This is a genomic window from Neptunomonas sp. CHC150 (genome assembly GCF_030397555.1).
Taxonomy (GTDB): domain Bacteria; phylum Pseudomonadota; class Gammaproteobacteria; order Pseudomonadales; family Balneatricaceae; genus Neptunomonas; species Neptunomonas phycophila.
On the sequence record NZ_JAPNXU010000008.1, the window covers coordinates 122,644 to 180,314 of the forward strand.

58 protein-coding genes (1 of these 58 running past the window's edge) are annotated in these 57,671 nt (G+C 45.9%); 40 read left to right on the forward strand and 18 right to left on the reverse strand.

Annotated features, from left to right (window positions below):
- Together OW491_RS09825 and OW491_RS09830 are read left to right on the forward strand one after the other, a co-directional pair.
- Nucleotides 1-63 carry the 3' portion of a response regulator transcription factor gene (locus OW491_RS09825; RefSeq protein ID WP_277252195.1) on the forward strand. The gene continues 621 nt to the left of window position 1, outside the view, so 63 of the gene's 684 nt are visible here — the last part of the coding sequence; the start codon falls outside the window, past its left edge; its stop codon occupies nucleotides 61-63.
- Entirely contained in the window at nucleotides 60-1,313 is a 1,254-nt protein-coding gene (locus OW491_RS09830) for a HAMP domain-containing sensor histidine kinase (protein ID WP_290035806.1), read from the forward strand. The genes OW491_RS09825 and OW491_RS09830 overlap by 4 nt, the downstream gene beginning before the upstream one ends.
- On the opposite strand, the gene OW491_RS09835 is transcribed toward OW491_RS09830, so the two are convergent.
- The 3 genes from OW491_RS09835 to OW491_RS09845 form a co-directional block, all read right to left on the reverse strand.
- Entirely contained in the window at nucleotides 1,297-1,671 is a 375-nt protein-coding gene (locus tag OW491_RS09835) for a diacylglycerol kinase (RefSeq protein ID WP_277252193.1), read from the reverse strand. The two genes, OW491_RS09830 and OW491_RS09835, sit on opposite strands and share 17 nt — an antisense overlap.
- 102 nt (nucleotides 1,672-1,773) lie before the next feature.
- Nucleotides 1,774-2,760, reverse strand: a complete 987-nt coding sequence (locus tag OW491_RS09840; protein WP_075173956.1) for a serine/threonine protein kinase — start codon at nucleotides 2,758-2,760, stop codon at nucleotides 1,774-1,776.
- A 130-nt stretch (nucleotides 2,761-2,890) separates the two neighbouring features.
- Complete coding sequence (locus OW491_RS09845) at nucleotides 2,891-3,199, reverse strand: DUF6471 domain-containing protein (RefSeq protein WP_290035807.1); 309 nt, start codon at nucleotides 3,197-3,199, stop codon at nucleotides 2,891-2,893.
- A 140-nt stretch (nucleotides 3,200-3,339) separates the two neighbouring features.
- Here OW491_RS09845 and OW491_RS09850 point away from each other — a divergent pair, with 140 nt between their 5' ends.
- From OW491_RS09850 to OW491_RS09880, 7 genes are all read left to right on the forward strand, one after another.
- Nucleotides 3,340-3,744, forward strand: coding sequence for a DUF2170 family protein (locus OW491_RS09850; RefSeq protein WP_075173958.1), 405 nt, complete (start codon nucleotides 3,340-3,342; stop codon nucleotides 3,742-3,744).
- Nucleotides 3,741-4,439, forward strand: a complete 699-nt coding sequence (locus OW491_RS09855; protein ID WP_075173959.1) for a PspA/IM30 family protein — start codon at nucleotides 3,741-3,743, stop codon at nucleotides 4,437-4,439. Before OW491_RS09850 ends, OW491_RS09855 begins: the two co-directional genes overlap by 4 nt.
- A 103-nt stretch (nucleotides 4,440-4,542) precedes the next feature.
- On the forward strand, nucleotides 4,543-5,193 hold the full coding sequence (locus OW491_RS09860) for a YjfK family protein (protein WP_290035809.1): 651 nt from the start codon (nucleotides 4,543-4,545) through the stop codon (nucleotides 5,191-5,193).
- A 21-nt stretch (nucleotides 5,194-5,214) separates the two neighbouring features.
- A complete protein-coding gene (locus OW491_RS09865) occupies nucleotides 5,215-5,625 on the forward strand; it encodes a DUF350 domain-containing protein (RefSeq protein WP_075173961.1) in 411 nt (136 codons plus the stop codon).
- Between the two features lie 10 nt (nucleotides 5,626-5,635).
- Nucleotides 5,636-6,235 carry a DUF1190 domain-containing protein gene (locus OW491_RS09870; protein WP_178969646.1) on the forward strand — a complete coding sequence of 200 codons (600 nt, stop codon included), beginning with the start codon at nucleotides 5,636-5,638 and terminating at the stop codon, nucleotides 6,233-6,235.
- Nucleotides 6,236-6,238: 3 nt separating this feature from the next.
- Entirely contained in the window at nucleotides 6,239-7,414 is a 1,176-nt protein-coding gene (locus OW491_RS09875; RefSeq protein ID WP_178969645.1) for a glutathionylspermidine synthase family protein, read from the forward strand.
- Nucleotides 7,415-7,433: 19 nt separating this feature from the next.
- Nucleotides 7,434-8,447, forward strand: a complete 1,014-nt coding sequence (locus OW491_RS09880; protein WP_075173964.1) for a potassium channel family protein — start codon at nucleotides 7,434-7,436, stop codon at nucleotides 8,445-8,447.
- A gap of 69 nt (nucleotides 8,448-8,516) precedes the next feature.
- Here the strand turns inward: OW491_RS09880 and OW491_RS09885 are convergent, their stop codons facing one another.
- From OW491_RS09885 to OW491_RS09905, 5 genes are all read right to left on the reverse strand, one after another.
- Nucleotides 8,517-9,509, reverse strand: a complete 993-nt coding sequence (locus OW491_RS09885; protein WP_075174112.1) for an adenosine deaminase — start codon at nucleotides 9,507-9,509, stop codon at nucleotides 8,517-8,519.
- Between the two features lie 18 nt (nucleotides 9,510-9,527).
- A complete protein-coding gene (locus OW491_RS09890) occupies nucleotides 9,528-10,502 on the reverse strand; it encodes a 2-oxoglutarate and iron-dependent oxygenase domain-containing protein (RefSeq protein WP_215151515.1) in 975 nt (324 codons plus the stop codon).
- Between the two features lie 112 nt (nucleotides 10,503-10,614).
- On the reverse strand, nucleotides 10,615-11,700 hold the full coding sequence (locus OW491_RS09895; RefSeq protein WP_290035811.1) for a BMP family ABC transporter substrate-binding protein: 1,086 nt from the start codon (nucleotides 11,698-11,700) through the stop codon (nucleotides 10,615-10,617).
- 227 nt (nucleotides 11,701-11,927) lie between these two features.
- Nucleotides 11,928-12,452, reverse strand: a complete 525-nt coding sequence (gene gpt / locus OW491_RS09900; RefSeq protein ID WP_075173967.1) for a xanthine phosphoribosyltransferase — start codon at nucleotides 12,450-12,452, stop codon at nucleotides 11,928-11,930.
- 133 nt (nucleotides 12,453-12,585) lie between these two features.
- Entirely contained in the window at nucleotides 12,586-12,948 is a 363-nt protein-coding gene (locus OW491_RS09905) for a helix-turn-helix domain-containing protein (RefSeq protein ID WP_354669561.1), read from the reverse strand.
- Between the two features lie 208 nt (nucleotides 12,949-13,156).
- Here OW491_RS09905 and OW491_RS09910 point away from each other — a divergent pair, with 208 nt between their 5' ends.
- Nucleotides 13,157-14,008 (forward strand): SDR family oxidoreductase, encoded by an 852-nt coding sequence (locus OW491_RS09910; protein ID WP_290035815.1) that lies wholly within the window; start codon nucleotides 13,157-13,159, stop codon nucleotides 14,006-14,008.
- Nucleotides 14,009-14,071: 63 nt separating this feature from the next.
- Nucleotides 14,072-14,719 carry an HAD hydrolase-like protein gene (locus tag OW491_RS09915; protein ID WP_290035817.1) on the forward strand — a complete coding sequence of 216 codons (648 nt, stop codon included), beginning with the start codon at nucleotides 14,072-14,074 and terminating at the stop codon, nucleotides 14,717-14,719.
- Nucleotides 14,720-14,751: 32 nt separating this feature from the next.
- Here the strand turns inward: OW491_RS09915 and OW491_RS09920 are convergent, their stop codons facing one another.
- Complete coding sequence (locus tag OW491_RS09920; RefSeq protein WP_075173971.1) at nucleotides 14,752-15,321, reverse strand: PEP-CTERM sorting domain-containing protein; 570 nt, start codon at nucleotides 15,319-15,321, stop codon at nucleotides 14,752-14,754.
- 309 nt (nucleotides 15,322-15,630) lie between these two features.
- Between OW491_RS09920 and adhP the strand changes: the two genes are divergently transcribed.
- Nucleotides 15,631-16,647, forward strand: coding sequence for an alcohol dehydrogenase AdhP (adhP, locus tag OW491_RS09925; RefSeq protein WP_075179603.1), 1,017 nt, complete (start codon nucleotides 15,631-15,633; stop codon nucleotides 16,645-16,647).
- 47 nt (nucleotides 16,648-16,694) lie between these two features.
- Here adhP and OW491_RS09930 read toward each other — a convergent pair whose 3' ends face one another.
- Together OW491_RS09930 and OW491_RS09935 are read right to left on the reverse strand one after the other, a co-directional pair.
- The gene (locus OW491_RS09930) at nucleotides 16,695-17,021 is read right to left on the reverse strand and encodes a hypothetical protein (RefSeq protein ID WP_290035818.1); all 327 of its coding nucleotides are present in this window, start codon (nucleotides 17,019-17,021) and stop codon (nucleotides 16,695-16,697) included.
- Nucleotides 17,002-17,562, reverse strand: coding sequence for an N-acetylmuramoyl-L-alanine amidase (locus OW491_RS09935; protein WP_290035819.1), 561 nt, complete (start codon nucleotides 17,560-17,562; stop codon nucleotides 17,002-17,004). The genes OW491_RS09930 and OW491_RS09935 overlap by 20 nt, the downstream gene beginning before the upstream one ends.
- Nucleotides 17,563-17,880: 318 nt before the next feature.
- On the opposite strand from OW491_RS09935, the gene OW491_RS09940 reads away from it, so the two are divergent.
- Genes OW491_RS09940 through OW491_RS09950 form a run of 3 tightly spaced genes read left to right on the forward strand, consistent with a single transcriptional unit; the run spans nucleotide 17,881 to nucleotide 23,913 of the window.
- A complete protein-coding gene (locus OW491_RS09940; RefSeq protein ID WP_290035820.1) occupies nucleotides 17,881-20,652 on the forward strand; it encodes a DNA methyltransferase in 2,772 nt (923 codons plus the stop codon).
- Nucleotides 20,653-20,654: 2 nt separating this feature from the next.
- Nucleotides 20,655-22,724, forward strand: coding sequence for a DEAD/DEAH box helicase (locus OW491_RS09945; RefSeq protein WP_290035821.1), 2,070 nt, complete (start codon nucleotides 20,655-20,657; stop codon nucleotides 22,722-22,724).
- Nucleotides 22,717-23,913 (forward strand): GIY-YIG nuclease family protein, encoded by a 1,197-nt coding sequence (locus OW491_RS09950; protein WP_290035822.1) that lies wholly within the window; start codon nucleotides 22,717-22,719, stop codon nucleotides 23,911-23,913. The genes OW491_RS09945 and OW491_RS09950 overlap by 8 nt, the downstream gene beginning before the upstream one ends.
- A 53-nt stretch (nucleotides 23,914-23,966) precedes the next feature.
- Here OW491_RS09950 and OW491_RS09955 read toward each other — a convergent pair whose 3' ends face one another.
- The 4 genes from OW491_RS09955 to OW491_RS09970 are packed head-to-tail and all read right to left on the reverse strand — an operon-like array spanning nucleotide 23,967 to nucleotide 28,957.
- Nucleotides 23,967-25,337: an 8-oxoguanine deaminase gene (locus OW491_RS09955; RefSeq protein ID WP_290035824.1), complete on the reverse strand. Its 1,371-nt coding sequence runs from the start codon at nucleotides 25,335-25,337 to the stop codon at nucleotides 23,967-23,969.
- 42 nt (nucleotides 25,338-25,379) lie between these two features.
- Nucleotides 25,380-26,306, reverse strand: a complete 927-nt coding sequence (locus OW491_RS09960; protein WP_178969637.1) for an ABC transporter permease — start codon at nucleotides 26,304-26,306, stop codon at nucleotides 25,380-25,382.
- Between the two features lie 2 nt (nucleotides 26,307-26,308).
- A complete protein-coding gene (locus OW491_RS09965; RefSeq protein WP_075173978.1) occupies nucleotides 26,309-27,391 on the reverse strand; it encodes an ABC transporter permease in 1,083 nt (360 codons plus the stop codon).
- A gap of 9 nt (nucleotides 27,392-27,400) precedes the next feature.
- Nucleotides 27,401-28,957 carry an ABC transporter ATP-binding protein gene (locus tag OW491_RS09970; protein ID WP_290035827.1) on the reverse strand — a complete coding sequence of 519 codons (1,557 nt, stop codon included), beginning with the start codon at nucleotides 28,955-28,957 and terminating at the stop codon, nucleotides 27,401-27,403.
- 511 nt (nucleotides 28,958-29,468) lie between these two features.
- Between OW491_RS09970 and OW491_RS09975 the strand changes: the two genes are divergently transcribed.
- The 10 genes from OW491_RS09975 to OW491_RS10020 all read left to right on the forward strand — a co-directional run bounded on the left by OW491_RS09975 (nucleotide 29,469) and on the right by OW491_RS10020 (nucleotide 38,018).
- Nucleotides 29,469-30,692, forward strand: coding sequence for a PepSY-associated TM helix domain-containing protein (locus tag OW491_RS09975; protein WP_290035829.1), 1,224 nt, complete (start codon nucleotides 29,469-29,471; stop codon nucleotides 30,690-30,692).
- Complete coding sequence (locus tag OW491_RS09980) at nucleotides 30,692-31,252, forward strand: hypothetical protein (protein WP_290035830.1); 561 nt, start codon at nucleotides 30,692-30,694, stop codon at nucleotides 31,250-31,252. Before OW491_RS09975 ends, OW491_RS09980 begins: the two co-directional genes overlap by 1 nt.
- Nucleotides 31,253-31,254: 2 nt before the next feature.
- Nucleotides 31,255-31,656, forward strand: coding sequence for a hypothetical protein (locus tag OW491_RS09985; RefSeq protein ID WP_290035831.1), 402 nt, complete (start codon nucleotides 31,255-31,257; stop codon nucleotides 31,654-31,656).
- Nucleotides 31,653-32,297 (forward strand): DUF6162 family protein, encoded by a 645-nt coding sequence (locus tag OW491_RS09990; protein WP_290035832.1) that lies wholly within the window; start codon nucleotides 31,653-31,655, stop codon nucleotides 32,295-32,297. Before OW491_RS09985 ends, OW491_RS09990 begins: the two co-directional genes overlap by 4 nt.
- 4 nt (nucleotides 32,298-32,301) lie before the next feature.
- On the forward strand, nucleotides 32,302-33,270 hold the full coding sequence (locus tag OW491_RS09995; RefSeq protein WP_290035833.1) for a zinc ABC transporter substrate-binding protein: 969 nt from the start codon (nucleotides 32,302-32,304) through the stop codon (nucleotides 33,268-33,270).
- Nucleotides 33,267-34,010: a metal ABC transporter ATP-binding protein gene (locus tag OW491_RS10000; protein WP_290035834.1), complete on the forward strand. Its 744-nt coding sequence runs from the start codon at nucleotides 33,267-33,269 to the stop codon at nucleotides 34,008-34,010. The genes OW491_RS09995 and OW491_RS10000 overlap by 4 nt, the downstream gene beginning before the upstream one ends.
- Before the next feature lie 11 nt (nucleotides 34,011-34,021).
- Complete coding sequence (locus OW491_RS10005) at nucleotides 34,022-34,915, forward strand: metal ABC transporter permease (RefSeq protein WP_290035835.1); 894 nt, start codon at nucleotides 34,022-34,024, stop codon at nucleotides 34,913-34,915.
- Nucleotides 34,915-35,862, forward strand: coding sequence for a zinc ABC transporter substrate-binding protein (locus OW491_RS10010; RefSeq protein WP_290035836.1), 948 nt, complete (start codon nucleotides 34,915-34,917; stop codon nucleotides 35,860-35,862). The genes OW491_RS10005 and OW491_RS10010 overlap by 1 nt, the downstream gene beginning before the upstream one ends.
- A 148-nt stretch (nucleotides 35,863-36,010) precedes the next feature.
- On the forward strand, nucleotides 36,011-36,532 hold the full coding sequence (locus OW491_RS10015) for a sigma-70 family RNA polymerase sigma factor (RefSeq protein ID WP_290035837.1): 522 nt from the start codon (nucleotides 36,011-36,013) through the stop codon (nucleotides 36,530-36,532).
- Nucleotides 36,533-36,824: 292 nt separating this feature from the next.
- A complete protein-coding gene (locus OW491_RS10020; RefSeq protein ID WP_290035838.1) occupies nucleotides 36,825-38,018 on the forward strand; it encodes a urate hydroxylase PuuD in 1,194 nt (397 codons plus the stop codon).
- A gap of 287 nt (nucleotides 38,019-38,305) precedes the next feature.
- On the opposite strand, the gene OW491_RS10025 is transcribed toward OW491_RS10020, so the two are convergent.
- Both OW491_RS10025 and OW491_RS10030 read right to left on the reverse strand, forming a co-directional pair.
- On the reverse strand, nucleotides 38,306-38,950 hold the full coding sequence (locus OW491_RS10025; RefSeq protein WP_075179591.1) for a TetR/AcrR family transcriptional regulator: 645 nt from the start codon (nucleotides 38,948-38,950) through the stop codon (nucleotides 38,306-38,308).
- Between the two features lie 200 nt (nucleotides 38,951-39,150).
- A complete protein-coding gene (locus tag OW491_RS10030) occupies nucleotides 39,151-40,560 on the reverse strand; it encodes a nucleobase:cation symporter-2 family protein (protein WP_075173990.1) in 1,410 nt (469 codons plus the stop codon).
- Between the two features lie 969 nt (nucleotides 40,561-41,529).
- On the opposite strand from OW491_RS10030, the gene mnmG reads away from it, so the two are divergent.
- From mnmG to OW491_RS10095, 13 genes are all read left to right on the forward strand, one after another.
- Entirely contained in the window at nucleotides 41,530-43,422 is a 1,893-nt protein-coding gene (gene mnmG / locus OW491_RS10035; protein ID WP_075174116.1) for a tRNA uridine-5-carboxymethylaminomethyl(34) synthesis enzyme MnmG, read from the forward strand.
- Entirely contained in the window at nucleotides 43,422-44,063 is a 642-nt protein-coding gene (gene rsmG / locus OW491_RS10040) for a 16S rRNA (guanine(527)-N(7))-methyltransferase RsmG (protein WP_075179589.1), read from the forward strand. Before mnmG ends, rsmG begins: the two co-directional genes overlap by 1 nt.
- Before the next feature lie 2 nt (nucleotides 44,064-44,065).
- Nucleotides 44,066-44,902: a ParA family protein gene (locus OW491_RS10045; protein ID WP_290035839.1), complete on the forward strand. Its 837-nt coding sequence runs from the start codon at nucleotides 44,066-44,068 to the stop codon at nucleotides 44,900-44,902.
- 7 nt (nucleotides 44,903-44,909) lie between these two features.
- A complete protein-coding gene (locus OW491_RS10050; RefSeq protein ID WP_290035840.1) occupies nucleotides 44,910-45,821 on the forward strand; it encodes a ParB/RepB/Spo0J family partition protein in 912 nt (303 codons plus the stop codon).
- Between the two features lie 272 nt (nucleotides 45,822-46,093).
- On the forward strand, nucleotides 46,094-46,510 hold the full coding sequence (locus OW491_RS10055; protein ID WP_246283369.1) for an ATP synthase subunit I: 417 nt from the start codon (nucleotides 46,094-46,096) through the stop codon (nucleotides 46,508-46,510).
- A 20-nt stretch (nucleotides 46,511-46,530) separates the two neighbouring features.
- On the forward strand, nucleotides 46,531-47,352 hold the full coding sequence (gene atpB / locus OW491_RS10060) for a F0F1 ATP synthase subunit A (RefSeq protein WP_075173994.1): 822 nt from the start codon (nucleotides 46,531-46,533) through the stop codon (nucleotides 47,350-47,352).
- 78 nt (nucleotides 47,353-47,430) lie between these two features.
- Nucleotides 47,431-47,670 (forward strand): F0F1 ATP synthase subunit C, encoded by a 240-nt coding sequence (gene atpE / locus OW491_RS10065; RefSeq protein WP_075173995.1) that lies wholly within the window; start codon nucleotides 47,431-47,433, stop codon nucleotides 47,668-47,670.
- A 71-nt stretch (nucleotides 47,671-47,741) separates the two neighbouring features.
- Nucleotides 47,742-48,212, forward strand: a complete 471-nt coding sequence (locus OW491_RS10070; RefSeq protein WP_075173996.1) for a F0F1 ATP synthase subunit B — start codon at nucleotides 47,742-47,744, stop codon at nucleotides 48,210-48,212.
- Nucleotides 48,213-48,224: 12 nt separating this feature from the next.
- On the forward strand, nucleotides 48,225-48,761 hold the full coding sequence (locus OW491_RS10075; protein WP_075173997.1) for a F0F1 ATP synthase subunit delta: 537 nt from the start codon (nucleotides 48,225-48,227) through the stop codon (nucleotides 48,759-48,761).
- Between the two features lie 15 nt (nucleotides 48,762-48,776).
- Nucleotides 48,777-50,321, forward strand: a complete 1,545-nt coding sequence (gene atpA, locus OW491_RS10080; protein WP_075173998.1) for a F0F1 ATP synthase subunit alpha — start codon at nucleotides 48,777-48,779, stop codon at nucleotides 50,319-50,321.
- A gap of 73 nt (nucleotides 50,322-50,394) precedes the next feature.
- Nucleotides 50,395-51,258 carry a F0F1 ATP synthase subunit gamma gene (atpG, locus tag OW491_RS10085; protein WP_075173999.1) on the forward strand — a complete coding sequence of 288 codons (864 nt, stop codon included), beginning with the start codon at nucleotides 50,395-50,397 and terminating at the stop codon, nucleotides 51,256-51,258.
- Between the two features lie 36 nt (nucleotides 51,259-51,294).
- Nucleotides 51,295-52,671 carry a F0F1 ATP synthase subunit beta gene (gene atpD / locus OW491_RS10090; RefSeq protein ID WP_075174000.1) on the forward strand — a complete coding sequence of 459 codons (1,377 nt, stop codon included), beginning with the start codon at nucleotides 51,295-51,297 and terminating at the stop codon, nucleotides 52,669-52,671.
- A 35-nt stretch (nucleotides 52,672-52,706) separates the two neighbouring features.
- Nucleotides 52,707-53,132, forward strand: coding sequence for a F0F1 ATP synthase subunit epsilon (locus OW491_RS10095; RefSeq protein WP_083610167.1), 426 nt, complete (start codon nucleotides 52,707-52,709; stop codon nucleotides 53,130-53,132).
- A gap of 80 nt (nucleotides 53,133-53,212) precedes the next feature.
- Here OW491_RS10095 and OW491_RS10100 read toward each other — a convergent pair whose 3' ends face one another.
- Nucleotides 53,213-53,953 (reverse strand): helix-turn-helix domain-containing protein, encoded by a 741-nt coding sequence (locus OW491_RS10100; protein ID WP_075174001.1) that lies wholly within the window; start codon nucleotides 53,951-53,953, stop codon nucleotides 53,213-53,215.
- A gap of 114 nt (nucleotides 53,954-54,067) precedes the next feature.
- On the opposite strand from OW491_RS10100, the gene glmU reads away from it, so the two are divergent.
- Nucleotides 54,068-55,444: a bifunctional UDP-N-acetylglucosamine diphosphorylase/glucosamine-1-phosphate N-acetyltransferase GlmU gene (gene glmU, locus OW491_RS10105; RefSeq protein WP_290035843.1), complete on the forward strand. Its 1,377-nt coding sequence runs from the start codon at nucleotides 54,068-54,070 to the stop codon at nucleotides 55,442-55,444.
- Nucleotides 55,445-55,454: 10 nt separating this feature from the next.
- The gene (gene glmS, locus OW491_RS10110; protein WP_290035845.1) at nucleotides 55,455-57,281 is read left to right on the forward strand and encodes a glutamine--fructose-6-phosphate transaminase (isomerizing); all 1,827 of its coding nucleotides are present in this window, start codon (nucleotides 55,455-55,457) and stop codon (nucleotides 57,279-57,281) included.
- Nucleotides 57,282-57,671: the final 390 nt, after the last annotated feature.

The following is a 57,671-nucleotide window of genomic DNA, read 5'->3' on the forward strand; positions in this document are numbered from 1 at the left end:
ATGCTAGAGACAATTAGGGGAATGGGTTACCGACTTCTAGACACACCGGAACGTATCACATGAGCGTATTATCACAGCTGACTAACAGCGTTAAGCATATGAATTACACCCAACGCCTCATGTTAGCGATCGGTAGCTATACCTTCTCTGTCATGCTGGTGGTGATGCTGGGTATTTGGGCATTCATTGAATACAGCGAGCCTGACGATAGCCAAGACGTGGCCTTCGCTATCCATCACACAGTCAGTTTATTAAATCAAACCTCTTCTGAGCAGGGGAATGCTCCCACACATACCGAATATTTTGATCTCTACCTAACACAATCGCAGTTACCTACTGCGCTGAGGGATATCGTTTTCAAGCCGGGGCTAACCCAGCTTGAAAACGGTAGCTCGATCATGATGGAGCTTAACCCTTCGACTCAAAAGCCCTACTATTTATTATTTAATACCGAGCACGATGTCAGCCTAATTGAAACCGAGTTTGACGACATACTATTTATAGTAGCCGCCGTCATCCTATCCACTGTTCTCACACTGCTAATGGTGCGCTGGATGGCAAAAAACTTAGCCACCCCAGTTATAACACTAAAAAAGCAAGTAGAGACCTTTGATATTAACAAAGGTCATTTTCCGCGAATGGATCGCGACGACGAAATAGGGCAGCTCAACCATGCATTTGGCGATTTAATTCAGCGTATGTATGAGTTCACTAGACGAGAACAGGACTTCACTCGCTTTGCCAGTCACGAGCTTCGATCCCCCATCACGGTGATCCGGGGTAACTTCGACATATTGCGTGAAAGTCTGCCCGACTCTCCCATACACCAGCGGATCGTTACACGAATGAATACGGCTATTCAGCGCGTATCTTCGCTTATTGATGGGTTTCTATGGTTGGGACGAGAAAATCATGATACCTACATGCCGATTGAAGCCATCAGTGCAGCACGGTTAGAAAGCATGATCAACGGTTTGACGGAGCACCTCTCTCCTGAGAGCAGCTATCGATTAACCCGTAAAATCAGCGACATAAACTGGAATGTAAGACCGCTCATGTTATCCATTTTACTGGACAACCTGATACGTAATGCACTAATGCACACTGACCAGGCTGTCTGTTTATCCGCCCATGGCAAGCAGTTAACCATAACAAATACAATAGGTAACCCAACTGATGCAGAACAGCTGGGTATTGGACTGCAGATTGTGAGCCGCATTTGTGACGCTAATCACTGGGAGTATCACATAGATCACAGCGAGACTCAGTTTAGTTTTAGTCTGCAGGTCAACGACATTAAGGGATCAGAATAACCGCCCACACGACCGCTGTTAGTAGCAAACTGGCAAAAACAGCGGCTGATCCTATGTCTTTAGCGACGCCGCTCATGGGGTGGTATTCAAGCCCTATCCGATCGACACAGGCTTCTACCGCTGAATTAAGTAGCTCCGTAATGAGTACTAAGCCAAGCACCAAAATCATCAGCGCGCGCTCAACAGAAGCGACATCTAACCAGCAGGCGACGGCGGCCCCTGCAACAAATAAGACAAAGTCTTGACGAAAAGCAGCCTCGGATCGCCACGCCAATTTAAGGCCGTTTAAAGAAAAGAAAGTGGCTTTGTAAATGCGTTTCAGCCCCGTGTAACGAGGAATGTCTGTGTCGGGTGTCATACGTATAGTCTCAGCTATCCTAAAAGGGTATAAGCCTTTACGTTAACGCAACCCATGTGAAATAGCGGTGAACTACGCTGGGGTATCGAGTTAATAACACCGCTACAGCAACTTTAAGACAGGTTCTTGAAGCTTTGCAAACTGCTCTTTGAGTTCCAGCAAATGCTCACCCCAATAGCGCTCTGTGTTAAACCAAGGAAAGCTCATAGGAAAAGCGGGGTCTTCCCAGCGGCGCCCAATCCAAGCGGCATAATTCATCATACGCAGCGTTCTCAGCGCTTCCACTAAATGCAATTCACGTGGGTTGAACGACGCAAACTCATTATAGCCATCGATCACTTCGCCTAACTGCAGCTCTTGTTGGTGGCGGTCACCTGTTAGCAACATCCACAAATCTTGAATGGCGGGTGCCATACGCGCATCATCAAAATCAACAAAATGCGGCATATCATCACGCCACAATATATTGCCGCCATGGCAATCACCATGCACGCGCTGATAAACAACATCACCAGCACGCTTAAAAGCGGCATCTATCTCTCGTAGCAAGTCAGACGTTAGGCTGTCATAAGCGGCTTTGAGCGACGCAGGAATCAGTTCGCGGCTAATAAAGTCGGTGCTATCAATGCCATAACTTTGAATATCAAGAGTAGGGCGATGCTTAAAAGGCTCTGCTTGCCCTGCTAGGTGAATACGTCCAAGCGTATTACCCAACTGGAACAAGTGCTCAGGATCCTCTAATTCAGGTGCTCGGCCGCCTTTGCGCACAAATAAAGAGAAGCGGTAGTCATCATATGAGAATAGCGTTTGCCCTGTATCACTCTTAATCGGTGCCACCACCGATAAATCTTGCTCGACCAACTGCGCCATAAAACGATGTTCTTCGCCTATTTGCTCATCAGTCCAACGCTGAGGGCGGTAAAATTTGGCGATAAGTGGTTCGGATTCATCGATTCCTACTTGGTAAACGCGGTTTTCATAGCTATTGAGTGCCATGATGCGTCCATCACTTAAATACCCGATAGACTCAACCGCATCAATTACTGTATCTGGCTTGAGTTCATAAAAGGGTTGTTTGTTATCGCTCAAAGTACGGCCTCGGTGTTAAAAAACAGGGAGTTACTCGTAAAAATCGGGCACAGTATAACACAACTCTGCACACCCCCGACGGTCTCTCATACTCGACCTTAGACGATATAGCAGGCTAGTTAAACCACCACTACTTGGCTTTTTCCCCTTTTTCAATCTCAGTAGAGGCTTTAACGATCTTTAATATCTCATCACAAGCACTATCACTAACTTGCATGGTCTCAAATAAGAGCAACAGTAAATCGGCCGAAAACATCCCCTTACTCACCTTACTTCGGAGGTTTTCTGCGGTAAGGTACACTCCTTTAGCATCTAAATCGGATACTAGATCGTCATACTTTAGCTCTTTGAGTACCATCGTGGAACGGATGTAACGGGAAAGCGCATTACGATAAATGGCTAGACTGGACTTGTTTTGAATACTTTGCTCTGGATTCACGTAGAGGCTCCTCTTCAGATGGTCTGCCAGTTATTTGCCGAAAATAAACGACAGCAATATTCACTATTGTGCGATAAATGTTGACTTTATGATATATTAATTTAAATTGTGACTTATAAATCACGCCAAGGAGTAAGATAATGGCTTGGACATTTGATAGTGTAAAAACATTAATTGAAACGCAAGAAAACTGGGTAGTTGAATCAGAAGGTGATTGCCTAAGCGTTTCTAATGACGAAGGAGTAGATGCGTTTGTATACGCAGGTGAGCAACAACTAGTTGTAGAAACACCACTATTCCCATTAAGCAAAGTCAATCAGCCAGATGCGCTCAATCTACTCGTCTTAAAAACGCATCAGCTGTTGCCGCTCACGACGATTGGCATCAAGCACATTGGTGATGAAGATTACTACGTTGCCTTTGGCTCACTATCTATCGATAGCAAAGACACCGTTGTTTTAGAAGAGATCGAAACACTCTTCTTAAACGTGGCGGAATTTATAGAACTCTACTCTGATTACCTCATACAGGAGACACACGCATGAGTCTTAAAAAATTATGGACCGCACTCAAAGGTGGCGTGAACGAAGCGACTGAAGCCGCGGCGGATAGTCAATCCATCCGTATCTTAGATCAGGAACTAAGAGAAGCTAAAAACGAACTGGTTGCCTGCGACCAGAATTTGGCCAAAATTATGGCTAAGCGTAAGCTGACAGAGAAAAAAGTAGCGTCTCTTAATGAAGAAGTTGTCACTTACACTAACCATGCAATTACCGCATCAGAAAAAGGCGACGAGGCCTTAGCTTTAGAATGTGCCGAAAAAGTGGCCGACTTAGAAGTCGCCTTGGCAACGGAGCAAGAGATCCTAAATGGCTTCTCGCAGTCTGAAAAAGCCCTAAAGGAAAACATTCAAAAGGCCAAAACCAACGTGCGCCGCATGGAGCAGCAAATTGATCAGATCAAAGCAACAGCTTCTGTTCAAAAAGCGCAAGTCGCTGTGTCATCGCGCCACATGGGTGCTAACAGCAAGGTTAAAACCGCGTTGGATAGCCTAGACCGCATCAAGCAAAAGCAGCAAGAAAAGGCAGCGGAGCTAGAAGCGGCAGAAGAAATGGCGGCAGAAGAGAGCGGCAGCAGCTTAGACGCTCGCTTAAAAGCTTCGGGCATTGTGCCCGGCGGTCAAGCTTCGGGCAAAGACAAGCTAGCCGAACTACTGGCTAAAAAAGCATCTAATACATAATGCTTGGGCCTGCACGTCCACTGTGCAGGCCTTCCTCTTTTAAGGTAACATGTGCGGACACGGATGTAGTATTAGCTAAGCACATCAATTGAAAGGGATTATTGTGTTTAAAAAATTTTTCAAAGGCATGTCAACACAAGCTCCAACGGCACCTGACATCCCCTCCATTTTAGGTCTTCGCCTTGGCTGCAGCTTTGAGTTAGACAGCCTAATGCTGAGATTAGTTACTGATGATCTCGTCAGCAATAACATAGCCACCACCCAGATTATTCAAGCTGTCGGATTAGTCGAGCTAGATGGCACCTACATTTTTAGATTCTATACCGACGACGAAGCTTTTCTACAGGTAGTTGCTACTAGCCTCAACGATGTCGATGTGGTTGACGTCAAGCTTTTCCATTTTTACGACACCTTAGACATTGCCGACAAAAACCGTTGGAGTACGTTGCTCGATAAAGACATAGGGCAAGCTACCTACACTCTCGAACAACAAACCTATCAACGTGTTTGGACATCATTAACGGATTACCATGCACCGGTACATATGCTAGAAACAACCTATGATGAGAAAGGTGAAACTAGCCAAACAGATCAGTTTACGATGCTCTTTGAGCGTCCTATCTCGGATGGTCAAACAGAATCACTGTTTTTATCTGCCGAAGAAGTTGAAGAAACGCCCGGGACTTTAACGCGTTGTTTAGTGATCAGTACCGGCATTACCCTCTCACCTGCACAAATAACCATTTACGGTTAGTCATTGACTCAAGGAACCTCAATGTTAGAACAAACACTCAACGGGATTGGCCACTTTGCTATCTATTTTGCCGCATCATTAGTTGCTCTCATTGTCTTCAAAGTGATTTATACCCTGATCACTCCTCATGACGAGTGGGCCTTAATTAAACAGCAGCAAAACACCTCAGCGGCCATTGGCTTTGGCGGCGGTATCATTGGATTCGCTATTGCGTTGAGTGGGTCCATTACCAATTCTGTTTCTCTTGTAGACTTTGCTATTTGGGCCGTTGTCGCTCTAGTCGCACAGAGCATTGCATTCGCTATTGTACGCTTTGTCTTCATGCCCAAAATCGTGACTCGTATCGAAGACGGTGAAATTAGTGCTGGTGTCATCTTGGCCGCGGTCAGCATTTCTGTTGGTCTTCTCAATGCGGCATGCATGACTTACTGAGGGCGCCACGATGAAACGATCTAAATTTGTTGATCTACCCCGTCTAAAAAAAGGTAAGCGGCAAGGCATTAAGCCCTTATCTTTAGCCGTTACTGCTGCTTTAGTCGGTTGCTCATCCAATAGTGGTGAAGATGTTGTCGTCGTTAATAGTGTTAATGACTGTGTCGCTAATACCTCTTTTGATCAAGAGCAGTGCACTCTGGCCTATCAGCAGGCCCTAAAAGAGGCGGAGCAAACCGCGCCTAAGTACAGCTCTCAATATGATTGCGAAGCTGAATTTGGCCACGCAAGCTGCCGACAGAATAGCTCCGGCTTTTTTATGCCCTTTATGACGGGCTACTTGATCAGCTCGGCACTGAACAGTTTTAGTAATCAACGCTACTACCATCCGGTGTATACCTATCAAGGCCGCAGCGGCTCAGCTCGTGTTTTATCCGATGGAACGCCGTTAAAGTCCATGGGTAATGGCCGCTACAAAGCGCCTTCCAATACCTCAACAAAAGCGATGCCAACCGTGACTCGAACAATCTCACGTGGTGGTTTCGGTTCAAAAGCATCAGCCAAAGCCAGCTGGGGATCTAGCCGATCTGGCGGCAGTTGGGGAGGGTAGCCGGTGCTGCGCATTCCGGTTCAAGAGCGCAAAAACTGGCAGGAAGTCGCTAATGAATACGGCTTCCTGTTTCATACCATGCATGGCGAACGATATTGGGATGAAAGCGCTTATTATCAATTCAGCCTTCAACAAATTGAAGATGATATAGAAGCCCCTACCGAAGAAATCCACCAAATGTGCCTGCATGCAGTAGGGCAAGTAGTCGCTGATGATCAATGGATGCGCCGCTTCCGTATTCCCGAAGCCCATTGGGATTTTGTGCGCCAATCATGGCTCAAAAAGGATCCCAGCCTTTATTCACGGTTGGATTTCGCCTATAACGGCTCAAGCCCTGCAAAACTCTACGAAAACAATGCCGATACGCCTACTAGCCTCTACGAAACCGGTTTCTGGCAATGGTTGTGGTTAGAGCAAATGGCCAATGCCGGAAGAGTAAGCCGCGAAAGTGATCAATTTAACAGCCTGCAAGACAAACTCATCTCACAATTCCATCATTTGCTGTCACAGCGAGAAAACCCTAACGAGATTCTTCATTTTGCCTGCTGCAAAGGCACCGATGAAGACCGAGGAACGGTTCAATACCTAGAAGACTGTGCAGCAGAAGTCGGCATTAAGACAGCCTTTGTATACGTAGAAGATATTGGCAGAGATGCACAAGGGCGATTCACGGATAGCCAAAACCAAGTCATTACTTGGATATTTAAACTCTACCCATGGGAATTTATGTTTGATGAAGAATACGGCGATTTGCTCGGCGAGCATCCCGTTAGTTTTATTGAACCGCCATGGAAAAGTATTTTATCGAATAAAGCTCTCATGCCTATGTTGTGGCAACTCTTTCCAGAGCACCCCAACTTGCTGCCAGCGTTCTTTGAAGATGAGATAGCCTTAATGGACACTAACAAAACGTGGGTCAAAAAACCTATCTATTCTCGCGAAGGCGCTAACATAACAATTCGTAAAGGTCAGCAGTCCTTAGTTTCTTCTGACGGTCCTTATGGGGAAGAGGGTTTTATCTTCCAAGAAGCCCATATGCTGCCCAAGTTTGGTAATAATTACACCTTAATAGGAAGTTGGCTGGTCAACGATAAAGCGGCTGGTATCTCGGTAAGAGAAGATACAGGGCCCATTACACAGGATATGAGCCGGTATCTGCCTCATATTATTTTGGGGTAACGAAGGAGTAACATTTTAGGTGTTCATAGAGAAAATTAAACACGTTGTGTTTTCCGTTTTTTTTAAGGCAGATGCGGTATCTACGCTCGCTGTAACCTTGCTTTATGTATTGGTTAGCTACCTACTGCTCGTCCTGGCTGGCGAGCACGACATCACAGCGTGGGAAAACTTTGGTTATTGGTTAGCTGTTACTGCCTCAACGGTAGGTTATGGTGACCTTTCTCCAAGTACCCTTTGGGGGAAGGTAGCCGTTAGCTTATGGGTGATTCCAGTAGGGTTAAGCATATTTGCATTTTTGATTGCTCGCGTGAGCTTCGCCTTATCGGAGCGAGCATTTAGAGGAAGAAGAGGGCTTCGTCATTTGAACACACAAAACCACACCGTCATCATCGGCTGGAACGAACAACGCACACTGCGTCTCATAGAGCTGTTACTGGATAAACATAACGCGCAAAACCGCGATATCGTCCTTTGTGTTGCCAAAGATATTGAAAATCCGCTACCTAATAAAATCGGTTTTGTGAAGGTAGAGTCCTTTTCGCATCAAGAAACGATGTCAAAAGCCTGCTTAGAAACGGCGGATCGGATTATTATTGATACTCCGTTAGATGACGTAACGCTAACCACTGCGCTTTACTGCCAAAAAGTTAGCCCAAACAGCCACAAAACGGCTTATTTCCAAGACGAATCCATTGGCGATTTATTACTGTCTCATTGCCCAGGTATCGAAATTATTCCGTCGGTATCCGTCGAGCTACTTGCTAAATCCACCATCGACCCAGGTTCTAGCCAACTGCACAAACAGTTGCTCGATAGCAGCGATGGTATGACTCAGTTCAGCAGTAAATATCAAGGTAATAAAATTGAGTTTGAGCCACTGTTTGATCAATTGAAGCGTGATCACGATGCTACGCTGATTGGGGTTCGGCAAGAAGGCAGCCAATCCATCAAACTCAACCCGCCACTAACTCTCTCGGTAGTCCCTGGCGATACCTTGTTTTATATTGCCGCTACTCGGCTAACTACTCTGTAAAAGAAGCAAAGGTAACCAATTCGTGCGTCTCCCATGGCATTGTGCTGCCGTGGGAAGCGTACGGAATAACTAAGTATTCAGAATTTGGCTAATGATGCGCTGCTGCTCAAGTAAGGGCAGAAAGCTCCCTTCTATACTATTCACCGCTAATTGCCGCGCCTGCACTTTAGTCATACCTAATGCAGCATGTAGGGCTAAATAGTTTTCGCCTACATAGCCACCAAAATAAGCAGGGTCGTCTGAATTTACCGTCACTTTCACACCGCGATCTAGCATCTGGAGAATGGTGTGGTCACGCATATCATCAAAAACACGCAGCTTAGTATTAGAAAGCGGGCATACCGTTAACGTTATTTCCTCATCAATAAGGCGCTGCATTAACGTGGGATCCTCAATTGATCGCACCCCGTGATCTATCCGGTCAACACCTAAGGCATCCAAAGCTCCCCACACGTAGGCCGCAGGACCTTCTTCACCGGCATGCGCTACGCACTTAAACCCTTCGGCCTTTGCTTTGGCAAAAACGCGGGCAAATTTCTCAGGTGGATTGCCCACTTCCGAGCTATCCAGCCCCACAGCAACAAACAAGTCTCGGTAGGGAAGGGCTTGTGCTAACGTATCCAATGCGGCTTCCTCGCTTAAGTGGCGAAGAAACGACAAAATTAAGTAGCTACTGATGCCCAGCTCAACTTCCCCTTGTTTAAGCGCCGCACTAATACCGTGAATGGCAACCTCAAAAGGAATCCCTCGTTCGGTATGCGTTTGAGGGTCATAAAAAGGCTCGGTATGAACAACTCCCTGCGCCTTACAACGCTGTAAATACGCCCACGTTAAATCAAAGAAGTCTTGTTCTGTTTGCAGTACACCTGCGCCCTGATAATAGATATCTAAAAAGTCTTGTAAATTATTGAACTGATAAGCACGACGAATTTCGTTTACATCCGCATACGGCAGAGTAATGCCATTGCGAGTGGCTAACTGCAACATCAGTTCAGGCTCAAGGCTCCCCTCTAGATGTAGGTGCAGTTCAGCTTTAGGTAACTGATCAATAAAATCCTTCATGCTCATAGAACTCTCCTTTTAGCGCTTTTGACGGTACGCGTAGGTATCCCTGAAACGCGATAGTAAGTACTCACCAGCTGAGATTGACTCATACTTAGGAGGGGAGGTTTGATCGCTGCAGCCATCTAAACAATAGATATTAGTATCAAAATTAGGTTCCACAAAAAAGGGAGAGGCATAACGATCCTTCTGCGCCTGATTAACCACTCGGTGAGGCGTTGAGGTGTATCGGTCATTACTCCAACGCGCCATCATGTCGCCAATGTTAATCACAAAGGTATCAGGTACGGGCGTTGCGTCAATCCAGTCTCCTTGACGGTTCTGGACCTGCAAACCTCCCACTTCATCTTGGTACAGAATCGTAATACAACCGTAATCTGTATGCGCTCCAGCACCAATTTGATTGTCCTGCGACAAAGCAGAAGCAGGGGGATAATGAATAAAACGCAGCACACTAATAGGGTGCGTAAAGCGGCTGTCAAAATAATCAGGCGCTATACCTAACGCTACGGCAATCCCCTTAAGAATCGTTTTTCCCAGCTCGAGCATACGCCAATAATGGGTTTCCATGGTGGCTTGGAAACCATCTATTTCGGGGTAACGGTTAGGACCATGCAGTGGTTTTTCAGCCAGTACATCGGGGTCATCGGCTAATAAGTGCCGCCCCATATCAAAAGTTTCTTTACAGTCACCAGGCAACGAGGGGTCTAGTTGTTCGGTTGCAATGGCACCGTAACCTCGATGATGCGCAGACTGAGTAATGTCTATTTTAAGCTTTTCGCCCATTGGTTGAGCAAACAGCTGCTTTGCCATGCCAACAACATCGTTCATTGTAGACGTGTCAATCGTGTGGCCTTTGACATAAAAAAAGCCTGTACGTTGGCAAGCATGGTCAATGTGTCGCGCAACATCCACCCAATCGCTTGGGTCTTCGCTGTAGAGCGGCGCAATGTCAATGAGAGGAATATCAGCAGTTGATGTTTCAGGTGTCATAACACACCTCCTTTAGTTCGTTAAAAGAGGGAGTTCGGCATATTGGCGGCCGAACCCAGTGTGTTATTTGTTACTAAGGGGCCGCACCACAGCCCCTAGGTGGTTGAGCGATTTATTTAGGAATGTCGCCTTCTACACCCTCAACATACCAGCTCATGCCAGCGATTTCGCCGTGCGGCAGAACATCACCCTCGGCGACAATCAGTTCGCCGGCTTGGTTTTTGATCGGTCCGGCAAACGGATGTAGTGTGCCTGCTTTAATGCCATCAATCAGCGCTTGTGCTTCTAATGCCACGTCATCCGGTACGTTTTCGCTAAAGCCAGGGATAACAATCTCGTCTTCAGCCATGCCGCCCCAATGGTCGGTTGATTTCCACGTGCCATCCATTACTTCTTGAACACGTTTAATGTAGTAAGGGTCCCAGTTATCAACCACAGACATCAAGTGTGCTTTAGGGCCAAAGCTCGACATATCAGACGCCTGGCCTACAGCATAAGCACCACGACGATCAGCCGCTTGCATGGCAGCTGGTGAGTCGGTGTGTTGCAAAATTACATCCACACCCTGATCCATCATCGCATTTGCTGCATCAGCTTCTTTACCCGGATCAAACCACGTATTGACCCATACTATTTTCAACTCGGCTTCAGGGTTGTATTTATTCAATGCCAATTGAACGGCATTGATATCACGGATTACCTCAGGAATTGGGAAAGAGGCGATATAACCAATCTTGTTAGATTTGGTCATTTTTGCAGCCACAAAGCCTGCGACATAACGGCCTTCGTAGGTATTGGATACATAGGTACCCATATTTTTGGCCTGCTTATAACCCGTTGCGTGCTCAAAAGTCACTTTAGGGAACTGTTTAGCAACCTTTAGCGTTGGATTCATAAAACCAAACGAGGTCGTGAAAATCAGGTCATTACCTGATTTGGCCAAGTTACGAATGACCCGCTCAGCATCAGCTCCTTCCGGCACGTTCTCAACATAAGTGGTTTCCACTTTATCACCGTAATACGCCTCTACCGCTTTGCGCCCTTGGTCGTGCTGATAACTCCAGCCGTGATCACCTATAGGGCCAACATAGACAAAGCCGACTTTAAATGGCTCTGCCGCTTGCGCTGTTAACGCAGCTGCAAGACCAATACCTGCAGCTAGGCCTGTTAGGGCTTTTTTAAACGCGGTTTTTTTCATGAATCCAATCCTCATTCCCATGTAATGATTCGTTAAGGGAGCCTGTTGGCTGTTGAGCCTATGAGATGCAAAAAGCTGACCACAAGGACAGTTTTTTAGATTTCATGCGGACTTGCCAGCCCTAGGGGCTCGCGCAGATCACTTTAGCGCCTTAACACCTTATTTATTCTGCTCTTTTTCGGTGCATCTTGGATGCTAAACGAAATAAACGGTACCCGTCTAGCGCCTTATGTGTTTCTGGCTGCCAGCGGTGTTGCAAACGCTGGTTCCATATCCCACGGGAAACGGATCCATGTATCTTGGCTTACTTCAGTAATAAAGGTATCCACTAGAGGGCAGCCAGCAGGCTTGGCGTAAATAGTTGCAAAGTGCGCTTTAGGTAACATCTCACGAACCACACGTGCTGTTTTACCCGTGTCGACTAGGTCATCTACAAGCAAGAAGCCTTCACCGTCACCCTCAACCCCTTTAAGAATATTCAGCTCACCTTGTTTCATTGCCTCGGCACCCTCCTCGGCAATACCGTAGCTGGTTACGCACACGGTATCGATCAGTCGAATATCTAATTCACGAGCCAAAATCGCCGCAGGAACCAAACCGCCTCGTGTGATCGCAATAATGCCTTTCCACGGGCCCTTTTCCAATAACCGCCATGATAAAGCGCGACAATTACGGTGCAGCTCATCCCATCCCACAGGAAAGTCGCGATGGTAGGGTAGTTGTGGTGTCGCTTGCGCAGTGGGTTCTGACATCTTACTTTCCTCAATATGGCTCTATCGTCCATAACAATCTGTCAGGACAGTCAGCGAAATCTTTATACGTTTAACGGTAAATAATAACCCAGAGGTCAACTTTTTGCAGCATCCGATAGACCGGCATAACCAATCACGGGCTGTTCTGCGAATGCTTAGCCTGCGCTTCTAAAATCTCGAAGAGGTTCAGTTCGATCCAATCCGCCAACGCTTCAACCTTGCCACTCACCTCAAGCCCTAGCGACGTTAGGCTATACTCGACATGCGGCGGAACAACAGGATACGAAACGCGCTTCACAAAACCGTCGCACTCAAGCCCTTGCAAGGTCTGTGCTAGCATTTTCTCGCTAACCCCAGCTACCTTACGACGCAGATCACTAAAGCGGTAAGTCCCTCCGGCTAATGCGACCAAGACTAAAACTCCCCAACGACTCGTTACATGCTTCAATACCTGTCTGGAAGGGCATTGCTCTGCAAATAAATCACCGCGCTCCATTCTCACCGACAAAGGTATACCTATTTCACCCTGCACATAAGCAACGTCGGGCGGCGTCTTAGGGTTGTCATGATGACTGATCATATCTTTTTTCATACTTACCTTTTTGTACGTACTTACTAAAAGTTAGCTAGGAGTTTAGCATAGATTACATCAAGCGACTTCTTGATTACTTATTCAATCATTTTCGATTCAAAAGGAGCACACTATGATTGCTGTAACCGGAGCGACAGGCCAGCTAGGCCGTTTGGTCATTCATGAACTGCTTAAAACACAACCTGCAAATAGCATTATCGCCGCCGTACGTAGCCCTGAAAAAGCCGAAGACCTTGCGGATCTCGGTGTCGTTGTCCGCCAAGCAGACTATGATCAACCAGCAACGTTAGCCACAGCCTTTAACGGAGCCAAAAAGCTCTTACTCATTTCATCCAGTGAGATCGGAAAACGAGCGTCTCAGCATTCCGCGGTTATTGATGCAGCCAACGCTTCAGGCGTCACCCTCATCGCATACACCAGCCTTTTGCATGCAGATACCTCCCCGCTGGCATTAGCTCAGGAGCATGTCATAACCGAACAAAAGTTAGCCGAATCTGGCGTGCCTTTTGTTCTATTACGCAATGGCTGGTACACCGAAAACTACTTGGCCAGCATACCTTCCGCTCTTGAGCATGGCGCATTCATTGGTGCTGCAGGCAATGGAAAAATAGCCTCAGCACCTCGTGCAGACTATGCCGCCGCCGCTGCCGCCGTCATGGCATCGCCGCAAGATCAAGCAGGCAACGTTTATGAACTGGCAGGCGATACCGCTTATACGCTTGCCGAATTAGCACATTACCTAAGCGAGACCACGGGCAACACGATCCAATACCAAAACTTACCCGAAGCAGAATTTGCCAAAGTATTGGTTGGCGCGGGCTTGCCTGAAGGCTTCGCAAATATATTGGCAGACTCAGATGCAGGCGCTGCCAAGGGAGCTCTATTTGATAGTAGCCATCAATTAAGTCAGCTGATTGGAAGAAATACCACGCCACTCACACTATCGATGAATGCTGCTCTTTAGCCTTCATTAATCACCGCTAAGGAGGTACGGTACCTAATCAGATTCTCATTAAAGGTATTCGGTATGAAAAAGATCGCTATATTCGACTTCGATGGTGTCATCGTCGACAGCTTGATGATCAAACTGGATGCCTTTATCCACTGTTTTGGAATACCACTAACTAAAGAACAGCAAGCACAAGCCAAACACATTCATCTGTCTACCGGTGGTATTCCTCGGGCCGTTAAAATTCAAATGATGCTTGATACATTTCAATTGGAATCTATAACAGGAAGTATGGATGATTTCTTAGCTCGCTTTCAGATTACGCTAGACGACCGGATGCGATCTCTTACAATAGACGACGCTACTCGCTCAATGCTTTATACATTACAAAAAGAAGGTATAGCAATATTCATCAACAGCGCAGCGCCGGTTAATGAAATTAAAGAGACACTAGAGAATAATCAACTATTGGATTGCTTTGTCGCCGTGTATGGCGGGGATGAACGAAAACCAGAGAACTTCGATAAAATAGCGGCCATCACTGGCCAACATGTGAACCGTGTATTTGTGGGTGATGCCGACTATGACGAACAAGCCGCACACGAACGACACATACCGTTTATTCGCTATGTTGGATACGATGATTTATTCACAACACCGGCCCAGTGCCTTACTGCCAACACCATGCCTGAACTGACTGATATGATTTTAACAACGTTACAATAATACGCCTGCACTCCTCAGCGCAGGCGTATTCACTAAGCGTTCGCTTTCTTACGACGGCTGTAACCGATAGCCGCCAAACCTAAGCCTAGTAATGCGAGTGAAAGTGGTTCAGGCACCTCTTGCTGAGTCGCTGTATTTGGTGCAAGCACACTGGGTGTTCCTGTTAACGTATACGAGACGAAATCTAAGCCTCCTTTAGCATAGGCGTTAACATTCGGCCCATTAGACCACGATAGATTAAGTGTTTGATCACTAGCAAAGCTGGTCCACTGCACATCGCTAATCGACAGGCTACCCATTAGCAGATAATCATAGTGCGGGTAGATAGTGGTGGAAAATATACCCGGTGAAGAGGCGTTCCAAGACAACAGCTGAGTACCATCAATATAAAAGTTAAAGTACTCACTGCTCAAATCGTAGTCGCCCTTGAGCATAAGCCCGAGTGTCACATCAGCGAAGGTGACATTAGTCGGCAAAGTAATTGTCTGCGAGTACGTTTGTGCCGTGTTTACAATGGGGGTTAAATCGGCTGTGATGATGGCCGATTGAGCCGCCCCCGCTATCATCGAAAAACCAACTGCAGCGTAAGCTAATAGTTTCATGACTAATTCCTTAAAATAACTACTGTCTCTAAAAGCAAACATTACGCCACATATTCCAATCCATTGTTTTACTTTAGTTTTTATAAAAAAGTCTCCAATAAGAAACATTAAATGTAAAAATTACTGACACTTTTAACAGACACATAAAGACAAACCAGAGCTTACACCAAGCATGCGGCAAAAAATCTAATTACTTTAAACAAACGCTAAACGCGCTTGAATGATGATCTAGATCTAAACACGGCGTCCTAATATCGGTTCTAATATTCTTTAACGATTTCTATTTACACGAAGTAAAGGAGAGTACCCATGAAAGCAGCCGTTGTTAATGAGTTTAAAGGGCCTTTAGAAATCAAAGAGATGCCTCTTCCGACAGTTAAAGCGCATGATGTACTCGTCAAAATCCATGCGTGCGGTGTGTGCCATACTGACCTTCACGCTTGCCATGGTGATTGGCCAGTCAAACCTAAAATGCCACTTATTCCAGGACATGAAGGTGTAGGAGAAGTTGTAGAAGTAGGTAGTGAAATTTCCCATTTAAAAGTAGGGGATCGAGTTGGTGTACCTTGGCTATACAGTGCCTGTGGCCAGTGTGATTATTGCTTAGAAGGCAAAGAAACCCTCTGTTTAGACCAGCAAAACGCAGGTTATTCAGTAGATGGCGGTTATGCTGAATACTGCTTAGCTGATGGTAACTACACCGTCAAAATTCCGGACGGGCTCAGTTATGTCGAAGCGGCACCTTTGTTCTGCGCCGGCGTCACCACCTACAAAGCGCTCAAAGTGTCTGACGTAAAACCGGGTCAATGGATGGCTATTGTCGGTGTGGGCGGCTTAGGGCACTTAGCCATCCAATACGCCGTAGCTATGGGGATGAATGTGATTGCCGTAGACACTGGCGATTCTAAAATGGCTTTGGCAAAAGAACTTGGGGCGAAATACAGCATCGACTTTATGAAAGAAAGCCCTTCCCAAAAGATAGCTGAACTAACCAACGGCGGCGTACACGGCGTTGTTTGCACAGCCGTATCAAAACCCGCCTTTTCCGAAGCCTACAAATCAATCCGTCGCGGTGGCGCTTGCGTACTGGTGGGTTTACCGCCCGAAGAAATGCCAATCCCCATTTTTGATACCGTACTCAACGGTGTCCGCATCATCGGCTCCATTGTAGGCACACGCAAGGACTTAAAAGAATGTCTACAATTTGCCGCTGAAGGCAAAGTCAAAGCGACTATAGAAACGAAGAAACTAGAAGACATCAACGAGATCTTTGCAGATATGGAGAAAGGGGAGATCACCGGCCGTATCGTGATGGAAATGAGCTAATATCTCCAAAAGATGCATCAAAGGCGCTTTCGCGCCTTTTTTAGACTTCAATTTTTCCTTTTCTTCTTACCGACGTACAGCAACCATAAAAATGCACTAAACAATACTAGCGCATAAGCTAGGTAATCGACGGTAAACCCATATAAACTCTTACCAATAAAGCCATTTTCATCAGAAATAACGATGACGTAGTTAGACACATCTAAATAATCGTGAAGTAGCGTTTCATTATTCAATGATGGGCTTTCTCTTAAAGCAAGTATGCTCGTGGGGTCATCAGGAAACTTTAATACTACAGAAAAAAGTTTGAATACAAATACAGCGATGGCAATCAAGCTGCTTACTATCGTTGCTTTAAGGTTTAGAGAGGGCATGTTTATTTCTCATTTTTTCAAGAACGTCCATAATTAAATTCCCTGGGCATGTATAACCCCCATTAGGTAAGAACTCTTTATGCCCGCCTAGGTACTTTAACGTGGGGAAATTAACTTTTAACGTTTTTATAAGAGAATTGGCGGCGGCAATATGCGACTCTTGCAAGGTATCATCGAAATCCCACCATTGCTCGTTATAGTCCCCCAACAAGAGAATCCCGACTTTACCGGTGTTCTTTCTTGAAACATGAGAGCCTTTATAATAGATTTTTCTACCCTCATATATCTTACCGTCGGGGTGTATAAGGTAGTGGTAACCTACATCATCCCAACCATGCTCTGTCATGTGTATTTTTTCGATCTCAGTAGGATCTTTTTCTCCAGAGTTCCCCGAGTGATGAATGACTATACTGTCGTGATCCCAGTCAACAACTAAATTTTTAGTCCTAGGGGAGTTAGCCCCCCACTTATCTCTGACGATAATGTTATGCTTTTGATTAATTAAAGTCCTAACTAACTTTTGCTTATTCGTCACTTCCATTGACTGTATGCTCCCGTTTAAGTTGTCAAAATGCTAAATGAATCAGTGAAGCGATGTCAACGCATACCGGAATGAGAGTACAGGGCAAAGCCATTTTATAATGGTACCCAATAATTCACTCAAGACTGCGTATTTGATCTAGTCTGCTCAAAGAAATTGTATCTAACCACACTAACTAGCCTAAAATTAAAACAACACAGATGCGAACTCTTGCTTAGAGCACTATTTTTCTCATAATGCCATCTAGCCCGCTTATACTGTGCACAGCATAGTAACCCATGTATGAATAGATAGACGTACGCAGCAAAGGAAAACATCTTGAACGCCGTTGAAATAGAAGAAGCCATATCGCTGTTAGCTGAGCAAGATTTTGACGCGGAGAATTTTCCCTACGCATTTTTAGAAGCGTTCGGAAATAAACCTGCCACCATTAAACGCCTGAAAAGCGGTAATACGAATTCCTCAGATATCGACGGCGGTGTTTTACAGCGGAATAACATCCATATAGCTACGTGTAGTGAGGGATCGGTATCTGAAACGCTCACTCGCTTGAAAGAAAGTCCTGCAACGGCCAAAGGCAAAGCAAAGTTTGTGGTTGCCACAGACGGGATCGACTTTGAGGCTGAAGATTTAACCTCTGATGATCCGCCAGTCGTTTGTCGCTTTAACGAATTTCCTGACCACTTTGGCTTTTTCTTGCCTTTGGCTGGCATTACGACTGTTAAGCAAATCCGCGAAAGTTCATTTGATATCAAGGCAACAGGGCGTCTTAACAGGCTTTATATCGAGCTGCTTAAAGATAATCCTGAATGGGGCACAGAAGAACGCCGCCATGATATGAACCACTTTATGGCGCGCTTGATTTTCTGCTTCTTCGCGGAAGATACCGATATTTTCAATGGCGAGGGCTTGTTTACCAAGACCATTGAACAGATGAGTGAGCGGGACTCTTCAAATACGCACGACATTATGAGTGAAGTATTCCGAGCAATGGATACGGCTATTGAAGATAGAGCTAGCGCTAACCTTCCGCGATGGGCTGATACCTTCCCTTACGTGAATGGTGGCCTCTTCTCGGGTAATACAGATGTTCCGCGTTTCAGTAAGATTGCGCGATCTTACCTCATTCATATCGGCAATTTGGACTGGACGAAAATCAATCCTGATATTTTTGGTTCGATGATCCAAGCGGTAACAGATGAGGAAGAGCGTGGCGCACTTGGCCTTCATTACACCTCCGTGCCAAATATTCTAAAAGTTCTGAACCCGCTATTTCTTGATGATCTTCGAGCGAAACTTGAAGAGGCTGGTGATAGCCCTCAGAAGTTACTCAATCTTCGCAAGCGCATGGCGAAAATCCGCGTTTTTGATCCAGCGTGTGGTTCAGGGAATTTTCTCGTTATCTCCTATAAGGAAATGCGAGCAATTGAAGCAGAGATCAATCAACGAAGAGGTGAAAGCGGTAGGAAATCAGATATTCCCCTAACGAATTATAGGGGTATTGAACTTAGGGATTTTCCTGCTGAAATTGCTCGTTTGGCATTGATTATTGCTGAATACCAGTGTGACGTTCTTTATCGTGGACAGAAAGAAGCATTAGCGGAATTACTGCCTTTGGATGCAATGAATTGGATAATTTGTGGCAATTCGCTTCGATTGGATTGGTTGAGTATATGCCCTCCCACTGGACTAGGCGTAAAGGTTCGGTCTGACGATCTTTTTGGTACTCCGCTAGATCAGTTTGAAATTGATTTTGAGAATGAAGGCGGAGAAACCTACATATGTGGAAACCCACCATATATAGGCACTAAGAAACAGAAGGCTGAACAAAAATCTGATTTAGAGTCTGTCTTTAAAGGACACATCAAGTCATGGAAATCTTTAGATTATGTGACTGGATGGTTTGTTAAAGCTGCTGAGTACGGTTTGCATACTGCAACTTCGACTGCTTTTGTAAGTACTAATTCGGTGTGTCAGGGGCAACAAGTTCCATTATTGTGGCCTTTAATCTTAGACATGAAGCACGAAATATCTTTTGCGCACACAAGTTTTAAGTGGGCAAATCTGGCAAGTCAAAACGCGGGGGTAACTGTAGCAATAATAGGTATAGCTAGACCAGAGGCTATTAAATCAAAAAAAATATACAGCGAAGTAGATGGTGAAACAGTTGTTGCTCATGTGAATAATATTAACCCGTACTTGGTTAATTCAAGAAACATATTCATTTCATCTAGGTCGTCCCAGCTTTCAGAGTTGAACGAGATGTTGTCCGGCGACAAAATGACGGATGGGGGGAATTTAGTTTTATCTGCCGGAGAAAAACAAAGTCTACTCGCAGACAGTCCCGAGGCAACTGAAATCGTTGGTCGTCTAGTTGGAGGGCAAGAGCTAATCAAAGGGGTCATGAGATATGCATTAATAATTCCCGACGATAAGCTTGAAAAAGCAGCGAGCGTTCCATTTATCAAAAAAAGGCTAGAAGCGGTTCGAGATATGAGAGCTTCTAGCTCAAAGAAATCCACGCAAGTGCTTGCGAATACTCCCCATAAGTTCGATGAAACTCGCTTTAAGAAAGTAAAGAAGCTAGTTGTCGCCCAACTCTCATCAGAGAGTCGAGATTATTATCCATGTGATATTTTTAGTGAGAGCGATGTGGCGATGGCACCTTCGCTAGTTATCTATAAACCAGATGCATGGACGTTATCTTTACTGGTTTCAAAAATGCATTTGGCTTGGGTTGCTGCAATTTGTGGAAAGCTAGAAACACGATATCGTTATTCGAATGTTCTTGGATGGAATACGTTTCCCGCTCCAAAGTTAACAGAAAAGAACAAAGAAGATTTGACCAAATGTGCAGAAGATATCCTTCTCGCTCGTGAGGCGCATTTTCCCGCCACCATTGCCGATCTCTATGATCCAGAACTTATGCCAGATGATTTACGCAGGGCACATGAGCGTAATGACGAGGTATTAGAGCGCATATACATTGGTCGTAAGTTCAAGAATGACACTGAGCGACTTGAAAAGCTTTTTGACCTCTATACAAAAATGACCAAATCCACTTCCAATTCTAAGAAAAAGGTATCTTGAGCATGACGGAGCAACAATCTATACCCTCGGTATCTATCCCCTCTGTTTCAGTAAAGTATGCCAGCAATGGCAGCTCTAAGAAATCGAATGAGCTGGGTATGCGCGTGATGCAAGAGCGTGCTTACGAAAAACGTGGTGAACAATATCTTTTAATTAAGTCTCCACCTGCTTCTGGTAAAAGCCGTGCTCTCATGTTTATTGCTTTGGATAAGCTGAATAATCAGGGGGTTAAAAAAGCCATTGTTGTTGTGCCTGAGAAGTCTATTGGCTCAAGCTTTAACAATGAGCCACTGACAAAATATGGTTTTTACTGGGATTGGGTCGTTGTACCAAAATGGAATCTTTGCAACGCGCCAGGTGAAGATGGCGGCAAGGTTAATTCAGTAAAGGCTTTCCTTGATAGCGATGATCAGGTGCTTGTTTGCACGCATGCTACCTTCCGTTTTGCCGTAGACCGCTTTGGTGTTCCCACATTTGATGATTGTTTAATAGCGGTTGATGAGTTCCACCATGTCAGTTCGAATCCTGATAACAAGCTGGGCATGCATTTAGGTGAATTTATCGCGAGAGACAAAGCGCATGTTGTTGCGATGACAGGCTCCTATTTCAGAGGCGATGCCGAGGCCGTGCTATCACCTGAAGATGAATCAAAGTTCGAAACAGTTACCTATACCTATTATGAGCAACTCAATGGGTATGAGCACTTAAAGACTTTGAATATAGGTTACTACTTCTATTCAAGTGGTGACTATACCAACGAAATTCGAGAGGTACTTGATCCTTCTGAAAAGACCATAATCCACATCCCCAATGTCAACTCCCGCGAAAGCCAGAAGGACAAATATACAGAAGTAGAGAAAATCTTCTCGGCACTGGGTGACTGGGAAGGTACAGATGACGATACGGGCTTTCAGTTAATTCGTACAGCTGAAGGCAAATTACTCAAAGTGGCGGACTTAGTCGATGATGACTCCAAGCGAGATAAGGTTTCAGCTTCACTAAAACGACCTGAAGCGAAAACTGACCGTGATTTTGTTGATGTTATTATAGCCCTTGGCATGGCGAAAGAAGGTTTTGACTGGATCTGGTGCGAACATGCGCTCACCGTAGGTTATCGTTCAAGCCTTACAGAGATCATTCAAATTATTGGCCGAGCAACACGCGATGCGGAAGGCAAGGCTCAGTCTCGATTTACGAATTTGATTGCGGAGCCCGATGCTTCGGAAGATACCGTAACCGATGCGGTGAACGACACCCTTAAAGCCATTGCTGCAAGTTTACTGATGGAGCAAGTGCTAACGCCAAAGTTCAATTTTACGCCCAAAACACCCAGCAGCGGCCCACAAGAAGGCTTTGATTATGGCGAGAATGGATATGACCCTAAAACTAACAATGTGGGGTTCAACGAAGAAACAGGCCAATTTCAGATAGAGATAAAGGGACTGGCCGAGCCCAAAAGCGATAATGCCAAGCGTATCTGCCAAGAAGATTTAAACGAGGTAATTACCGCTTTTGTTCAGGATAAAACGGCAATTGAACGTGGACTTTTCGATGATGAGGTTGTACCTGAAGAGCTAACACAGATCCGCATGGGCAAGATTGTCAAAGATAAATACCCAGAGCTCGATTCAGAAGATCAAGAGGTTATACGCCAGCACGCTGTAGCCGCCTTAAACCTTACGCAACAAGCGAAAGAGCTTGTTAACCAAACCGATGGTGGCGAAGGTTCCTCAAATACTGCTTTTGTTGATGGTGTCAGAAAGTTTGCTATGGATGTTCGGGAGTTGGATATCGATTTGATCGACCGTATAAACCCGTTCAGTGAAGCCTATGCTATCTTGGCAAAAGCCATGGACGAAAATAGCTTAAAACAAGTAAAAGCCGTTATAAATTCTAAAAAGATCAAACTGACCGAGGAAGAAGCGCGCGAGCTTGCAACCCGTGCCGTTCAGTTTAAGCGTGAGCGAGGCCGCTTGCCTGATATCACTGCTGCTGATCCATGGGAGCGTCGAATGGCAGAAGGTATCGCCTTCCTCCAACGAAAAGTAATGCAGGAAAACAACAATGGCTGAGCCCTCCAATAAAAGTAAGTCGAATCAAGAGTTGTTGGCCGAACTCGGTGTTGAAGTCAAACAAGAAAAGAAATCTGCAAGAACACCAAAAGAAGAGCGCATAATCGCGGGCTTTGAAGAGGTTCAACGGTTTGTCGATGAGCATGGGCGCACGCCTGAACATGGCGAAAGCAAAGACATCTTCGAACGCTTGTATGCCACTCGTTTAGATCAAATTAGAAAACAGGAAGAATGCCGTGTTTTAGTTGAACCAATGGATCATCAAGGTCTTGTAGCTGGTGGCTTGCAAGTGGCTGAGCCACCAGCTGAGTACAACTCTGATGAAGAACTGCTTGCTCAGCTTGGTATTGATGCTCCAATAGAAGGGGATATTACTTACCTCAAACACGTGAAATCTCAGTCTGAAAAAGAAAGAGCCAAGGCCGAAGAAATTGGTCAGAGAACGCCTTGTAAAGATTTTGAAAAATTTAAGCCTTTGTTTGATGAAGTTCAAGACGATATCAAATCAGGGAAACGAAAAACCCTTAAGTTCAATAAAGACGGTAGTGTTGAAGAAGGGAATTTTTTCATTCTTGCGGGGCAGAAGGCTTACATTGCTGAAGTTGGCGACGAGTTCATCGGAACCGATGGGCGTAAAGAGTACAGATTAAGAGTGATCTTTGATAATGGTGTTGAGAGTAATCAGTTAATGCGGTCACTGCAAAAACGCTTATGGGAAGATGATACGGGTAGGCGTATAACTGATATAAGCATGGGACCATTGTTTGACGCTGTAGCAAGTGAAGATGATACTGAAAGCGGTACGATCTATGTGCTTAGAAGCAAATCCAAATTACCATTAATAGCTCAAAACCGGAATGTGATTCACAAAATTGGAGTTACAAGCGAATCTATTAAAAAGCGTGTTAGCAATGCGTCGTTGGATCCTACTTATTTAATGGCAGATGTCGAAATAGTCGCATCCTATGAGCTTTTTAACATCAATCGACAAAAGCTAGAAAAAATTCTGCACCGTGTTTTTGAGCCTGCAAGGCTTGATATAGAAATTAATGATCGCTTTGGTAACCCAGTAAAGCCAAGAGAGTGGTTCCTTGTGCCATTAGAGACAATAGACCAAGCCGTCAAGAAAATTGAAGACGGCACCATCATAGACGTTATATACGACCCCAAAATAGCAAACTTTTCTTAAAGCCACTAATTTATGCAGGGGCCTCCACCCCTGCTTTAAAATCCTCACACACATTAAATCCACAACTTCTCTGCCAACCGCTTAGCCATCTGGGAGTGATCAGCAATCAGCTGCTGTGTATCTAGCCCCGGGATTTCACCATTAACAACGGTCCATTGACCTGCCACCATAACGCGATCGGCTTTATGCGCTCCGCATAATAGCAGCGCGGCTAAGGGGTCGTGGCTACCGGAAAAGCGCATTTCATCGAGTGTGAAAAGTGCTAAGTCAGCTTGCATACCCACGGCTATTACGCCCACATCATTTCGTCCAAGCACTTTCGCTGAGCCTTCTGTTGCCCAACGGTAGGCGTCGAAATGCGTGACGCTAGACGATCCATACCGTAAACGTTGCAGATACAATGCTTGACGCACTTCTTGGATCATATTCGATCCATCATTGGAGGCCGAGCCATCCACACCCAACCCTACGGGTGCCCCTGCGGCTTCAAGTTCTTTAACGCGCGCAATCCCCGAGGCAAGCATCATGTTGGAGGTAGGGCAGTGGCAGATACCGACTCCCGCGGCCCCTAGGCGCTTTATCTCATCATCATCGAAGTGTATACCATGCGCGAGCCAGGTTCGGTTCGATAACCAGCCGACGCTTTCTAGGTAGTCTACCGTACGCATTCCAAAACGTTGCAGGCAGAATGTTTCTTCATCAATTGTTTCAGCCAGATGCGTATGCAACCGAACGTCGTTACGTTCCGCCAGCAATGCGCTAGCTTTCATGATCTCTGGTGTAACAGAGAAGGGCGAGCACGGTGCTAAGGCGATTTGTACTGTCGCGCCTTCACCTCGTTGATGATAGCGCTGAATGAGACGCTCACTATCATCAATAATCTGCTGTTCCGTTTGCACAGTCGACTGCGGCGGTAGACCACCGTCGTCTTCACCTAAGCTCATAGAACCTCGTGTGAGCATGGCGCGGATGCCTAGTGCATTAACGGCCTCCACCTGCGCATCGATGGCCTCTTCCATACCGTTGGGAAACAAGTAGTGATGATCAGCCGCTAAAGTACAGCCTGATAACATCAACTCAGCCATCGCTAACGTGGTGGCTACCTTTAGCATCTCTGGCTCTAAGCCAGCCCACAACGGATACAAGGTTTTAAGCCACGGGAATAGCTCTTTATTCAACGCGTCAGGGTAAGCACGCGTGAGCGTTTGGTAAAAGTGGTGATGCGTATTGATCAACCCGGGCAAAACCACATGACGACTTGCGTCGTAGGTTTGATCATACGCCGTCGTAGGTTGCTGGCCGCCAGCCACCAGCTCAACAATTTTACCGTCGTGAATAACAATACCGCCGCTCACGTCTTCGCCTTGGCTTGCGAAAATAGCGAGCGGATTTTTAATCCATAATGCGCCTGTACTGAGCGTCATAAAAAGTGTCTCTTAAAACTGTCAGTTTATTTTACAATCCTGTTAGCCCGCCGGATGGAAGGGCTTTCCAAGTGAAATAGGTGCAAACATTTTGCTTCGGCCTTGGTTACGCGACAACATCACCAATACCACCACGGTAGCCGCGTAGGGCAACATGGCCATTAGGTTAGGTGACACTGCAAAGCCAAGCCCTTGAGCCACCAAATGAAGAATGCTGGCTAAGCCAAAGAGATAAGCCCCTAACAGCACCCGCTCTGCTCGCCAGCTCGCAAACACCACCAGTGCGAGTGCAATCCAACCACGACCTGCACTCATGTTCTCTGCCCATAACGGCGTGTAAGCCAACGATAAGTAACCGCCCGCCAGCCCCGCCATGGCTCCGCCAAACGCAACGGCAAGATAACGCGTGCGCATTACAGGTAAGCCAATGGCATTTGCTGCATGCGGGTTTTCGCCCACTGCTTTGACGACAAGACCGGGGCGACTCGAGCGGAAAAACCACCAAATCGCGAGGAAGAGCACAAAGGAAAGATAAACCACCAGATCTTGCGCAAAGAGCATTTTGCCAATGACTGGTATATCACTAAGAACAGGGATAGCGATCGCATTTAACCCATCGATGGGTTTGCCTACATAACTTGCACCAATAAAGGCTGACAAACCCGTGCCGAAAATCGTCAGGGCCAGACCTGTGGCTACCTGGTTAGCATTCAGGCCAAGCGCTATCATGGCAAATAGTTGCGACATAATGATGCCAGCCATCATCGCGACAATAAAACCAAAGAGTAAACTGCCGGTTAGCAAAGTGGTAATAAAGCCAGCCACCGCGCCCATCAACATCATGCCTTCTTGGCCGAGGTTAAGTACACCGCTCTTTTCGCAAACCATTTCGCCTAAGGCAACGATTAATAATGGCGTGCCAGTGCGGACCATGGCATATAAAATATTGGTAATTAGATCGATATCCATGATTATCCTCGCGCCGCCGTTGGCTTTTGGGTCTTTAATTTAATGCGATACGTAATCAACACATCACACGCCAACAGATAAAACAGCAGCATTCCTTGAAATAAGCCAGTAATGGCGAGCGGCATACCTAACTCAATTTGGGCCATTTCTCCCCCCATGTAGATAAGTGCCATCAACAAGCTTGCCAATAAAATACCCACTGGATGCAAGCGACCTAAGAAGGCAACAATGATGGCGGCATAACCGTAACCGGGTGATATTTGAGGTACTAGTTGGCCAATTGGCCCTGACACTTCACTAGCGCCGGCTAACCCGGCTAACCCGCCACTAATTAACATGGTAATCCATACGAGTTTTTTATCTTTAAAACCCGCTAAGCGAGCGGCACTGGCGTCTAGGCCCAGTACTTTTATTTGGAAGCCAAGGAAGCTGCGACTTAACAAAACCCACACAACAACAACGGCTAGCAGCGCAAAAAGAATACCCGCATGTACACGCGTGCCCTCAACTAAGGTAGGCAGCAGTGCGGAATCACCAAACATCGCTGACTCGGGGAAGTTATAGCCATCGGGGTCTTTTAAAGGGCCGTGGACGCTGTAGATAAGAAAATTAAGCGCAATATAGTTGAACATAATCGTGGTCAGTATCTCATTGGCATGAAAGCGAGTTTTTAACCACGCCGCCAAAAAAGCCCAAGCTCCGCCGCCAACCATGCCTGCTAGTAGCACGACGGGCAGCACCCAAATACCCTCAACATCAATCACATTCACAGCAACGGCACTGGCTAACAGCCCGCCCATTAACAGCTGCCCCTCAGCCCCGATATTCCACACATTAGCGCGGTACACCACAGCTAAGCCAATGGCGCACAACATAATAGGTGCTGCCTTAACGCATAACTCGGATAAACCATAGACATCGGAGATGGGTGTATAGAGTAGTGTCTTTAAAGCAAAAAGCGGGTCTTGCCCCTCTACGGCAAAAAAGATAGCGCCCGTAATAAGCGTGAGCAGGCCAGCCAAGACAGGCGATAAGTAAGCCATTGATGTCGATTGCTCGCCCCGCGGTTCTAGTCGAAAAAACATGATCTCTCCTTAGTGAGCTAGGTCGTGAGCTTTGGCTGTTGCGAACATTCCAGCCATCCAGCGACCGACCTCTTCAAGGGAGGTATCAGCTGTCGGTTTGATAGGGGATAGTTCACCATCACAAATTGCACATAGACGATCCGATATCAAAAACAGCTCATCTATATCTTCAGATACGACTAAAATAGCCGCTCCAGCATCGCGCAGTTCGATAAGCGCTTGATGGATGGCGGTTGCTGCGCCGATATCAACACCCCACGTAGGGTGAGCGGCAACCAGTAACTTCGGGTTTTGCAGAATCTCTCGTCCTATGATGAACTTTTGCAGATTACCACCCGATAAGCTTCGCGCATGGGTCTCACTGCTTGGCGTTTTTACTTTGTAATCGCTAATAATTTTTTGAGCATAGGCTTCTGTTTTTTTGTAGTTCACCATGCCGCGCTTAACTAACCCCGATAAGAAACCGGTAAGCAGCGCATTATCGCGCAAGCTCATATCAGGGACAGCACCACGACCTAGACGTTCTTCTGGCACAAAGGCTAAGCCTAACGACCGGCGCTGCTCGGGGCGCAATTGACCAACACCTTGATCCGCAAACCGAATAGTGTCGGGGCTTTCAACCGATTGCTCTCCGCTCAACGCCGCTAATAACTCTTCTTGGCCATTTCCAGCAACACCGGCAATGCCTACTATTTCGCCCGCATGTACCTGCAAGTCGATAGATTTTAAATCAACGCCAAAAGGGTCAGGGCTAAACAATGTTAAGCCTTCTACCGCTAAATATACTGACTGGCCCGTTACCTTCGTATAATCCGTGCTGATCGGCGTTTCATCACCCACCATCATACGCGCCATACTGGAAGGGTCTTCTTGCGCGGGGATACAGTCTCCTGATACACGGCCACCACGTAATACAGTCGCGGAATGACACAGGGCCTGTACTTCATTTAATTTGTGACTAATAAATAGAATGCTGCAACCTTCACTGGCCAATTGGCGCAGGGTAACAAATAGCGTGTTGACTTCTTGGGGTGTTAAAACGGAGGTTGGCTCATCGAGTATCAGCAACTTTATGTCTTGTACAAGGCACCTAACAATCTCAACCCGTTGACGCTCACCTACGGATAGTGAATGAATATGGCGGTCTGGATTCAACGCCATGCCATAGCGTTCTGACACGTGACGGATTTTATCCGACAAGGCTTTCATATCCTTAGCCTCGTCGCCCAATGCTAAAGCGATATTCTCGGTGACGGTTAACGTTTCGAACAAGGAAAAATGCTGGAAAACCATACCGATGCCTAACTGACGTGCATGAGCTGGATCTTTAACTTCTAGCGGTTTTCCTTCCCATACCATCACGCCAGCATCGGGCTTTACGACACCATAAATAACCTTCATTAAGGTACTTTTACCCGCACCGTTCTCACCTAATAGGGCATGTATTTCTCCAGCACGGATCTCTAGATCAATCTGATCATTGGCAAGGCAGCCCGGGTATTGCTTGGTAATCCCCCGTAAGGATAAGCGCATCGGTTGCTCTGTCTTATCATCTATCGACAACATAGGTGTATCGTATCCTCTGTGTAATCGTTACAAGGCAGAACCGATTTACTCCATTAAACCAATCCGCGCTGAATATAATGCAGCAGTTTACGAAGGCCATATACCAAAAAAGCCTACGTTAAACGCCACTACCCGCGCAAAGATATAGCAAGAACCTAGCCAGCGGCTAAAAAGCCCGTTGTTTTTGCGAGTACATTATTGTTGCTAAACGCACTAAACCTTCATATTTCCTGACCTTATAGTCAAGTTTTTAGGTACAGCGTTTACTGTTTGGTGCCAACGACTTCTGTCATCACCGCTTTCAGCCAAGCCGTTACCTGCACTGAATGCGTGCATTTTACACAAACCTGACCCAAAAGATGACTTAAAACATACATCTAACAGCGTCTCTTTTAAGACGGTGTGTAGAGATTTTTTTATTTTCATTTCACCTTTTTGCCGAGCTATTCGTTTAATCACTAGAGAACCATGATCACACACGCCAAAAGCGCGAAACGAATAGGTTTGCCGAATGTCCCATGATGATGAAATTAAACCCAAGAGCCGCACCAAATTGTGGTTTTTGGTACACAGTTGGTTAGCGATGCCGATCTGGCTATTTGTTTTTTTTGTTTGTTTAACCGGCTCAATCGCAACCGTTAGCCAAGAAATCGTATGGCTAATTGATCCGGCTGTACGTGCGAATCAACCTTCCGATAAAACACGTATCTTAAATTACGATGAAATAATTGATGTTGTGCATCAAGCTTCTCCGCAAGTCTATATAGAACGCATAACGCGGCCGGTTAAATCTCAGTTTGCGCTCAGTGCCGTCGTTAGCTACCCGGACTCCACAACCGCCACCGTTTATATCAATCCTTACACAGGCGCCATCCAAGGAACCGCCTCAGGGTTTGATTTTCGTCAGTTCATACGGGCTGTGCATGGTTGGCTATTACTGCCATTTGATAATGGATACACCTTCTATAGCTTTGGCTGGTACATCGTCAGCTTTTTAGGCATTCCCATGCTGCTCTCATTGATTACCGGACTTGTGGTGTATAAACGTTTTTGGCGAGGCTTTTTTAGCCCCCGTTTGCGCTTTAACCGTGGGTCTCGCGTATTTTGGGGCGATTTTCACCGTTTAGCAGGTATTTGGTCTATACCGTTTATTTTAATTATTTCGGTGACCGGTATTTGGTTCCTGATTCAAGCCGCGCTGTTTGATAACAGTATCTCTATTTCAAGTGATGGCCCTCCTATTTATGTTGCGCGTGAGGATGTACCTAGTTCCATAGGGGACGAACCCGCCATGATTAGCCCTAGTGATGCCGTTGCTGTTGTGACTCAAGCCTACCCCAATGTCACAGCTGAGCGCGTGTCAGTGCCGGGCAATACATACAATCATTATGTAGTTGATGGTCGCAGCCAACGCTATCCACTTATCATTGAGCGCTTCTCGGTGAACCCTTATAACGGCAATATCGAAAAAGCTAAGCGCCTATCAGACCATACCTCGCTAGAACTGGTTACGGAATCGATGCGACCGCTGCACACGGGTGATTTTGTCGGTTTAACACTAAAGCTCGTTTATTTTTTCTTTGGCTTATTGCTTACCATGATGGTTTTTAGCGGCATGACTATTTGGACAAAGCGCACCTTTAAAGCTAGCCAGGCAATCATGCGAGAACGATCCCAACAAAAAAGGCAGCGCTCTCATCAGCCAGTTTTACAGGCTAAAGGGGAGGCGTCTTGATGAAAACGGCACAACAAACCTCAGGATTGTCCAAAGCCGAACAAAAACGCCAGCGTAACCAAAGCCTATGGTTTCGCTGGCGCTTCCATTTAAGCGGTTTACTCATCTTAATTCCGTTGATTCTGACCCCTTTTTACATTGAGTTAATGGCCGTTTTTCGTGGCGATAACGGCTTAGGGTCGCATGTGATTGGCGCACAATCTGTCGGGCCTTGGGAAGTCACCTTAGCTGAACAGTTCGAAACACCACCGCGCATGAATGGGCCCGCCGGTTACATGAAAGTATTTAATGCCGCCTTATGCGAGGCCTGTATCACCGAGGTTAAAGCCGTGTACTTACGTATTGGCAAACCCCGCAGCTTACGCACTGCTGGTGCGCTTGGTTTTGGCTCACCATACCGGCTGATGTTAGGAATTCCTGTCCCTGAAAATACCCAACTTGATGCCGATTTGTGGCTCACAGTCGAAGGCTGGGATGGATCAGTACACCATGCCACTTGGCCGTTAGCACAAGCCTCTCCAGCCACCATAGAATTTCTGAAAAACTTGCAGGCGCACTAAATATGACCTTACTTTTTGCTCTATATTCATCATTTCTTCGCGTGTTAACTCAGGCAGTAATAGCAGGACGGCGACCTTATAAAAAACAGTGTGTAAACGTGAGTTTGAGCGTGATCTTGTTAGCATTAGCGACCCCAAGCTACGCGCATTTTCCCTTTTGCGAATGCGCAATGGACGCGGGAAAAATCCAGTGCAAAGCGGGCTTTTCAGATGGCTCAGGAGCGGCAGGAGTAACGGTTGATTTGATTTCGTATGATGAAGAAATCATCCAACAAAACCAATTTAGCGAAGCGTCTACTGCCGAATTTTCTCCTTATGAAGGCGAGTTTTACATCCTATTAGACGCAGGGCCAGGCCATACCGTCGAAGTAGATTGGCATGATATCCAAGGCCTAAATCGATGAGTACGCTCGTTATTATCAAACCAGCGGGTGTGCGCCACGAGAACATAGGGGTACTGTTATTCGCGCTATTAGTGCTTGGTTTAGCGGCGGGGTATATTGACTATTCAGCCGCACCTCGCGCTGCTCAGCACTCCATCATGACAGATCAAATTGACTCTCGCCATGATCTCAATCCTATTGAACAAGGGCTGCATGCCGATCTCAAAGCGGCAGCAGAAGATATCCTATGGCGTCTAGCTGAGCAGGAACCTGTGACCCTGAAAGATCTCAACGATGATTTGATTCCCCCTTTTGCAAACGATGTGGTCAGCCAAGAACGGGGAGGCCACCAATGGCGTTTAGTGTCTACTCCCGACCAAGATTACTGGTTATATATTGGCTCAAGCGCCAAACCTTCAATCGCAGGTAGCTTTGCGCTGCTGGTCAATACAAACCTAACCCACAACACACCCCCGACATCCAAGGAATCGGCGGATGCGATCAAAGCCAGCCTGTGGTTTGTAGCGAAGCCAGCACCCAATTTACCAACAAAAGACAATCTGTTACCCAACCACTCAACTATCGAGAACGCATTAAAAAGCGTCGGTTGGAAACAAGTTGTTTCTCACTTTGATGCCAGCGTTACTCGTCCCGGAACTTAATACCATGCCCGCTATTAGCAATCCCTTTATCCGTATCCTAGGCGTCCTGATCGCCACCAGCGGATTACTGATTAGTCTCAACAGCCATGCCGCCCCGTTACGCATTGGCGTGACCCTGCACCCTTACTACAGCTATGTTTCCAATATTGTAGGGGAGTATGGCGAGGTTATTCCGATGATCCCCGAGGGCTTTAACCCTCATGCCTACGAACCGCGCGCAGAAGAAATCAAACGCGTAAGCACGTTAGATGTGGTCGTATTGAACGGTATTGGTCATGACGACTTTGCAGAACGGATGATAGCCGCCTCTGAAAAGCCGAATATACCAATAATAGAAGCGAACAAAGATGTTCCACTTTTACCGGCGATTGGTGCAATGAACCAATCCCGCCAAGGAGAAAACATCGTTAATGCCCATACTTTTTTATCAATTACCGGTTCGATTCGACAGATCCAAACCATTGCAAAAGAACTCGGCAAACTCGACCCCGAACACGCAAAGGCTTTTCGAAAAAATGCCCGACGTTATGCCAAAACTCTTCGTCAAATTCGTGCAGACGCGTTATCTCAGTTAACACAAATACCCGGTAACCAATTACGAGTCGCCACTATCCATGGAGCATACGATTACATGCTGCGCGAGTTTGGTATTGAGGTAACTGCCGTGGTTGAACCTGCACATGGTGTTGAACCTAGCCCCTCTCAACTGGCTAAAACCATTGATATGATTCGCAATCTCGATGTCGATATTATTTTCTCCGAACTCAATTTCCCATCGCCTTATGTCGATACTATCCGCCAAGAAACGGGCGTCCAGCTCTATCCGCTCTCCCATATTATTTACGGCGCGTATTACCCAGAAAAATTTGAAAAAGAGATGGCCGAAAATTTCCAAACCGTCGTGCAAGCGATTAAAGCAATGTCTGCGGCGCACTCACCAGTGGCTGACCAAGCGACTAAGGAGACGCCATGAATGTTCAAGCAAAACCGGTTAGCCTACGCGGACCACACATCCATTTTAAAGATGTCAGCTTACGGTATGGCCAAAGTCACATACTAGACGACATAAACCTCAATGTTAGCCCCGGACAAATCTTCTCTGTAGTGGGCCCAAATGGAGGAGGAAAATCGTCATTATTACGCTGCCTGTTAGGACAGGCACCTCATACCGGGGAAATAAGTCTGCTGTGGCCTAATCAACCAGGCACCGTTGGCTACGTACCTCAGGCACTCGAATTTGACCGCAGTCTACCCATGACGGTGATGGATTTTATGCGGGCTCTTAGCTCAAAACGTCCTACTTTTTTACCCCTTAAAGCACAAGATAAAACGCGCATAACCAACGCGCTGGAACAGGTAGGGCTCAGCCAAAAAGCCAATCGGCGCATGGGAGATTTATCAGGAGGTGAGCGCCAGCGAGTCCTGATGGCACAAAGCCTGATCCCTAGCCCTGATCTACTTATCTTAGATGAACCCATGGCGGCCTTGGATGAAGCAGGAGTTCAGGTTTTCCAACGCTTGATCCAATCGCTCAAAGAGGAGGGGGTGACCATCGTATGGGTAGAGCATGATTTAGCCGCCGTTAGGCGTTTAGCTGATTCCGTCGTAGGTATTTGCCAGCAACTTTTATTTAGGGGCGACCCACGTGTAGAACTAACCCCTGAAAAAGCAATGCGCATGCTTACCCACCCCTTCTTTGCTGCTAACCCATAAGGGTACTCACTATGATGGATTCGTTACGTTTGAGCGTTCAACACTTGGCGTCTCACGGTTATTTACCCAGTTCTCTGGAGTACGGTTTCGCCTTTAACGCCGTATTGGCTGGACTGATTATTGGTCCCGTTTTAGGTTTGTTAGGCACCTTAGTGGTGGTCAAACGCCATGCGTTTTTTTCTGAAGCGGTGGGGCACTCAGCACTCACGGGTGTGGCGATTGGCATTCTATTAGGTGAATCCTATAGCGGGCCTTATGGTGCCTTATTTGGCTATTGCATCATGTTTGGCTTAGGCCTTAATTACCTCAAAAACCGGACAGGGCTGACAGCCGATACCCTCATTGGCGTGTTTCTTTCTCTGTCATTAGCGCTAGGTGCCAGTGTGCTCCTGATATTAGCAGGCCGTATCAATGTGCACATTCTGGAAAATGTGCTCTTTGGCTCAATTTTAACGGTGACTCACACTGACATTATTGTGCTAGCGGTTGTCGCTCTACTAGTGACGGCGCCTGTCATCCTATTTTATAACGCCTTTATGCTCGCAAGCTTTAATCCCGGCTTGGCTGCCGTCAGGCAAGTGCGAGTTAAAACGCTCGACTACCTATTTATCTTACTCGTGACCATAGTAACCGTGGCCTCAGTGAAAGTTATTGGGGCAGTTTTGGTCGGTGCGTTATTAGTTATTCCAGCGGCTGCCGCCAAAATTATCTCTCGGTCACTCACTATGTTCGTCACATTGAGCACCGTATTTGCCTTAGTAGCAACGCTCAGCGGCATCATTGTCCCTATGGAGTTGGCGCTTCCAGTCCCCTCAGGTGCAGCAATCATCCTATCAGCAGGCGTCATATTTTTGTCTGCAGTTCTTGCCCGAGCCCTTATCCCTGGCCTAAAAGGAAGCCAATAATGTTTAAACCAGCACTCGCCATACTCACATGTGTCGCTTCTTGTTTAATGGCTTCAATGACTTTCGCCAGCGATACACACATTTTGACAGCTCACCCTGCCACCTATGCCATAGCCAGATCTCTTACACACGAAACAAGCATCAAGATTACCCCTGCCGCGCCGCTCAAATTACCCGCTTCTCGCTTGTACTCTTACTTGGCTGGCCGCGGCAAAACGAAATTAATCCCTTTGGCCCAAACCGCTAATGCTGTCATCACCTTACACTCGCTATGGCCAGACGATCCGATTTATCCACATAGTCGTCGCTCTAATATACGCATTGTACCCATCGACGCCGCACAGCCCTTAGATCAGGCCTTACCCGGCATAGCCACGATGCCGCCCGATAATAATCCAAAGTTATATGAGCACTTTAATTTAGCGCCGATGCCCGCAAACGGTGAACAATCCGCCCCTTGGCTATCCCCAACGGCTTTAGGACGCATGGTAGATATTGTGGCGCGTGATCTCATGTCACTTTCGCCATCAGACACCGCCCAGATTGAAGAAAACCTAGCCGCTATAAAACATGAACTCCTTGTGCAAAAAGCCAAGACAGATCAAGCTTTAGCGAATGCTGACTCGTTAGTAACGCTCGCCTTAGGGCCCCATTTTGGTTACTTAGCCGCCGACTTAGGGCTAGAACTAGTGGGGACCATTACCGCCTCTTCCCGGGAATGGGATGATGCCCGTCTCTCGTTGCTCTCTCAATGGATAGCCGAAGAAGATGTTGCGCTCGTTTTAGTAGACTCACATACCGTTACGCCAGCCATGCTAACGAGTATTAAAGCCAGTGGGGCACAACCCGTCTCCTTAGTTGGCGCCGCATTAAATACGCTGACCCCGATTGATTGGATAGGGCAAAACGTAGCGGCTATAGAAAAAGCCAGCACTCAATCAGAGTAAGCCTAGGGCCGCGGCTTCATAGGTGCAGCCATGTATTTTACGACGCTATTTGAGTGACATTTAAATCGCCTATATTGTAATGATAACGATTATTGTTTAGTTTACGTGTTTTATTCAATAACCGTTATCCATTACAGGCTTGCTTTACATGTCTACTCACGAAACCATGGCCCCGAAAGAGTTTGAAAAGCTTTATCAGCTCCATCATTCTTGGTTGCGTAACGTGCTCTTTCATCTACTGGGTAATAACGAAGACGCCGCCGATTTAGCGCAAGATGCTTTTATCCGCTTATGGCATCGCCCTAAAACGTTAGACACCACACAGCAAGTACGCGCTTACCTGCGTGTTATTGCACGAGGCTTGTGCGTCGACCTCTGGAGGCGGCGGCAAGTCGAACAAGCTTGGTTAGATACTTTAGCCAACCACCCCGACATCGAAGCACCATCCACCGAGCATCAGGTCACTATATTGCAAGCACTAACCGATATTGATCATATGCTTATCTCCTTGCCAAAAAATGTATCTAAAGCCTTTACACTATCGGTTATTCAAGGAAAAACAGGTAAAGAAATCGCTAACGAGCTGTCTGTAAGTGAACGTATGGTTCGCCATTACTTATCAAACTCGCAACTCAACCACCAGCTCACCACCTACGCGGCAATAGCCTGACATTATCGTCACCTCGCGCATTAACCCCACCCCTCTCAAACAGCAAATCTGTACTGACTTAAAAAATTGGCAGAATTTGTGCATTATTAAAAAAACTGACCAAACAGACAGGTTTCTTGTACTATAGGGCCGTTTATTAAAGGCCTCTATTGTAGACCTAACCTGTTTAAGTATCTGAAACTATAAGATAAAAGTCAGAAAACCTGTGAGCTGTCGTTAGTTTATAACAACGTCAATTCCGCACTGTAAACGCACAAGCCGCCATGATGTGGCACAAAATGAGGCATAGAGAATGGATCCTTATCTGAACGATTGGCTAAGCTTGGTTATTCGTTTTTTACACGTCGTAACGGCAATTGCTTGGATTGGCGCATCGTTTTACTTCGTGTGGCTCGACAACACATTACAGACACCCCCCGATTGGAAAAAAAAGAAGGGGATCTCCGGTGACTTGTGGGCAGTGCATGGTGGCGGTTTCTACGAAGTAGCTAAATACAAATTAGCTCCCGAAAGCATGCCTGAAACCCTCCATTGGTTTAAATGGGAGGCCTATAGCACATGGATTACCGGCTTTTTGATGCTGATACTGATTTATTATATCGGTGCAGATGCCTACTTAATTGACCCAAATAAAGCCGATATTAGCCAAACGACGGCCATATTGATCGGAGTAGGGGCTATTTTTGGTAGCTACTTTGTCTATGATTTTGCCTGCAAAACGCCACTGGTTGAAAAAGGCCTGTTATTTGGCATTGTAATGCTAGTGTTACTGACGTTTTTAGCTTGGTTGCTCGGTTTAGTATTTAGCGATCGCGGTACATATATCCACATTGGTGCGATTATCGGTACTTGCATGGCTGCCAATGTGATGACGGTTATTATGCCCGGGCAAAGAGCACTCGTAACAGCGGTAGAGAAGGGCGAAGCCCCTGACCCTAAGTACGGTTATAACGCCAAACTGCGCTCTGTACACAATAACTACGCCACGTTACCCGTACTCTTTATTATGCTGAGTAATCACTACCCAATGACCTTTGGCCATGAATACGGCTGGCTAGTACTCGGCGCTATCATGTTAATCGCAGCATGGGCACGCCACTTCTTTAACTTGCGCCACCGCGGTATCGTTAAGCCTTCCATTCTAATTTCCGCTATTGTGGCTTTTGCCGCGCTGGCATGGATCTTAAAACCTACACCCATCGAAGCGGTTGAAGGCTCTACCGGTTTAACGGATGCACAAGCCATCACACTAGTGAAAGATAAATGCGGTACCTGCCACAGCAAAGCGCCAACTGATGATGTTTTCACCGTTGCACCCTCTGGTGTTATGTACGATACAAGCGACGAAATTATGAACTGGCTGCCCCGTATTCATGCCCGAGCCATTATCTCTAAGGATATGCCGTTTATGAATAAAACACAGATGACCGATGAGCAGCGTGCACAATTATCCGAATGGATTACTAAAAAGCAGGCAGCCAAATAGCTTATCGCTAAAAGGTTTAGATCTTTTGAACCGTACGTGCCACATGGATTCCGAGCCGCTTAGCCATCCTAGTTAAGTTAGCTCGGTCCATTTCTAAACGTCGTGCTGTTACCGCCCAACTTATCCTTCTTTACGAAGTCGCTGGTGGATGAGGTCACGCCAAAATACCGCTGTAGCGTATCTTAAGCCCGCTTAATATCGACAGTTTATGAGAAGGCTACCTCATTAACAATCCAAGCAACAGATTCTTGTTGCTGCTGCGTTGGAGCGGTAACGCTTTATTTGGCTTATTTCAGACTGACACCACAGCCCTTCAGAATAATATGGATCAATGTATCGCTGGCGGAATCATAATGACGGTTTGCTAACGGGTGGCTACCGAGTGCAGATTCAATCTGCACCGCAAAATCGGCGTAATGTTGAGTTGATGACCAGAGTAAAAAGATCAGGTGCGCCGGATCAATAGGGTCCATCTTTCCTTGATCGATCCAGCTTTGGAAAACAGCGGTTCGTTGATCAAACCAGGCTTGATAACCATCGCTGAAATAATCTTGCAGCTGAGGGGCACCGCTAATAATTTCTTTAGCGAATAAACGCGAAGCGAGAGGATAGGCCCTCGCAAAATGAATTTTTTCTCGAATATACTCGGGTAAGACTTCTGCCGGGTTATGTTCAGGCGTTAGGTCATTAAGGGTGTTATCCCATAGCTCAATCGCTTGCTTAAGCACTGCCGTATACAGGCCCAGTTTATTTTTGAAGTAATAGTGCAAATTGGCCTTAGGCAGCTCAGCACGATCAGCAATTTTTTGCATACTCGCACCTTTAAAGCCATATAAAGCAAACTCCTCTTCCGCCGCGCGGAGTATTACCTCCTCGTTCTTTTGACGGATACGCCCTACATTTGGGGCGTCCTTTTCAACATCTACTGTCATTCATTAACCCCCACAGGACTCGCCCTCACTCATAGCAAAGTGGCTCACCTAATAACACAAGTCTTTATGATCAGTGCCACAAAAAGCAGCTATTATAGCGGCAGGGAAAAGATAACCACCTACTTAATTACCACTAGCAACAGCGTGGGCTCTTCAGTAGGTGGTTAGTACGTAATAGAGGTGTTAGCTTAGCGCATTACTTAGGTTTTAATCGGATCTATTGCATCCGCAATTTCTGACTTAGCCACTGACTCTACACTAGCTGTTTGGCTGGCATCCTCTTCAGGCAAGATAAGACTTAAGATAATCGCCGATAAACCACCTGTGGTAATCGCTGAGCCAAAAATATTTTGTACCACTTTTGGCATTTGACTGAGCACTTCTGGATTTAGCGCAACGCCTAAACCCGTACCGAACGCGACAGCCATAATTAACATACTGCGTCGCCCAAGTGGCTCAGAAGCCAGGATCTTGATACCTGCGGCCGCGACGGTACCAAACATAATTAGCGTCGCTCCACCTAGAACAGGTTTAGGTATCATCTGCAGCACTCCACCGATAATAGGGAAGAGGCCTAAAATAACTAAAATGCCGGCAATAAAATAACCCACATAACGACTTGCCACCCCAGTTAACTGAATTACGCCGTTGTTTTGGCTAAACGTTGTATTAGGGAAAGTGTTAAATGCCGCTGCTAACATTGAGTTGAGCCCATCGGCAAACACGCCCCCTTTAATTCGGCCGATATACTCATCTCCTTTTATGGGTCGTTTCGAAATCAAACAGTTCGCCGTTAAGTCGCCAGTAGACTCAATAGCGGTAATCAAATAGATCAACGCAATGGGTAAAAACGCAGACCAATCAAATGAAAAACCGTATTTAAAGGGAACGGGAATAGAGATAGCAGGCAAAGCGGCTAAATTACCAAAGGACAGTTTTCCCATAAAAGCGGCAACGACACACCCCGCTATTAAGCCGATGATAATAGACGATAAGCGTAGCCAAGCATTGCTAGAGCGATTAAGCATGATGATTGTAACCAGTACAAATCCTCCCAATGCTAAATTCGCACCACTGCCAAAGTCCGGAGCCTTAAAGCCACCAGCTAAGTCAGTGACTCCTACTTTAATTAAGCTTGCGCCAATAATAGTAATGACGATACCCGTCACAAGCGGGGTGACTATACGACGTAATTTACCAATGAATTGGCTCAGTACAATCTCAACAAATGCACCTAAAAAACACACACCGACAATCAAGGACAGAATCTCTTCTGGCCCGCCACCTTTACCTTTAGCGATAAAGCCAGCCGCTAAGACAGAGCTTAAAAATGCAAAACTAGTCCCTTGTACACACACCATTCCCGAGCCAATACCCCAAGGCCGACGCGCCTGAATAAAGGTTCCCACACCGGATACGATTAGCGCCATGCTAATCAAATACGGAATATGTTCTCCTAAGCCTAGCACGCCACCAATAATCAACGTGGGTGTAATTATCCCCACAAAGCTGGCTAATACATGTTGTAACGCTGCAAAAACGGCCTCCAAAAAAGGTGGCTTATCATCCAATTGATACAGTAGTTCTGAACCTGTTCCTTGCTCTTTCATGGGGATCTCCCGCTTGTTGATATAGCGCCTTCAATCTTGAATAAACGGGTTATTTAGGATTAAAGCCAATCTTACTGTGCTGTATAGCAAAAACCTGACCAATTGATCAGAAAAAATGAATTTAAATATAAGCTATTGATAGTATTAACATTTATGAAGATACACACGGCTGTTCTCACATATCGTTCAAATAGCTAATGCATCATAAAAGAGCTCTTTAAGAGAAAAAGCGACATTTTGGGGAAATTTATTGGCTAGGTTATACACAGGAAGCCGCTGTAATTTTATCCTAGTAGTTAAAGAACACGACGACATCTAGTAGTTAGTCACAATTGCATCCACACAGCTTATGCACAGAAAAAGTTTTCAACAAGTCTAAGCTATTGAAATTATTTATTATTCACAAAGTTATACTGAAGTTATTATCTGTTAGTGTTTATGCTCTACAATAAACCTGTGGATAAAGACAAGCACACATTTTTTACACTTATTAACATACTACACAGGTTTATACACAAATTTTCCTCTTAAGCATCCACGGATGTAATAAAATTAAATCGTTTGTGAATAAGCTATGTAAGGCAAGGGGTAAGAGATGGGGGTAATCATGTGAATAAATAGGGGTGTGCATAACTAGGCTTTTTACACACAGGCTATCCAAAACATGAACAGAGCTAAATGACAGAATTACGTCGCAGTTGTCATTGCTATAACTTATTGATTATTAGGGTTAATTATTGGATACAAACAGAAAAGAGGTTCCCTTATAATAACAACCATAACAATACTTCTTTCTTTATATACATATATATTCTTTCTTTAGTTAATCAAAAGAAGAAAATTATATTTGGTTAATTTTTAACCATTTCTTCCTGATTAACTCCGCTGTATAATGCTCGGCCCGTTTTCCTAATACCGTCTTCAACGGAAGGAAAACATCGATTTATCACATTGTTTGAGGGTTGTGTTTTGGATTATCCGGATCGCTTTGATGTCATTGTTATTGGCGGTGGACATGCAGGTACTGAAGCTGCATTAGCTTCTGCTCGTATGGGTGCCAAAACTCTATTGCTTAGCCATAACATCGAAACGTTAGGCCAAATGTCATGCAACCCAGCCATAGGTGGTATTGGTAAGAGCCATTTGGTTAAAGAAATTGATGCACTTGATGGTGCAATGGCTAAAGCAGCAGATAAAGGCGGTATACAATTTCGGGTATTAAATTCTCGAAAAGGGCCTGCTGTAAGAGCAACACGAGCTCAAGCTGACCGTATTCTTTACAAAGCGGCGATTCGCGAAATTTTAGAAAACCAACCAAACTTGCAATTATTCCAGCAAGCTGCGGACGATTTGATCGTCGAACAAGATCAAGTCAAAGGCGTTGTTACACAAACAGGTATTCGTTTTTATGCCGAGTCTGTTGTACTAACGGCGGGCACCTTTTTAGGTGGGGTTATTCATATTGGTTTGGATAATCATTCAGGTGGCCGCGCTGGTGATCCTCCTTCAATCGCTCTTGCTAAACGTTTACGTGAAATGCCGTTTAGAGTGGATCGTTTAAAAACGGGAACACCACCCCGTATTGATGCACGCAGTGTTGATTTTTCAGTTATGCAAGAACAGCCTGGCGATACTCCTCTGCCTGTCATGTCTTTCATGGGCTCGGTAGACGATCACCCTCAACAAATTAGTTGTTACATTACTTATACTAATGAGCGCACCCACGATATTTTACGCGCAGGGTTAGATCGCTCACCGATGTATACCGGAGTGATTGAAGGAGTTGGGCCACGTTACTGCCCATCGATAGAAGATAAGATCATGCGTTTTGCTGATAAAAATCAGCATCAAATTTTTGTTGAGCCCGAAGGATTAACGACGCACGAGCTTTACCCAAATGGGATATCAACGAGTTTACCTTTTGATATTCAACTGGCCGCTGTGCGCTCGATTAAGGGGTTTGAGAACGCACATATTCTTCGCCCTGGTTATGCCATCGAATATGATTACTTCAACCCACAAGACTTAAAGCACACACTTGAAACTAAGTATATGAACGGTCTTTATTTTGCCGGTCAAATAAACGGTACAACGGGTTATGAAGAAGCAGGTGCGCAAGGGTTATTAGCAGGCTTAAATGCGGCAGCTCGCTCTCAGGGTAAAGATCAATGGTATCCGCGTCGTGACGAGGCGTACATTGGTGTGTTAGTTGATGATCTAATTACGATGGGCACCTCTGAACCGTATCGTATGTTTACCAGCCGTGCGGAATACCGTTTAATTCTGCGAGAAGATAATGCCGACCTGCGTCTGACCGAAAAAGGGCGAGAACTAGGTTTGGTGGGTGATGAACGATGGGCTGCTTTTTGTAAAAAGCGTGAATCTATTGAACTAGAACAACAGCGCTTGCGCAGTACATGGATTCAACCAAATACCCCTGAAGCCGAAAAACTAGCGGCTAAGCTCTCTTCTCCTATGAATCGAGAATATAACTTAGCTGATTTATTAAAGCGCCCTGAGCTATCGTATGCCGACGTGGCTACCTTGAAAGGTGAACATCAAGAAGATCCACAAGTCGCTGAGCAGGTTGAAATTCAATTTAAATACGCTGGCTATATTGATCGTCAACTAGAAGACATTGAAAAGATGCGCCTTCAAGAAGACACACCTCTGCCGGAATCTTTCGACTATGACATCATAGGGGGGTTGTCGAACGAGCTGAAAAGTAAATTGAATCAGCAACGCCCTTCAACGTTAGCACAAGCATCTCGTATTCAAGGAATGACACCGGCAGCTATTTCTCTGCTGTTAGTTCAGTTGAAAAAACAACAAATGCTAAAAAAACAAAAGGTGGCTGGTTAATGGAACTGACACAACGTCGTGCTTTACTGGAGAAGCGTATCAAACAGATGTCGCTAGAAGTCTCAGCAACACAGTTGGATCAGTTAGTTGATTACTTAGGGTTATTGGAAAAGTGGAATAAAGCATTTAATTTAACCGCTATTCGTAACCCTGAAGAAATGATAGATCGTCATTTGGTTGACAGCCTGAGTGTCTTAAATATTGTTCAAGGGCCACGTATTATAGACGTGGGCAGTGGACCTGGATTACCCGGTATTCCGTTAGCTATTTGTCGCCCGGATCTGTCTGTAACAACACTTGACAGCAATGGCAAAAAAACGCGTTTTCAAAACCAAGTTAAATTAGCACTCGGTTTAGATAATCTCACCATTATTAATGGCAGAGCTGAGCAGTGTGAAGCCGAGCCATTTAATGAAGTGATCTCGCGCGCATTTGCCTCATTGTCTGATATGATCACATGGACTCGGCAGTTATGTGCGACCGATGGTGTGTTTTTGGCAATGAAGGGACAATACCCCGCAGAAGAAATCGCGGCCATGCCAGAAGGGATTCGTCTTAAAACCACTCATCCACTGACTGTACCGGGAACCGATGGAGAAAGGCATCTGATCGTGCTTGAGCATGTACCAGAGAGAGGATAAGCGTGGCAAAGATTCTAACCATTACGAACCAGAAAGGCGGCGTCGGTAAAACAACAACCTGCGTTAATCTGGCTGCTTCATTAGCTGCTACAAAGAAACGTGTCCTCATGATCGACCTTGACCCTCAAGGTAATGCCACAATGGGCAGCGGTGTCGATAAACACGAATTAGAATACTCCGCCTATGAAGTACTCACTGATCAATGTGAAGTGACACAAGCCGTATTGACAGGTTTACCTGTCGGCTATGATGTTATTGGTTCTAATGGTGATCTTACGGCAGCGGAAGTCGAGTTATTGCAATTACCTCGACGAGAGTTCCGGATGAAAAAGGCACTGTTAAATATTGCTGATCAATATGACTTCATCTTAATTGATAACCCACCGTCGCTTAACTTACTGACGGTCAATGCGTTGGCTGCTTCCTCTGGTGTCATTATTCCCATGCAGTGCGAATACTACGCGTTGGAAGGAATTAGTGCCTTAATAGGTACTATCGATAAAATCAATAAACGTTTAAACCCTGAATTACGTATAGAAGGGATTTTACGGACCATGTTTGATCCGCGAATGAGCTTAACTAAGGATGTATCAAATCATCTAGTCGAGTACTTTGGCGATAAAGTGTACCGCACAGTCATTCCGCGTAATGTTCGTTTAGCTGAAGCACCATCTCATGGATTGCCAGCCTTACTTTATGATAAAAATTCTCGCGGATCGGTGGCTTATTTAGCATTGGCCGGGGAGCTTATTCGCAAAACAAACAAAGCAAGTACTGAAGCCTCTGTCCCAGAACAAACAGAACAAACAGAACATCAGCAAGCAACGCAACAGGATTAATTGAGTTATGGTTAAAAAAAGAGGCTTAGGTCGTGGTCTGGATGCATTATTAGCCAGCGTTAATACGGTAGAAGAAGTTTCTGTTGAGTCTGCTTCGGACAGTGATCACGCATCAAGCGCGGGTAAAGATATGAGTGATGGTTATCGTCTCATGTCTGTGGATGTCATCGAGCGTGGACGTTATCAACCACGTCGAGATTTAGAACCCGAAGCCTTAGAAGATTTAGCAAACTCAATTCGTGCGCAAGGCGTTATGCAGCCAATTGTCATACGACCAATTGAAGCCGAAGGCCGTTATGAGATTATCGCGGGTGAACGCCGTTGGCGCGCTTCTCAAATGGCGGGTTTGACTGAAATACCGGTCGTGATAAAAGATGTGCCCGATGAAGCCGCTATAGCGATGGCGCTTATCGAGAACATTCAACGTGAAAATTTAAACCCCATGGAAGAAGCTATAGCGCTCCAGCGTCTGCAAGACGAGTTTGAATTGACGCAACAGGAAGTCGCCAATGCGGTCGGTAAATCTCGTTCGGCCGTAACTAACTTATTACGCTTAATGAAGCTTACCAGCGATGTCCGCATGTTACTTGAGCATGGCGATATAGAAATGGGTCATGCAAGAGCCTTGCTTGGTTTAGAAGGGCTGAAACAAGTCAGTGCAGGTAATGAAGTGGTGGCCAAAGGCTTATCCGTGCGCCAAACAGAAGAGCTAGTGCGTAAATGGCAAGCAACTACGCCTGATAAAGCACCGAAACAAACACAATTACCCAACCCTGCTCTGGATTCTATTGCAACTAGCTTATCCGAACGCCTTGCGGCTAAGGTGACGATAAATCAAAACCAAAAAGGCAAAGGTAAAATCACGATTGCCTATGATTCGCCCGAAGCATTAGATACACTCTTGAACTCACTAAAATAAGGTGTAAAAGCATCGAATAACAAGCGTGAGTTCTGTAGGATAACAAAACGGCAATGTCGCACTTTATTTGGCATAAATACCACCCTAAGTGCACATAAAGCCGCCTAAAGAGCTATTTAGAATAAAAACTCGCGACATTAGTATGATCTGCGCTAAGACATTAGTGCAAATCCCGACAGTAGCTAGTTGAGTATCGGGGCTGAACCCCATATAATCGGCACGCTATTTGGATACAGTGTTCCAAAATAGGGCATAAAGAGTTTGATTTGCACGTGAACGAAAGCCAAGCCATCAAACCGGGTAAGCATACCCGTGAGACGCGAAAACGCGCTTTCAAAGTTCTCGGCGTTCAAGCCGGCATCGCGTTAATTGCCGCCGCTATCGCTCTAACAAATGGAGTCGTGGCTGGCTATTCAGCGTTGTTAGGTGGTGTCATTTATTTGATTCCACAAACCTATTTTACATGGCGCGCTTTATCGCTCCGTAATTTTGGCTCGGCACGAGCTGCACTTGCGGATATGTACATCGGTGAAATATGGAAAATGATGATTTACTTGGTTTGCTTAGGCTTAGCCTTGTTCTTCGTTAAACCGATAAGTCCATTTTCCATATTTTCAGTTTTGATTTTGCTGCATTTAAGCCATGGCTTTCTGCAGATAAAACTGAATAACCGATTCCTAAAACTTTAAACTTAACGAGAGAGCTGAGAATGGCTAGCGGAACTATCACATCCTCAGAATATATATCCCATCACCTTACCAATCTTACGTTTGGTAACCACCCTGAAAACGGCTGGAGCTTTGCTCATTCAGCGGTTGAAGCGGCGGAGATGGGTTTCTGGGCTATCAACGTTGACACAATGCTATGGTCGTTAGGCCTCGGTATCCTATTTTTATGGCTTTTCCGAAAAGTCGCTAAAAATGTTACTGCGGGCGTACCTAATGGCACACAAAACTTTATCGAATCGATCGTCGAGTTTGTTGACGACAACGTTAAAGGCATCTTCCACTACAAAAATGCGGTGATAGCACCGTTAGCACTGACTATCTTCGTCTGGATCTTCCTGATGAATACGATGGACCTTGTGCCTGTAGATTGGATCCCGTATGTTGCCGGCCAAATGGGCATCCACTTCATGAAAGTGGTACCTACAACTGACGTAAACGCAACATTAGGTATGGCGTTTAGCGTATTTGGCTTGATTGTTTACTACAGCATCAAACAAAAAGGGTTTGGTGGCTTCTTTGCTGAATTGGCTTTCAATCCGCTCGGTAAATGGTTACTACCATTTAACTTGTTCCTGGAAGTCGTTGGCTTGCTCGCTAAACCAGTATCACTGGCATTGCGACTGTTCGGTAACATGTATGCGGGTGAGATGATCTTTATCTTGATTGCTCTGCTGCCATTCTGGCTGCAATGGATCCTGTCGGTTCCATGGGCAATTTTCCATATTTTGGTAATCACGCTGCAGGCATTCATCTTCATGGTATTGACTATTGTTTACTTAGCAATGGCGCATGATGATCACTAAAACGTGATACAACCTAAAAAAGTTTAACTTTAACCAATTAACTTTAACCTTAACTTTAAAAAACTTGGAGATAATCTGATGGAAATGGCTACTGCGCTAGTATTTCTGGCTGCTGCACTGATGATGGGTCTGGCTGCTATTGGTGCTGCTGTAGGTATCGGCATGCTGGGTGGTAAATTCTTGGAAGGTGCTGCACGCCAGCCGGAATTGGTTCCACTTTTGCGTTCGAACTTCTTCATCGTAATGGGTCTAGTAGATGCTGTACCTATGATCGGTGTTGGTCTTGGCATGTACCTGATGTTCGCTGTTGCGGGCTAATAAGTAGTCGACAATATGAACTTCCCTTGTCGGGATAACTACTTTTTAGAACAACCGCGAGAGGTAATGGCGTGAATATCAATCTAACCATCATTGGTCAGGCTATCGCTTTCGCCATCTTCGTTGTGTTCTGCATGAAATACGTGTGGCCTCCTATTACGGATGCCCTAGCAGAACGTAAAAAGAAGATAGCTGAAGGCCTTGACGCTGCAGAACGTGCTAAGCGCGATCTGGAATTGGCGCAAGAACAAGCTGTTGCAAACATGCGTGAAAGCAAAGAGCAAGCAGCCGCCATCATCGAACAGGCTAATAAGCGGGCTAACCAGTTAATCGAAGAAGCCAAAGAAACCGCACGTGCGGAAGCTGAGCGCGTAACCGCATCAGCACAGGCAGAAATCGAACAGGAAGTTAACCGTGCTAAAGAAGAACTCCGTTCACAAGTTGCTGTATTAGCAGTAGCAGGTGCAGAGAAAATTCTTGGTGCTTCGGTTGACCAAGCAGCCCACGCTCAGCTGGTTGATAAACTAGCAGCGGAGCTTTAAGCGAGGTTTACGATGGCTGAACTCAATACAGTCGCTCGTCCTTACACGAAAGCTGCCTTCGAATTTGCGAATGACAAAGGTGCTTTGGATCAGTGGTCCGCGATGCTTGCAACACTGAGTGGTGTTGCAGCAGACAGCGATATGGCTAAGATTCTAAGCAACCCATCGCTTAGCAGTGAACAGAAAGCGGGTACGCTCATTTCTGTCTGTGAAGATTACTTAGATGAGTCAGGCAAAAACCTGATTCACTTACTCGCAGAAAATGATCGTCTCGCTCTGTTACCTGAAATGAGCAAGCAATTCGAGCAGCTCAAAGCTGTTCTACAGCAGTCTGTCGATATTGAAGTGACAACTGCCTACGAACTGGATGAGCAGCAGCAACAGAAATTAACTCAGGCTCTCAGCGCTAAGCTGGGTCGTGATGTGAAAATGACAACTGAAGTGGATCAAACCATTTTGGGTGGTGTTGTAATTCGCACGCAAGACCTGGTAATCGACGGCTCAGTTCGCGCCCGTTTGGCGAAACTGGCTGAAGCTCTGAATTCCTGAGATTGAGGAATAATCATGCAGCAACTGAATCCATCTGAGATCAGCGAGATTCTCAAGAAGCGCATCGAAAAACTGGATGTGACTTCTGAAGCCCGAAACGAGGGCACTATCGTCAGCGTATCCGATGGTATCATTCTGATCCACGGTCTAGCTGACGTTATGTACGGGGAAATGATTGAATTCCCTGGCGGTGTTTACGGAATGGCACTCAACCTAGAGCGCGATTCAGTCGGTGCCGTAGTATTGGGTGATTACCAGAACTTGGTAGAAGGCATGACGGCTCGTTGTACTGGCCGTATCCTTGAAGTACCAGTTGGCCCTGAACTACGTGGCCGCGTTGTTGACGCACTAGGTAACCCGATTGATGGCAAAGGCCCAATCGAATCTAAATTGTCTGACGCTGTTGAAAAAGTAGCGCCAGGCGTTATCGATCGTCAATCAGTTGATCAGCCTGTACAAACAGGTCTGAAAGCGATTGATGCGATGGTACCAGTAGGCCGTGGCCAGCGTGAGCTGATCATCGGTGACCGTCAGATCGGTAAAACAGCTATTGCAATCGATGCAATCATCAACCAAAAAGATACCGGCGTGACTTGTATCTATGTTGCGGTTGGTCAGAAGCAATCGACTATTGCAAACGTAGTACGCAAACTGGAAGAGCACGGCGCAATGGATCACACCATTGTTGTTGCGGCTGGCGCAGCTGATCCTGCAGCAATGCAGTTCTTGGCTCCGTACACAGGTTGTACTATGGGTGAATACTTCCGTGACCGCGGTGAAGATGGCCTGATTGTATACGATGACTTGACTAAACAAGCATGGGCATACCGTCAGATCTCACTATTGTTACGTCGTCCACCGGGTCGTGAAGCATACCCTGGTGACGTATTCTACTTGCACTCTCGTCTACTTGAGCGTTCAGCACGTGTAAACGCTGATTACGTTGAAAAGTTCACGAACGGTGAAGTAAAAGGTAAAACAGGTTCTTTGACTGCTCTACCAGTTATCGAAACCCAAGGCGGTGACGTTTCTGCATTCGTACCGACTAACGTAATCTCCATCACTGATGGTCAGATCTTCTTGGAAACTAGCCTGTTTAACTCAGGTGTACGTCCAGCGATCAACGCTGGTTTGTCTGTATCCCGTGTAGGTGGTGCAGCACAAACTAAGATCATCAAGAAGTTAGGTGGTGGTGTTCGTTTGGCATTGGCACAGTATCGTGAATTGGCAGCTTTCGCTCAGTTCGCATCTGACCTAGATGACGCGACACGCGCTCAGCTAGAACACGGTCAGGCTGTTACTGAGTTAATGAAGCAGAAGCAGTACACACCTATGTCTGTTGGCGAAATGGGCTTGTCTCTATTCGCAGCAAACGAAGGTTTCTTGAAAGATGTTGAACTGAACAAGATCCTGGATTTTGAAGCAGCACTTATCTCATTCTTTAACAGCGAATACGCTGACCTGATGGACTCTATTAATAAGTCAGGTAACTTTAATGATGAGATCGCTTCACAATTTAAAGCGGGTATCGAGAAGTTCAAGTCAACTCAAACTTGGTAAATGTGGCGCAGTAGTAACATGTTAATCAGGTTACTACTTACCCTTTACTAGGCGGAACTTAGGTAGCGGAACTATGGCAGTCGGAAAAGAGATAAAGACGCAAATAGCGAGCATCGGCAGCACACGCAAAATTACTAGCGCTATGGAAATGGTAGCTGCAAGTAAGATGCGTAAGGCTCAAGATCGCATGCAGTCTTCCCGCCCGTACGCTCGCAGTATCCGTGGTGTTATTCAGCATTTGGCTAAATCGAATCCTGAATACAAGCACCTTTACATGCAAGAACGTGAGGTTAAGCGTGTTGGTTACATTATTGTAACGAGCGATCGCGGCCTGTGTGGCGGTTTGAACGTTAACGTGTTCAAAAAAGCCGTTCAAAGCATGAAAGAATATAACGATCGCGGTGTTGAGGTAGATATCTGTGCCTTAGGATCAAAAGCGATTACTTTTTTCAAAAGCTACGGTGGTAACGTTGTTGCTGCTAAAAACCAACTGGGCGATACGCCAGAGATTGCTGACTTAATTGGTTCAGTAAAATTGATGTTGGATAGCTTTGCCGAAGGTAAAGTGGACCGTTTGTACATTGTAGGTAACGAATTTGTTAACACAATGACGCAAACTCCCTTCGTTGAACAGGTGCTGCCACTGAAGGCAGAAGACGACGACAAGCTGATGAATCATCATTGGGACTATTTGTACGAACCAGACGCGAAAGCATTGTTAGAATCTTTGCTTAGACGTTATGTCGAGTCTCAAGTGTATCAAGCAGTTGTTGAAAATAACGCCTGCGAGCAGGCCGCGCGTATGTTAGCAATGAAAAATGCGACAGATAACGCTGGTGACCTTATTGACGAGTTACAAATGGTTTACAACAAAGCTCGTCAAGCTGCGATTACTCAGGAAATTTCTGAGATCGTTTCAGGTGCTGCGGCTGTTTAATACGGTAACGGGTTAAAAAATAAAGAGGATCCGAACATGAGTAGCGGACAAATTGTTCAGATTATCGGCGCGGTAGTCGACGTGGAATTCCCACGTGACAGCGTACCGAAAATTTATGACGCGCTGACCGTATCAAAATCCGGTCTAACGCTAGAAGTTCAGCAGCAGCTGGGTGATGGTGTTATACGTGCGATCGCTATGGGTCAGACTGAAGGTCTGAGCCGTGGTTTAGAAGTAGCAAATACTGGCGCTCCAGTTTCTGTACCAGTAGGTACAGCGACACTGGGTCGTATCATGGACGTGCTGGGTAACCCAATTGATGAAGCGGGCCCTATTGGTGAAGAAGAGCGTATGCCTATTCACCGTAAAGCACCGTCTTACGCTGACCAAGCAGCATCTAACGAGCTGTTAGAAACAGGCATCAAGGTAATCGACCTTGTATGTCCGTTCGCGAAGGGTGGTAAAGTTGGTTTGTTCGGTGGTGCCGGTGTAGGTAAAACCGTCAACATGATGGAGCTTATCCGTAACATCGCGATCGAGCACTCTGGTTTCTCTGTATTCGCAGGTGTTGGTGAGCGTACTCGTGAAGGTAACGATTTCTACTACGAGATGAAAGAGTCCAACGTATTGGACAAAGTATCTCTCGTATACGGTCAGATGAACGAGCCACCGGGTAACCGTTTACGTGTTGCTTTGACTGGCTTGACGATGGCTGAGAAATTCCGTGACGAAGGTCGTGACGTACTGTTGTTCGTCGATAACATCTATCGTTACACATTGGCAGGTACTGAGGTATCAGCGTTGCTAGGCCGTATGCCTTCAGCGGTAGGTTACCAGCCAACGTTGGCAGAAGAGATGGGTGTTCTTCAAGAACGTATCACCTCGACTAAAACTGGCTCTATCACTTCTATCCAAGCGGTATACGTACCTGCGGATGACTTGACTGACCCATCGCCAGCAACAACGTTCTCTCACTTGGATGCAACGGTTGTATTGTCTCGTCAAATCGCTGAGCTAGGTATCTACCCTGCGATCGACCCACTTGACTCTACATCTCGTCAGCTAGATCCATTAGTGATTGGTACTGAGCACTACGAGACTGCTCGTCAGGTTCAGAACGTATTACAGCGTTACAAAGAGTTGAAAGACATCATTGCGATCCTAGGTATGGACGAGTTGTCTGAAGAAGATAAGCAAGTGGTAACACGTGCTCGTAAGATTCAGCGTTTCTTGTCTCAGCCGTTCTTCGTAGCTGAAGTCTTCACAGGTGCGCCAGGTAAGTACGTTTCTCTGAAAGACACTATCCGTGGATTTAAAGGCATTTTGGCTGGTGAGTACGATTCACTACCAGAACAAGCTTTCTACATGGTTGGTGGCATCGACGAAGCGATCGAAAAAGCCAAGAGCATGTAAGCGTCTGGTTTAGAAACCTTTAAGAGGTAAGAAACATGGCTATGACTGTTCATTGCGATATCGTAAGCGCTGAAGAAGAGATCTTCTCAGGTCTAATCGAGTTCGTATCAGTAACAGGTAGCCTGGGTGACTTGGGTGTATACCCAGGTCACGCTCCGCTTCTAACGGAACTGAAACCAGGCCCTGTCGAACTGCGTAAGCAGGGCGGCGAAAAGGATATCTTTTACGTTTCTGGTGGCTTTTTAGAAGTACAGCCACATAAAGTAATCGTTTTAGCTGATACTGCATTGTATGGTGCAGACTTGGATGAAGCGGCTGCAAAAGAAGCGAAGAAGCACGCTGAAGAAGCAATGGCTGATAAGCAGAGTGACTTTGAATATGGTCGCGCTGCTGCTCAACTTGCAGAATCAGCCGCTCAGTTGCGTACGATCCAAGAGATTCGTGCAAAACTAGGTAGGTAATCTGACGTCGTATATGACTCATCTAAAAAAGGCAGCTTAGGCTGCCTTTTTTGTGTCTGGGGCTTACTCAATTAGCGCTATTATAAAAGTTGCCATAGCGTATCGAAGATAATTTGTTGAGTGGCGGCGACTTCCTGCGAATCAATCACAACAGCGGTAGGGTAGTTATTATTCGCTAACGAGATAATTGCACACTTGGGCGGATAAATGGCTATATAAGCGGCATCGGCTTTATCGGATGTTTTTATCCACTTTCGTTCTGACAAATCGGCATCTTCACCACCTTCGCCAATCGCTATAACACTGACTGATATCCCCTTTGCTACACGTTGAGCTGTGTAGTTAGGAAAAGGACGATATAAGTGTGAGCGAATAGGGCGGGACGAAAAAACGGAATAATGCCGTTGGCTCGAAGCTGATACGCTGCTTAAAATATCGCGTAGTACAAATTCAATACCATCATCGCCTTCATAAAATTGTACATCGGAGATACGCAATTCAGGTTTTAGATGGTTAAGTTCTGGGATAATACTGGTCTTTAATTGGTGTACCGCCTGCTCAAGCTCTAATTGGCGCTGTTCTGCTAGCTGCATGAGCACTGAGGGATCACGTGGGGAAAATAAACGGCGTTTCCCTTTGGGTAGATAACTCACTAAGCCTTTTTGTAACAAGTTTTTGAGGCAATCGTATGTAGTCCCTCGATTAATACCCGCTTTTTCAGCAATGGCACGTATGGGGCTAGCGCCTAACTCTAAAAGGGCTCGATATATCTGTATTTCTCGATGTTCAAGACCGAGTTGTTCCAATGCTTTAATGTTCATTTGTCAAAATTTTCCTGACAAAAAGGATTGTATCTAAAGCTACATCCTATAGCATCGCCAACATAGAACCAAATAATGTCAAAAAAACATATTCATTTATAAACAGGACCAGTAATGACAACGGATATTGTAATTTTAGCCGCCGGGCAAGGAAGCCGAATGAAGTCTGCTTTACCAAAAGTGCTACACGCTGTCGGCGGAAAACCCATGGTAAAACATGTGATAGATAATGCTCGTCAATTAGGTCAAGCCCGTGTACATGTAGTGATAGGCCACGGGGCCGAGCAGCTAAAAGAACAACTATCTGATGAATCATTGTCATTCGCCGTACAAGCGGAGCAACTGGGCACAGGGCATGCCGTGGCGCAAGCCGTGCCTGATTTGGCCGATGATAGCGTTACGCTCATTTTGTATGGGGATGTACCGCTGACACAACCAGAAACAATGCAAAAGCTGGTGAATGCGGCCCACACGGGAGCGCTGGGTTTATTAACAGTAAAACTTGAAAACCCAACTGGCTATGGCCGTATCGTTCGCGCTAAAGGGACCGATGAGGTGATCGCTATCGTTGAGCAGAAGGATGCCTCTAGCGATGAATTACAGATCAACGAGGTAAACACCGGCATTATGGCGGTACCCACTAGCCTGCTCCGTAAATGGCTGCCAGCGCTTTCTTCAAACAATGCCCAAGGTGAGTATTACCTGACCGATATTATCGCTATGGCGGCTTCTGAGGGCGTAAGAATAGACGCTCAGCACCCTAGTTGTGAGCAAGAAGTACAGGGCGTTAATAACCGCGTGCAATTAGCGCAGTTAGAGCGCTGGTATCAATTGCAGCAAGCTGAACAATTAATGCTCAGTGGCGCAACCTTGGCTGATCCAGCACGCGTTGATGTTCGAGGTTCGGTTGATGTCGCTGGTGATGTGTTAATAGACATTAATGCTGTTTTTGAAGGGCGAGTTGTACTCGAAACCGGCGTAGTGATCGAGCCAAATTGTGTATTGAAGAACGTCACTGTCGGTAAAAATACCCGTATAAAAGCGAATAGTGTCCTCGAAGACTCAACCATTGGAGAAAGTTGCGATATTGGTCCCTTTGCTCGTATTCGACCAGGAACGGATTTAGCGAAGGGCGCTAAAATTGGCAATTTTGTAGAAACCAAAAAAGCCATTATAGGCGAGGGCTCTAAGGTAAATCATTTATCCTATATCGGTGATGCGATCATAGGGAAAAACAGCAATATTGGTGCGGGAACCATTACCTGCAACTATGATGGCGTTAATAAATCGGCTACCCATATCGGAGATAATGCGTTTATTGGATCTAACACTGCTTTAGTGGCACCGGTCAGTGTTGGAAATAGTGCGACCATTGGTGCGGGGTCTACCGTGACTAAATCTGTAGCTGATGACACTCTGAGTGTAGCGCGTGCGAAACAGGTTATGTTGAGCAACTGGCAACGTCCTGTCAAAAAAGCTAAGGAAAGCTAAGGAGAACCTTATGTGTGGAATCGTTGGAGCAACAGCAGAACGTTCGGTGGCCGGTATCTTACTCGAAGGGTTAAAACGCTTAGAGTACCGTGGGTATGATTCAGCGGGCATGGCAGTATGGGACGGAGCGTCGATTAATCGTTTGCGCCGAGCAGGCAAAGTACAAGCGTTAGGTGATGCGCTAGATGAGCTAGGCTTACCTGGTAGTACGGGTATTGCTCATACGCGCTGGGCAACACATGGCAAGCCTGTTGAGCATAATGCCCACCCTCATATGTCGGGTAATCAGGTGGCGGTTGTTCATAATGGAATTATCGAAAACTTTGAACGCCTCAAAAGTGACCTTAAAGAGCACGGATACGTATTTACATCGGATACTGATACCGAAGTAATCGCTCACTTACTTGATAGGTCAGTTAAATCGGGATCCGATTTGGTCACTGCTGTTAAGCAAACGGTAGGTTCATTGGAGGGTGCGTTTGCTTTAGGAGTGATGCACCAGAGCAACTCTGGCGAAATAGTGGCTGCACGTAAAGGTAGTCCGTTGGTCATTGGTGTAGGAATCGGCGAGAACTTTATTGCCTCAGACCAACTTGCTTTACTGCCGGTAACTGACCGATTTATCTTCTTAGAAGAAGGCGATATCGCTCATCTTACACGCGAAGAAATAGTGATTTGGGACAAGAGCGGTCAGTTGGTAGAGCGGCCTATTTCTCGCTATGAGCATGGTGTAACTGCCGCTGATAAAGGCGGCTTCAAACACTATATGCTTAAAGAAATCTACGAGCAGCCATCGGTTACGCTAGCGGCTTTTGAAGGGCGTATCAATGACGGCCTTGTTGATGAATCTGTGTTTGGTGAGCAAGCGACAGCCATCTTTGATCAAGTAAAACAGATCCAGATCATTGCGTGCGGAACCAGTTATCATGCCGGCATGATTGCCAAATACTGGATGGAAAGCCTCGCGGGTATACCTTGTCATGTTGAAGTGGCCAGTGAATATCGTTACCGCTCGGTGGTGATTCAAGAAGGGACTTTATTTGTCTCCATATCGCAGTCAGGCGAAACCGCCGATACCTTGGCAGCGCTGCGAGATGTGCAAGATCAGATCTTAGCCAGTTTAACAATCTGCAACGTGCCGGGTAGCTCTCTTGTACGTGAGTCTGACCTAAACTTGATGACTAAAGCTGGGCCTGAAATTGGCGTGGCATCGACTAAAGCGTTTACCACACAGTTAGTTGCGCTATTGCTGACAACAATCGTACTCGGTCGCCGTTTTAAGCTAACAGAAGACAAAGAGCGTGAAATTGTATTGGCGTTAGCCGAGCTTCCCTCGCTAATAGAGCGCTCGATTGCGATGGATGGAGCCATTGAGTCTATGTCGCAGTCCTTTGCAGAAAAACACCACTCGCTGTTCTTAGGTCGAGGAACCCTGTATCCCGTTGCCATGGAAGGAGCGCTAAAGCTCAAAGAAATCTCCTATATCCATGCCGAGGCCTACCCGGCAGGTGAATTAAAGCATGGACCGCTGGCGCTGGTTGATAAAGACATGCCTGTTGTTGCTGTTGCTCCGCAAAATGACATGCTTGATAAGCTTAAAGCTAACTTACAAGAAGTCAGCGCTCGGGGCGGTGAGCTATTCATCTTTGCCGGAAGTACGCAAGATGTGCAGCCAGGTGAAGGTATCCATGTGTTGGGTATGCCAAGCATGCCGCAAATATTAGAACCCATCGTATACACAATCCCGTTACAGTTGTTGTCGTACCATGTGGCCGTGTTGAAGGGAACGGATGTAGACCAGCCTAGAAACTTGGCAAAAAGTGTCACCGTGGAATAAAGTCTGATTTATAAAAAAATATTTCTCGGCGTATTATAGTCTGATACTTTCTCGCCTCCTGTTAGCTATAGCGATACAGCAGGAGGCGAATACGATGGATAACTCCGTTAATTCGATCTTACTAAAATAATGCCAATCATAACGGCACGATGTGGCTGTTATTAAATCGAAGCTCTTTAGTTTTTTATCCTGCTGTTCCCTGCAACAAAGTAACTGCGAACGCTAGCCAGTTACGCCGTTTAGTCACACAGATAATAACGGTGCTTGTTAAAGAATATAAAAACCATCTAAAAATGATTAATACTTTAGTGCGTTTGACGGGCGCGTATAGTCAATGAGCGACACTCGGAAATTATTACCGGTTATTGGTTAAATTTTTCCGAATATTCT

Coding starts and splice junctions, on each gene's coding strand:
- OW491_RS09830 (WP_290035806.1), top strand. CDS start 60: ATGAGCGTATTATCACAGCTGACTAACAGCGTTAAGCATATGAATTAC.
- OW491_RS09835 (WP_277252193.1), bottom strand. CDS start 1,671: ATGACACCCGACACAGACATTCCTCGTTACACGGGGCTGAAACGCATT.
- OW491_RS09850 (WP_075173958.1), top strand. CDS start 3,340: ATGGCTTGGACATTTGATAGTGTAAAAACATTAATTGAAACGCAAGAA.
- OW491_RS09855 (WP_075173959.1), top strand. CDS start 3,741: ATGAGTCTTAAAAAATTATGGACCGCACTCAAAGGTGGCGTGAACGAA.
- OW491_RS09865 (WP_075173961.1), top strand. CDS start 5,215: ATGTTAGAACAAACACTCAACGGGATTGGCCACTTTGCTATCTATTTT.
- OW491_RS09870 (WP_178969646.1), top strand. CDS start 5,636: ATGAAACGATCTAAATTTGTTGATCTACCCCGTCTAAAAAAAGGTAAG.
- OW491_RS09885 (WP_075174112.1), bottom strand. CDS start 9,509: ATGAAGGATTTTATTGATCAGTTACCTAAAGCTGAACTGCACCTACAT.
- OW491_RS09890 (WP_215151515.1), bottom strand. CDS start 10,502: ATGACACCTGAAACATCAACTGCTGATATTCCTCTCATTGACATTGCG.
- OW491_RS09895 (WP_290035811.1), bottom strand. CDS start 11,700: ATGAAAAAAACCGCGTTTAAAAAAGCCCTAACAGGCCTAGCTGCAGGT.
- gpt (WP_075173967.1), bottom strand. CDS start 12,452: ATGTCAGAACCCACTGCGCAAGCGACACCACAACTACCCTACCATCGC.
- OW491_RS09905 (WP_354669561.1), bottom strand. CDS start 12,948: ATGGAGCGCGGTGATTTATTTGCAGAGCAATGCCCTTCCAGACAGGTA.
- OW491_RS09910 (WP_290035815.1), top strand. CDS start 13,157: ATGATTGCTGTAACCGGAGCGACAGGCCAGCTAGGCCGTTTGGTCATT.
- OW491_RS09915 (WP_290035817.1), top strand. CDS start 14,072: ATGAAAAAGATCGCTATATTCGACTTCGATGGTGTCATCGTCGACAGC.
- OW491_RS09920 (WP_075173971.1), bottom strand. CDS start 15,321: ATGAAACTATTAGCTTACGCTGCAGTTGGTTTTTCGATGATAGCGGGG.
- adhP (WP_075179603.1), top strand. CDS start 15,631: ATGAAAGCAGCCGTTGTTAATGAGTTTAAAGGGCCTTTAGAAATCAAA.
- OW491_RS09930 (WP_290035818.1), bottom strand. CDS start 17,021: ATGCCCTCTCTAAACCTTAAAGCAACGATAGTAAGCAGCTTGATTGCC.
- OW491_RS09935 (WP_290035819.1), bottom strand. CDS start 17,562: ATGGAAGTGACGAATAAGCAAAAGTTAGTTAGGACTTTAATTAATCAA.
- OW491_RS09945 (WP_290035821.1), top strand. CDS start 20,655: ATGACGGAGCAACAATCTATACCCTCGGTATCTATCCCCTCTGTTTCA.
- OW491_RS09950 (WP_290035822.1), top strand. CDS start 22,717: ATGGCTGAGCCCTCCAATAAAAGTAAGTCGAATCAAGAGTTGTTGGCC.
- OW491_RS09955 (WP_290035824.1), bottom strand. CDS start 25,337: ATGACGCTCAGTACAGGCGCATTATGGATTAAAAATCCGCTCGCTATT.
- OW491_RS09960 (WP_178969637.1), bottom strand. CDS start 26,306: ATGGATATCGATCTAATTACCAATATTTTATATGCCATGGTCCGCACT.
- OW491_RS09965 (WP_075173978.1), bottom strand. CDS start 27,391: ATGTTTTTTCGACTAGAACCGCGGGGCGAGCAATCGACATCAATGGCT.
- OW491_RS09970 (WP_290035827.1), bottom strand. CDS start 28,957: ATGTTGTCGATAGATGATAAGACAGAGCAACCGATGCGCTTATCCTTA.
- OW491_RS09975 (WP_290035829.1), top strand. CDS start 29,469: ATGTCCCATGATGATGAAATTAAACCCAAGAGCCGCACCAAATTGTGG.
- OW491_RS09980 (WP_290035830.1), top strand. CDS start 30,692: ATGAAAACGGCACAACAAACCTCAGGATTGTCCAAAGCCGAACAAAAA.
- OW491_RS09985 (WP_290035831.1), top strand. CDS start 31,255: ATGACCTTACTTTTTGCTCTATATTCATCATTTCTTCGCGTGTTAACT.
- OW491_RS09990 (WP_290035832.1), top strand. CDS start 31,653: ATGAGTACGCTCGTTATTATCAAACCAGCGGGTGTGCGCCACGAGAAC.
- OW491_RS09995 (WP_290035833.1), top strand. CDS start 32,302: ATGCCCGCTATTAGCAATCCCTTTATCCGTATCCTAGGCGTCCTGATC.
- OW491_RS10000 (WP_290035834.1), top strand. CDS start 33,267: ATGAATGTTCAAGCAAAACCGGTTAGCCTACGCGGACCACACATCCAT.
- OW491_RS10005 (WP_290035835.1), top strand. CDS start 34,022: ATGATGGATTCGTTACGTTTGAGCGTTCAACACTTGGCGTCTCACGGT.
- OW491_RS10010 (WP_290035836.1), top strand. CDS start 34,915: ATGTTTAAACCAGCACTCGCCATACTCACATGTGTCGCTTCTTGTTTA.
- OW491_RS10015 (WP_290035837.1), top strand. CDS start 36,011: ATGTCTACTCACGAAACCATGGCCCCGAAAGAGTTTGAAAAGCTTTAT.
- OW491_RS10020 (WP_290035838.1), top strand. CDS start 36,825: ATGGATCCTTATCTGAACGATTGGCTAAGCTTGGTTATTCGTTTTTTA.
- OW491_RS10025 (WP_075179591.1), bottom strand. CDS start 38,950: ATGACAGTAGATGTTGAAAAGGACGCCCCAAATGTAGGGCGTATCCGT.
- OW491_RS10030 (WP_075173990.1), bottom strand. CDS start 40,560: ATGAAAGAGCAAGGAACAGGTTCAGAACTACTGTATCAATTGGATGAT.
- rsmG (WP_075179589.1), top strand. CDS start 43,422: ATGGAACTGACACAACGTCGTGCTTTACTGGAGAAGCGTATCAAACAG.
- OW491_RS10050 (WP_290035840.1), top strand. CDS start 44,910: ATGGTTAAAAAAAGAGGCTTAGGTCGTGGTCTGGATGCATTATTAGCC.
- atpB (WP_075173994.1), top strand. CDS start 46,531: ATGGCTAGCGGAACTATCACATCCTCAGAATATATATCCCATCACCTT.
- atpE (WP_075173995.1), top strand. CDS start 47,431: ATGGAAATGGCTACTGCGCTAGTATTTCTGGCTGCTGCACTGATGATG.
- OW491_RS10075 (WP_075173997.1), top strand. CDS start 48,225: ATGGCTGAACTCAATACAGTCGCTCGTCCTTACACGAAAGCTGCCTTC.
- atpA (WP_075173998.1), top strand. CDS start 48,777: ATGCAGCAACTGAATCCATCTGAGATCAGCGAGATTCTCAAGAAGCGC.
- atpG (WP_075173999.1), top strand. CDS start 50,395: ATGGCAGTCGGAAAAGAGATAAAGACGCAAATAGCGAGCATCGGCAGC.
- atpD (WP_075174000.1), top strand. CDS start 51,295: ATGAGTAGCGGACAAATTGTTCAGATTATCGGCGCGGTAGTCGACGTG.
- OW491_RS10095 (WP_083610167.1), top strand. CDS start 52,707: ATGGCTATGACTGTTCATTGCGATATCGTAAGCGCTGAAGAAGAGATC.
- OW491_RS10100 (WP_075174001.1), bottom strand. CDS start 53,953: ATGAACATTAAAGCATTGGAACAACTCGGTCTTGAACATCGAGAAATA.
- glmU (WP_290035843.1), top strand. CDS start 54,068: ATGACAACGGATATTGTAATTTTAGCCGCCGGGCAAGGAAGCCGAATG.
- glmS (WP_290035845.1), top strand. CDS start 55,455: ATGTGTGGAATCGTTGGAGCAACAGCAGAACGTTCGGTGGCCGGTATC.